The sequence below is a fragment of the Bacillus sp. 01N45 genome (genome assembly GCF_056399205.1).
Genome location: NZ_JBFTQW010000007.1, coordinates 56,656 through 111,434, shown reverse-complemented (window position 1 = coordinate 111,434; position 54,779 = coordinate 56,656). Strand labels below are relative to the sequence as shown.

The 54,779-nt window shown below is 33.0% G+C and carries 66 protein-coding genes and 5 pseudogenes (2 of these 71 only partly in view); 42 read left to right on the top strand and 29 right to left on the bottom strand.

The genetic code is table 11. The features are described 5' to 3' along the window. A protein-coding gene (locus tag AC1DMU_RS17800) for a YfcC family protein (protein WP_088062200.1) crosses the window boundary here: on the top strand, positions 1-788 show its 3' portion. 643 nt of this gene lie to the left of the window's left edge; the window shows 788 of its 1,431 coding nt (coding positions 644-1,431); its start codon lies beyond the left edge, outside the window; the stop codon is at positions 786-788. A gap of 222 nt (positions 789-1,010) precedes the next feature. After that, a complete protein-coding gene (locus tag AC1DMU_RS17795; protein WP_088062202.1) occupies positions 1,011-1,166 on the top strand; it encodes a hypothetical protein in 156 nt (51 codons plus the stop codon). A gap of 173 nt (positions 1,167-1,339) precedes the next feature. Here AC1DMU_RS17795 and AC1DMU_RS17790 read toward each other — a convergent pair whose 3' ends face one another. Next, on the bottom strand, positions 1,340-1,915 hold the full coding sequence (locus tag AC1DMU_RS17790; RefSeq protein WP_088062204.1) for a TetR/AcrR family transcriptional regulator: 576 nt from the start codon (positions 1,913-1,915) through the stop codon (positions 1,340-1,342). 142 nt (positions 1,916-2,057) lie between these two features. On the opposite strand from AC1DMU_RS17790, the gene AC1DMU_RS17785 reads away from it, so the two are divergent. Next, positions 2,058-3,533 carry an MDR family MFS transporter gene (locus AC1DMU_RS17785; protein ID WP_088062207.1) on the top strand — a complete coding sequence of 492 codons (1,476 nt, stop codon included), beginning with the start codon at positions 2,058-2,060 and terminating at the stop codon, positions 3,531-3,533. 120 nt (positions 3,534-3,653) lie between these two features. Here AC1DMU_RS17785 and AC1DMU_RS17780 read toward each other — a convergent pair whose 3' ends face one another. The 6 genes and pseudogenes from AC1DMU_RS17780 to AC1DMU_RS17755 form a co-directional block, all read right to left on the bottom strand. After that, a complete protein-coding gene (locus AC1DMU_RS17780; protein WP_088062209.1) occupies positions 3,654-3,854 on the bottom strand; it encodes a hypothetical protein in 201 nt (66 codons plus the stop codon). A gap of 162 nt (positions 3,855-4,016) precedes the next feature. After that, a pseudogene (locus AC1DMU_RS17775) lies at positions 4,017-4,166 on the bottom strand (sortase domain-containing protein); the annotation flags it as partial. Continuing rightward, a complete protein-coding gene (locus tag AC1DMU_RS17770; protein ID WP_215559000.1) occupies positions 4,165-4,692 on the bottom strand; it encodes a permease in 528 nt (175 codons plus the stop codon). The pseudogene AC1DMU_RS17775 and the gene AC1DMU_RS17770, both read right to left, overlap by 2 nt. Then, positions 4,689-5,171, bottom strand: coding sequence for a hypothetical protein (locus AC1DMU_RS17765; protein ID WP_087985706.1), 483 nt, complete (start codon positions 5,169-5,171; stop codon positions 4,689-4,691). Before AC1DMU_RS17765 ends, AC1DMU_RS17770 begins: the two co-directional genes overlap by 4 nt. Beyond that, positions 5,164-5,505: a PadR family transcriptional regulator gene (locus AC1DMU_RS17760; protein WP_000683186.1), complete on the bottom strand. Its 342-nt coding sequence runs from the start codon at positions 5,503-5,505 to the stop codon at positions 5,164-5,166. The genes AC1DMU_RS17765 and AC1DMU_RS17760 overlap by 8 nt, the downstream gene beginning before the upstream one ends. Positions 5,506-5,670: 165 nt before the next feature. Then, positions 5,671-5,796: a YjcZ family sporulation protein gene (locus tag AC1DMU_RS17755; RefSeq protein WP_000540377.1), complete on the bottom strand. Its 126-nt coding sequence runs from the start codon at positions 5,794-5,796 to the stop codon at positions 5,671-5,673. A gap of 199 nt (positions 5,797-5,995) precedes the next feature. Here AC1DMU_RS17755 and AC1DMU_RS17750 point away from each other — a divergent pair, with 199 nt between their 5' ends. Next, positions 5,996-6,241: a hypothetical protein gene (locus AC1DMU_RS17750; RefSeq protein WP_088062215.1), complete on the top strand. Its 246-nt coding sequence runs from the start codon at positions 5,996-5,998 to the stop codon at positions 6,239-6,241. A gap of 436 nt (positions 6,242-6,677) precedes the next feature. Then, positions 6,678-7,460: a hypothetical protein gene (locus AC1DMU_RS17745; protein ID WP_088062217.1), complete on the top strand. Its 783-nt coding sequence runs from the start codon at positions 6,678-6,680 to the stop codon at positions 7,458-7,460. 32 nt (positions 7,461-7,492) lie between these two features. On the opposite strand, the pseudogene AC1DMU_RS17740 reads toward AC1DMU_RS17745, so the two are convergent. Beyond that, a pseudogene (locus AC1DMU_RS17740) lies at positions 7,493-7,749 on the bottom strand (DUF4176 domain-containing protein). A gap of 501 nt (positions 7,750-8,250) precedes the next feature. Between AC1DMU_RS17740 and AC1DMU_RS17735 the strand changes: the two are divergent. The 3 genes from AC1DMU_RS17735 to AC1DMU_RS17725 all read left to right on the top strand — a co-directional run bounded on the left by AC1DMU_RS17735 (position 8,251) and on the right by AC1DMU_RS17725 (position 10,901). Beyond that, on the top strand, positions 8,251-9,078 hold the full coding sequence (locus AC1DMU_RS17735; RefSeq protein WP_088062219.1) for a class I SAM-dependent methyltransferase: 828 nt from the start codon (positions 8,251-8,253) through the stop codon (positions 9,076-9,078). 565 nt (positions 9,079-9,643) lie between these two features. Further along, a complete protein-coding gene (locus AC1DMU_RS17730) occupies positions 9,644-10,228 on the top strand; it encodes a CGNR zinc finger domain-containing protein (RefSeq protein WP_087985704.1) in 585 nt (194 codons plus the stop codon). A 118-nt stretch (positions 10,229-10,346) separates the two neighbouring features. After that, a complete protein-coding gene (locus tag AC1DMU_RS17725; RefSeq protein WP_088062221.1) occupies positions 10,347-10,901 on the top strand; it encodes an HPP family protein in 555 nt (184 codons plus the stop codon). 119 nt (positions 10,902-11,020) lie between these two features. Here AC1DMU_RS17725 and AC1DMU_RS17720 read toward each other — a convergent pair whose 3' ends face one another. Both AC1DMU_RS17720 and AC1DMU_RS17715 read right to left on the bottom strand, forming a co-directional pair. After that, entirely contained in the window at positions 11,021-11,131 is a 111-nt protein-coding gene (locus tag AC1DMU_RS17720; protein ID WP_000505686.1) for a YjcZ family sporulation protein, read from the bottom strand. A 143-nt stretch (positions 11,132-11,274) separates the two neighbouring features. Then, complete coding sequence (locus tag AC1DMU_RS17715; protein ID WP_088062223.1) at positions 11,275-11,541, bottom strand: YmzC family protein; 267 nt, start codon at positions 11,539-11,541, stop codon at positions 11,275-11,277. Positions 11,542-12,099: 558 nt separating this feature from the next. Here AC1DMU_RS17715 and licT point away from each other — a divergent pair. The 6 genes from licT (at position 12,100) to AC1DMU_RS17685 (ending at position 18,110) form a co-directional block, all read left to right on the top strand. After that, positions 12,100-12,948, top strand: coding sequence for a BglG family transcription antiterminator LicT (licT, locus tag AC1DMU_RS17710; RefSeq protein ID WP_088062225.1), 849 nt, complete (start codon positions 12,100-12,102; stop codon positions 12,946-12,948). 146 nt (positions 12,949-13,094) lie between these two features. Next, on the top strand, positions 13,095-14,987 hold the full coding sequence (locus tag AC1DMU_RS17705; RefSeq protein WP_088062227.1) for a beta-glucoside-specific PTS transporter subunit IIABC: 1,893 nt from the start codon (positions 13,095-13,097) through the stop codon (positions 14,985-14,987). A gap of 95 nt (positions 14,988-15,082) precedes the next feature. Next, a complete protein-coding gene (locus AC1DMU_RS17700; RefSeq protein WP_088062228.1) occupies positions 15,083-16,522 on the top strand; it encodes a 6-phospho-beta-glucosidase in 1,440 nt (479 codons plus the stop codon). Positions 16,523-16,680: 158 nt separating this feature from the next. After that, on the top strand, positions 16,681-17,139 hold the full coding sequence (locus AC1DMU_RS17695) for a MarR family winged helix-turn-helix transcriptional regulator (protein ID WP_088062231.1): 459 nt from the start codon (positions 16,681-16,683) through the stop codon (positions 17,137-17,139). Then, a complete protein-coding gene (gene pssA / locus AC1DMU_RS17690) occupies positions 17,132-17,716 on the top strand; it encodes a CDP-diacylglycerol--serine O-phosphatidyltransferase (RefSeq protein ID WP_142291685.1) in 585 nt (194 codons plus the stop codon). Before AC1DMU_RS17695 ends, pssA begins: the two co-directional genes overlap by 8 nt. A 22-nt stretch (positions 17,717-17,738) precedes the next feature. Continuing rightward, on the top strand, positions 17,739-18,110 hold the full coding sequence (locus AC1DMU_RS17685) for an ATP synthase subunit I (RefSeq protein WP_088062233.1): 372 nt from the start codon (positions 17,739-17,741) through the stop codon (positions 18,108-18,110). A 105-nt stretch (positions 18,111-18,215) separates the two neighbouring features. On the opposite strand, the gene AC1DMU_RS17680 is transcribed toward AC1DMU_RS17685, so the two are convergent. From AC1DMU_RS17680 to AC1DMU_RS17665, 4 genes and pseudogenes are all read right to left on the bottom strand, one after another. Then, positions 18,216-18,320, bottom strand: coding sequence for a YjcZ family sporulation protein (locus AC1DMU_RS17680; RefSeq protein WP_080492803.1), 105 nt, complete (start codon positions 18,318-18,320; stop codon positions 18,216-18,218). A 747-nt stretch (positions 18,321-19,067) separates the two neighbouring features. Then, on the bottom strand, positions 19,068-20,243 hold the full coding sequence (locus tag AC1DMU_RS17675; RefSeq protein WP_088062237.1) for an MFS transporter: 1,176 nt from the start codon (positions 20,241-20,243) through the stop codon (positions 19,068-19,070). Between the two features lie 288 nt (positions 20,244-20,531). Continuing rightward, positions 20,532-20,843: an ArsR/SmtB family transcription factor gene (locus AC1DMU_RS17670; RefSeq protein WP_000433539.1), complete on the bottom strand. Its 312-nt coding sequence runs from the start codon at positions 20,841-20,843 to the stop codon at positions 20,532-20,534. A gap of 194 nt (positions 20,844-21,037) precedes the next feature. After that, a pseudogene (locus AC1DMU_RS17665) lies at positions 21,038-21,139 on the bottom strand (TetR family transcriptional regulator); the annotation flags it as partial. 244 nt (positions 21,140-21,383) lie between these two features. On the opposite strand from AC1DMU_RS17665, the gene AC1DMU_RS17660 reads away from it, so the two are divergent. The 3 genes and pseudogenes from AC1DMU_RS17660 (at position 21,384) to AC1DMU_RS17650 (ending at position 23,132) form a co-directional block, all read left to right on the top strand. After that, complete coding sequence (locus tag AC1DMU_RS17660; protein ID WP_088062241.1) at positions 21,384-22,028, top strand: VanZ family protein; 645 nt, start codon at positions 21,384-21,386, stop codon at positions 22,026-22,028. Between the two features lie 47 nt (positions 22,029-22,075). Then, positions 22,076-22,330: pseudogene (locus AC1DMU_RS17655) on the top strand (hypothetical protein); the annotation flags it as partial. Positions 22,331-22,478: 148 nt separating this feature from the next. Then, positions 22,479-23,132, top strand: coding sequence for a DUF2306 domain-containing protein (locus AC1DMU_RS17650; protein WP_088062243.1), 654 nt, complete (start codon positions 22,479-22,481; stop codon positions 23,130-23,132). 107 nt (positions 23,133-23,239) lie between these two features. Here the strand turns inward: AC1DMU_RS17650 and dhaQ are convergent, their stop codons facing one another. Together dhaQ and dhaS are read right to left on the bottom strand one after the other, a co-directional pair. Continuing rightward, positions 23,240-24,238: a DhaKLM operon coactivator DhaQ gene (gene dhaQ / locus AC1DMU_RS17645; RefSeq protein ID WP_088062245.1), complete on the bottom strand. Its 999-nt coding sequence runs from the start codon at positions 24,236-24,238 to the stop codon at positions 23,240-23,242. Positions 24,239-24,257: 19 nt separating this feature from the next. Then, the gene (gene dhaS / locus AC1DMU_RS17640; protein WP_000204220.1) at positions 24,258-24,824 is read right to left on the bottom strand and encodes a dihydroxyacetone kinase transcriptional activator DhaS; all 567 of its coding nucleotides are present in this window, start codon (positions 24,822-24,824) and stop codon (positions 24,258-24,260) included. Positions 24,825-25,002: 178 nt separating this feature from the next. Between dhaS and dhaK the strand changes: the two genes are divergently transcribed. Next, a complete protein-coding gene (dhaK, locus tag AC1DMU_RS17635) occupies positions 25,003-26,754 on the top strand; it encodes a dihydroxyacetone kinase subunit DhaK (protein WP_088062247.1) in 1,752 nt (583 codons plus the stop codon). 74 nt (positions 26,755-26,828) lie between these two features. Here dhaK and AC1DMU_RS17630 read toward each other — a convergent pair whose 3' ends face one another. Next, positions 26,829-27,470, bottom strand: a complete 642-nt coding sequence (locus AC1DMU_RS17630; RefSeq protein ID WP_088062250.1) for an FMN-dependent NADH-azoreductase — start codon at positions 27,468-27,470, stop codon at positions 26,829-26,831. A gap of 210 nt (positions 27,471-27,680) precedes the next feature. Here AC1DMU_RS17630 and AC1DMU_RS17625 point away from each other — a divergent pair, with 210 nt between their 5' ends. Both AC1DMU_RS17625 and AC1DMU_RS17620 read left to right on the top strand, forming a co-directional pair. Continuing rightward, complete coding sequence (locus AC1DMU_RS17625; RefSeq protein WP_063222022.1) at positions 27,681-28,187, top strand: RrF2 family transcriptional regulator; 507 nt, start codon at positions 27,681-27,683, stop codon at positions 28,185-28,187. Between the two features lie 203 nt (positions 28,188-28,390). Continuing rightward, entirely contained in the window at positions 28,391-28,780 is a 390-nt protein-coding gene (locus tag AC1DMU_RS17620; protein WP_088062252.1) for a hypothetical protein, read from the top strand. 430 nt (positions 28,781-29,210) lie between these two features. On the opposite strand, the pseudogene AC1DMU_RS17615 reads toward AC1DMU_RS17620, so the two are convergent. Next, a pseudogene (locus tag AC1DMU_RS17615) lies at positions 29,211-29,462 on the bottom strand (CPBP family intramembrane glutamate endopeptidase); the annotation flags it as partial. 577 nt (positions 29,463-30,039) lie between these two features. Here AC1DMU_RS17615 and AC1DMU_RS17610 point away from each other — a divergent pair. From AC1DMU_RS17610 to AC1DMU_RS17595, 4 genes are all read left to right on the top strand, one after another. Further along, positions 30,040-31,134, top strand: coding sequence for a Rap family tetratricopeptide repeat protein (locus AC1DMU_RS17610; RefSeq protein ID WP_060489132.1), 1,095 nt, complete (start codon positions 30,040-30,042; stop codon positions 31,132-31,134). After that, entirely contained in the window at positions 31,131-31,277 is a 147-nt protein-coding gene (locus AC1DMU_RS17605; protein WP_000724334.1) for a hypothetical protein, read from the top strand. The genes AC1DMU_RS17610 and AC1DMU_RS17605 overlap by 4 nt, the downstream gene beginning before the upstream one ends. Positions 31,278-31,752: 475 nt before the next feature. After that, a complete protein-coding gene (locus AC1DMU_RS17600) occupies positions 31,753-32,082 on the top strand; it encodes a hypothetical protein (RefSeq protein WP_000566288.1) in 330 nt (109 codons plus the stop codon). Between the two features lie 341 nt (positions 32,083-32,423). Further along, on the top strand, positions 32,424-33,548 hold the full coding sequence (locus AC1DMU_RS17595) for an HD-GYP domain-containing protein (protein WP_142291686.1): 1,125 nt from the start codon (positions 32,424-32,426) through the stop codon (positions 33,546-33,548). 158 nt (positions 33,549-33,706) lie between these two features. On the opposite strand, the gene AC1DMU_RS17590 is transcribed toward AC1DMU_RS17595, so the two are convergent. After that, positions 33,707-33,817, bottom strand: coding sequence for a YjcZ family sporulation protein (locus AC1DMU_RS17590; protein WP_000540371.1), 111 nt, complete (start codon positions 33,815-33,817; stop codon positions 33,707-33,709). A gap of 402 nt (positions 33,818-34,219) precedes the next feature. On the opposite strand from AC1DMU_RS17590, the gene AC1DMU_RS17585 reads away from it, so the two are divergent. Continuing rightward, a complete protein-coding gene (locus AC1DMU_RS17585; RefSeq protein WP_000473837.1) occupies positions 34,220-34,501 on the top strand; it encodes an LCI fold-containing protein in 282 nt (93 codons plus the stop codon). Positions 34,502-34,658: 157 nt separating this feature from the next. On the opposite strand, the gene AC1DMU_RS17580 is transcribed toward AC1DMU_RS17585, so the two are convergent. Further along, positions 34,659-35,552 (bottom strand): helix-turn-helix domain-containing protein, encoded by an 894-nt coding sequence (locus AC1DMU_RS17580; protein ID WP_088062256.1) that lies wholly within the window; start codon positions 35,550-35,552, stop codon positions 34,659-34,661. A 468-nt stretch (positions 35,553-36,020) separates the two neighbouring features. Further along, positions 36,021-36,236: a hypothetical protein gene (locus tag AC1DMU_RS17575; protein ID WP_137014997.1), complete on the bottom strand. Its 216-nt coding sequence runs from the start codon at positions 36,234-36,236 to the stop codon at positions 36,021-36,023. 993 nt (positions 36,237-37,229) lie between these two features. On the opposite strand from AC1DMU_RS17575, the gene AC1DMU_RS17570 reads away from it, so the two are divergent. From AC1DMU_RS17570 to AC1DMU_RS17560, 3 genes are all read left to right on the top strand, one after another. Continuing rightward, positions 37,230-38,966: an S-layer homology domain-containing protein gene (locus tag AC1DMU_RS17570; RefSeq protein ID WP_088062260.1), complete on the top strand. Its 1,737-nt coding sequence runs from the start codon at positions 37,230-37,232 to the stop codon at positions 38,964-38,966. A gap of 148 nt (positions 38,967-39,114) precedes the next feature. Continuing rightward, positions 39,115-39,714, top strand: a complete 600-nt coding sequence (locus AC1DMU_RS17565; protein ID WP_088062262.1) for a DUF6241 domain-containing protein — start codon at positions 39,115-39,117, stop codon at positions 39,712-39,714. A gap of 246 nt (positions 39,715-39,960) precedes the next feature. Continuing rightward, the gene (locus AC1DMU_RS17560) at positions 39,961-40,869 is read left to right on the top strand and encodes an alpha/beta fold hydrolase (RefSeq protein WP_088062264.1); all 909 of its coding nucleotides are present in this window, start codon (positions 39,961-39,963) and stop codon (positions 40,867-40,869) included. A gap of 199 nt (positions 40,870-41,068) precedes the next feature. On the opposite strand, the gene AC1DMU_RS17555 is transcribed toward AC1DMU_RS17560, so the two are convergent. Then, complete coding sequence (locus AC1DMU_RS17555) at positions 41,069-41,176, bottom strand: YjcZ family sporulation protein (protein ID WP_000505670.1); 108 nt, start codon at positions 41,174-41,176, stop codon at positions 41,069-41,071. Positions 41,177-41,638: 462 nt separating this feature from the next. Here AC1DMU_RS17555 and AC1DMU_RS17550 point away from each other — a divergent pair, with 462 nt between their 5' ends. Further along, positions 41,639-42,052 carry a hypothetical protein gene (locus tag AC1DMU_RS17550; protein ID WP_000120201.1) on the top strand — a complete coding sequence of 138 codons (414 nt, stop codon included), beginning with the start codon at positions 41,639-41,641 and terminating at the stop codon, positions 42,050-42,052. An 86-nt stretch (positions 42,053-42,138) separates the two neighbouring features. On the opposite strand, the gene AC1DMU_RS17545 is transcribed toward AC1DMU_RS17550, so the two are convergent. Then, positions 42,139-42,594: a hypothetical protein gene (locus tag AC1DMU_RS17545; protein ID WP_088062266.1), complete on the bottom strand. Its 456-nt coding sequence runs from the start codon at positions 42,592-42,594 to the stop codon at positions 42,139-42,141. Between the two features lie 192 nt (positions 42,595-42,786). On the opposite strand from AC1DMU_RS17545, the gene AC1DMU_RS17540 reads away from it, so the two are divergent. The 3 genes from AC1DMU_RS17540 to AC1DMU_RS17530 all read left to right on the top strand — a co-directional run bounded on the left by AC1DMU_RS17540 (position 42,787) and on the right by AC1DMU_RS17530 (position 43,754). Continuing rightward, positions 42,787-43,176 (top strand): YflT domain-containing protein, encoded by a 390-nt coding sequence (locus tag AC1DMU_RS17540; RefSeq protein ID WP_000448812.1) that lies wholly within the window; start codon positions 42,787-42,789, stop codon positions 43,174-43,176. A 50-nt stretch (positions 43,177-43,226) separates the two neighbouring features. Beyond that, entirely contained in the window at positions 43,227-43,427 is a 201-nt protein-coding gene (locus AC1DMU_RS17535) for a CsbD family protein (RefSeq protein WP_001293468.1), read from the top strand. Between the two features lie 75 nt (positions 43,428-43,502). After that, entirely contained in the window at positions 43,503-43,754 is a 252-nt protein-coding gene (locus AC1DMU_RS17530; RefSeq protein WP_000522902.1) for a GlsB/YeaQ/YmgE family stress response membrane protein, read from the top strand. A gap of 182 nt (positions 43,755-43,936) precedes the next feature. On the opposite strand, the gene AC1DMU_RS17525 is transcribed toward AC1DMU_RS17530, so the two are convergent. Continuing rightward, positions 43,937-44,137, bottom strand: coding sequence for a methyltransferase (locus AC1DMU_RS17525; protein WP_000390989.1), 201 nt, complete (start codon positions 44,135-44,137; stop codon positions 43,937-43,939). A 196-nt stretch (positions 44,138-44,333) separates the two neighbouring features. On the opposite strand from AC1DMU_RS17525, the gene rsbV reads away from it, so the two are divergent. From rsbV to AC1DMU_RS17500, 5 genes are all read left to right on the top strand, one after another. Beyond that, positions 44,334-44,672 (top strand): anti sigma b factor antagonist RsbV, encoded by a 339-nt coding sequence (gene rsbV / locus AC1DMU_RS17520; RefSeq protein WP_001999229.1) that lies wholly within the window; start codon positions 44,334-44,336, stop codon positions 44,670-44,672. Between the two features lie 6 nt (positions 44,673-44,678). Further along, positions 44,679-45,161 carry an anti-sigma B factor RsbW gene (gene rsbW, locus AC1DMU_RS17515; protein ID WP_087957589.1) on the top strand — a complete coding sequence of 161 codons (483 nt, stop codon included), beginning with the start codon at positions 44,679-44,681 and terminating at the stop codon, positions 45,159-45,161. Then, positions 45,124-45,900, top strand: coding sequence for an RNA polymerase sigma factor SigB (gene sigB, locus AC1DMU_RS17510; protein ID WP_088062268.1), 777 nt, complete (start codon positions 45,124-45,126; stop codon positions 45,898-45,900). The genes rsbW and sigB overlap by 38 nt, the downstream gene beginning before the upstream one ends. Positions 45,901-45,969: 69 nt before the next feature. Continuing rightward, a complete protein-coding gene (locus AC1DMU_RS17505; RefSeq protein WP_088062271.1) occupies positions 45,970-46,410 on the top strand; it encodes a ferritin-like domain-containing protein in 441 nt (146 codons plus the stop codon). 167 nt (positions 46,411-46,577) lie between these two features. After that, the gene (locus AC1DMU_RS17500) at positions 46,578-47,720 is read left to right on the top strand and encodes a fused response regulator/phosphatase (protein ID WP_088062273.1); all 1,143 of its coding nucleotides are present in this window, start codon (positions 46,578-46,580) and stop codon (positions 47,718-47,720) included. A 38-nt stretch (positions 47,721-47,758) separates the two neighbouring features. Here AC1DMU_RS17500 and AC1DMU_RS17495 read toward each other — a convergent pair whose 3' ends face one another. From AC1DMU_RS17495 to AC1DMU_RS17485, 3 genes are all read right to left on the bottom strand, one after another. Beyond that, positions 47,759-48,616: a CheR family methyltransferase gene (locus tag AC1DMU_RS17495; RefSeq protein ID WP_088062275.1), complete on the bottom strand. Its 858-nt coding sequence runs from the start codon at positions 48,614-48,616 to the stop codon at positions 47,759-47,761. Positions 48,617-48,632: 16 nt separating this feature from the next. Continuing rightward, a complete protein-coding gene (locus AC1DMU_RS17490; protein ID WP_088062277.1) occupies positions 48,633-51,323 on the bottom strand; it encodes an ATP-binding protein in 2,691 nt (896 codons plus the stop codon). Positions 51,324-51,528: 205 nt separating this feature from the next. Continuing rightward, entirely contained in the window at positions 51,529-51,780 is a 252-nt protein-coding gene (locus AC1DMU_RS17485) for a hypothetical protein (RefSeq protein WP_000991707.1), read from the bottom strand. A gap of 222 nt (positions 51,781-52,002) precedes the next feature. On the opposite strand from AC1DMU_RS17485, the gene AC1DMU_RS17480 reads away from it, so the two are divergent. From AC1DMU_RS17480 to AC1DMU_RS17460, 5 genes are all read left to right on the top strand, one after another. After that, complete coding sequence (locus AC1DMU_RS17480) at positions 52,003-52,143, top strand: hypothetical protein (RefSeq protein WP_080377776.1); 141 nt, start codon at positions 52,003-52,005, stop codon at positions 52,141-52,143. Between the two features lie 36 nt (positions 52,144-52,179). Further along, the gene (locus AC1DMU_RS17475) at positions 52,180-52,710 is read left to right on the top strand and encodes a general stress protein (protein ID WP_088062279.1); all 531 of its coding nucleotides are present in this window, start codon (positions 52,180-52,182) and stop codon (positions 52,708-52,710) included. Between the two features lie 138 nt (positions 52,711-52,848). Continuing rightward, a complete protein-coding gene (locus tag AC1DMU_RS17470; RefSeq protein ID WP_088062281.1) occupies positions 52,849-53,052 on the top strand; it encodes a DUF4028 family protein in 204 nt (67 codons plus the stop codon). A gap of 136 nt (positions 53,053-53,188) precedes the next feature. Then, positions 53,189-53,500 carry a YbjQ family protein gene (locus AC1DMU_RS17465; RefSeq protein ID WP_000637510.1) on the top strand — a complete coding sequence of 104 codons (312 nt, stop codon included), beginning with the start codon at positions 53,189-53,191 and terminating at the stop codon, positions 53,498-53,500. A 502-nt stretch (positions 53,501-54,002) separates the two neighbouring features. Beyond that, entirely contained in the window at positions 54,003-54,149 is a 147-nt protein-coding gene (locus AC1DMU_RS17460) for a hypothetical protein (RefSeq protein WP_000498635.1), read from the top strand. Positions 54,150-54,245: 96 nt separating this feature from the next. On the opposite strand, the gene AC1DMU_RS17455 is transcribed toward AC1DMU_RS17460, so the two are convergent. Both AC1DMU_RS17455 and AC1DMU_RS17450 read right to left on the bottom strand, forming a co-directional pair. After that, positions 54,246-54,551, bottom strand: a complete 306-nt coding sequence (locus AC1DMU_RS17455) for a hypothetical protein (protein ID WP_088062283.1) — start codon at positions 54,549-54,551, stop codon at positions 54,246-54,248. Between the two features lie 56 nt (positions 54,552-54,607). Continuing rightward, a protein-coding gene (locus AC1DMU_RS17450) for an MFS transporter (RefSeq protein ID WP_476941539.1) crosses the window boundary here: on the bottom strand, positions 54,608-54,779 show its 3' end. Its footprint extends 1,019 nt past the window's final position; the window shows 172 of its 1,191 coding nt (coding positions 1,020-1,191); the start codon falls outside the window, past its right edge; the stop codon is at positions 54,608-54,610.

The window sequence follows — 54,779 nt, the reverse complement described above, 5'->3', positions numbered from 1 at the left end:
TATTCGTAGTCATATATGTAATTGCGGTTACATTCGTCTATCGTCATGCTATGAAAGTAAAGAGGGATCCTGCAAGCGGAATTTACGGGAAATTCGATACAAATAAGCAAGACAGCTTACTAACAGCGAAAGTAGAGTTAACAAAAAGACATAAATGGATATTAACGGCCTTTTTAATCAATTATATTATTCTTGTATTTGGTGTTATTAAGTACGAGTGGTATATAAAAGAAATTGCAGCCTTATTTATTATTTTAACTATAATCATTGCAATCCTCGGCAAGATATCTCTTGATGATACTGTAGAATCTTTTACACAAGGATCGGCATCTTTAATCGGGGGAGCTTTAATCATTGGTGTATCACGCGCTATTTTAGTTGTATTGAATCAAGGGCATATTATAGACCCGCTACTGTATCAAGTATCGGAAGAAATGAAACATGTATCTCCTTTTTTAAGTGTTGTTGGAATGTACAACTTCCAAGTAGCGATTCATTTTATTTTAGCATCAGGTAGTGGCCATGCGATGTTGACAATGCCTATCATGGCACCACTTGCAGATTTATTGGACATTACACGCCAAACAGCCGTATTATCCTTTTCATTCGCGGATGGTATTGGAAATATTATTTTTCCGACAGGTGGTACGCTAATGGCTGGATTAGCAATTGCAGGAATTTCATGGACAAGGTGGGCAAGGTGGATTCTTCCTTTAATTCTAATTGAATACTCAATCGGTTTAATAGCAGTTATAATTGCTCATCTTATTGGTTATGGTCCATCTTAATAAAAGATAGATATGCTTTCACTTATAGAAAGTTCGAATTTGAAGAAAATCGCTAAATAATGGTGATAGAAAAGCCCGGTTTAGAAGGGCTTTTTTTTTTATGTAAAATTTCATTTGTTTACATAATATCTTTACAATCATTTGATGAAATATATGTAACTGCATATTGTGAGGGTGGATGGTTATCCCTTCTTTTTATTCGGAAGGAAAGGAGGTGATAATATGGAGTTTTTGATTGATCTTGTAAAAGGGTTTCTGAAAGCGACTGTGCGCGAAGTTTCAGTGTATTTTTTGCGGAAGCAACTTCTGGATAAGGACAACAAAAAAACCACTCTGCGCCGTCACAAGCAAAAGGGTGGGTTCCGCAAAAAGAAATAGCTTATAATAACCACCACCCTAAGCGGTAGCAGTTAGGGAAGAGATGTGAGCGCATCTCTTCTTTTTATTATATGCCATTTTATTTGATGTCATATTTATATAGTATTCTACGGAAAATATATCATATTCCTATTTTGTGGTCAATTTGATTGCATGATTGAAAACGTGTAGTCTTATTCCTCTTCAAACTGAAAAATATCCCGGTTAATAAGTTGGTGGAGATACTTATCCATTTCAGCAGCAGAAACGCTTCTTTCATTTTGAAACCACCATGCGCTTAATGAGGTGATTGCCCCTGAATAAAATTCAATGATTAAATCATTTGGCATCGTATGATTTTTGCGCAGTTGATGTAACGCTTCTATTTCTTGTTTTCTCGTTTCGTGACTTAAATACTGTGTCCGGTTAATAAATTGTTCATCAGACATTTGCGTTTCTAATATTTTACCAATTTCTTCATGGTGTAGAAATTGTTCCATTACTTGAAATGGTTTACTTAATCGATCTGAAACCGGTATTTCACCAATCATCTTGCTGTATCGTTTAAATCCAAAGGCTAATAAAGCATCTTTATCTTCAAAGTGTTTATAAAAGGTTGTTCGGTGTACCATCGCGCGGTCACATATTTGGTTAATCGTGATTGTACTATATTTCTGTTTTGATTGCGTCATTAATTCAAATAAGGAATCCCATAGTAATTTATGTGTACGTCTAATACGTAAATCAAGTGGTTTTTCATTATCGTTCATCTACAATTCTCCTTTTTTGTAGATTAAATATACAGGGGCTGAAAATTGATTCTCCCTTTTTAATCTACATATGTATATTATATTACATGTGTTCAGGTATATTTAAATTTTTTTTAGTAAGAAACAGGAGGAGAATTTGTACATGAATATGACAACTAAGAGCCCTACAAGTGGCAAAGTTGATACTTCTAATTTGAAACATACCCCCATTTTAATTGCATTACTTTTAGGGGCAATGGTTGCATTATTAAACGAAACGTTACTTGGTAATGCGTTAACAGTATTAATGAAAGAATTTGGTGTAACAGCTTCAACGATTCAATGGCTTTCTACAGCTTACATGTTAGTAGTTGGTGTTTTAGTCCCAATTACAGCATTACTTCAGCAATGGCTCACAACGAGACAAATGTTTTTAATCGCTATGGTAACGTTTTTAGCTGGTACATTAATTGCGGGATTTGCGCCGACATTTTCCGTTTTATTAGTTGGCCGTATCGTCCAAGCAGTAGCGACAGGATTAATTTCACCGTTATTAATGAATACGATTTTAATTATTTGTCCGCCTGAAAAACGTGGTGCCACAATGGGATTAATCGCACTTGTGATGATGGCAGCTCCAGCAATTGGTCCTACATTATCTGGAGTAATCGTCGACTCCCTAAATTGGCGCTGGTTATTCTATATTGTTATTCCTGTCGTGATCATTTCAATTATGATTGGAATGAAGTACATTCAAAATGTTTCAGAGTTAACAAGGCCAAAAGTAGATTATCCATCTATCCTTTTATCGACATTAGGATTTGGCGGACTTGTGTATAGCTTTAGTGCATCAGGTGATTTAGGATGGTCCGATGCAAAAGTGTATGGCACTTTAATTGTTGGGCTTATCTCATTATGTATTTTTGTCGTTCGACAATTAAAAATTGAGAATCCAATTTTAGAATTACGCGCATTTAAAGTTCCGATGTTTACATTATCAGTTGGATTAATCGTCATTGTGATGATGTCGTTATTTTCAACGATGACGTTATTACCGATGTTCCTGCAAACAGTTTTACTCGTTACAGCCTTTAAATCAGGAATCATCATGCTTCCGGGAAGTGTTATTAGTGCCATCATGGGACCAATCGCAGGTAAACTATTTGATAAATTTAGTCCGAAAGTTATTATCGTTCCCGGCATTGTATTAGTAGGGATAGCAATGTTCTTATTTAAAGGCATTACTCCTGATACATCAATAGTGCAAATTATTGTTATGCATAGCGTATTAATGGTTGGACTCATGTTTGTTATGACGGCACAAACATACGGCTTAAATCAGTTAACACCAGATTTATACCCGCACGGAACAGCGTTGTTTAATACACTGCAACAAGTAGCTGGCGCAATTGGTACGGCTATCTTTATTTCGAAAATGTCTTCAGGAACAGCTAACTATATGGAAAGCTCCGCAAATCCAATGGACCCAGTAGAGAAGTTAAATGGTTTAACATCTGGATTCCAAGGTGCATTTGCACTAGGGTTAGTCTTTATCATTGTTGCATGTATCGTATCGCTGTTTTTAAGAGAAGAGAAAAAGGGAGTAGAAGTAAAGGGGGTTTTAAAGAACGAAAATTAAGGTTTATATAAAAAGACATCTTTACGATTAAAGATGTCTTTTTATATTTCTTTCGTAATAATAGTTCAAACAGCCGAGGAAAAGGTGGTGTATGTATTGTCTGTTTTTTAGTATGAATAACTATTGAGAATAACGATGCAAAGCCTTACTAATAACTAAAAGTCCAATAATGAGGGAAAGTGTTCTTATAATAAGTTCTGCAACTAATAAGTCACCCATCGTTTTAGTGACATCATACATAGTCCCTGTAATGATAATAGGTGCGATCATAATGATAATTCCAATTCCTATTTGAAGAAGTAAATTCACGTTTTTACTCAAGATAATCACCTCCAAAAAATATTACAAAACAAGAACATGGAAATTTCTGTATTATATATTTATTATACTGTATCGAATTAAGGTTATGGTAATGTTTCTAAAATAAAAAGGAGATGTCACATAGTCAAAAAATGACTCTTGGGACATCTCCTTTAAAGTAGTTGAAATTAAAGATGCTTCAATAATGTATCGATCTGGGGCGTCACCAATGTAGATAAAAGGGTAACAGGTTGTTAATGTTAGCGTTGGTTTATCTTTTTCCACAATGATAGTTCGATCTTCTGCGTCTGTTATCCAATGTTTGTTCATCTTACATTTCTTCCGTAACATCATATTTTAGCAACTGCCCCTGATCATAAAACCTCTCAAAAATAAGCCCCATTACATAAAAGAATACTAGCCCGAAACCAATATGAATGAGTGTAAAAGTAGCTCCAAATGAAGAAAATTCATACACGAGAATTGGCAATTTCGCAGTTGTCCAAACGCCTAAGAAAAATACGATGTACCGAATACTTGCGCCTTTTTGTAAGAGTAGTGCTGCAATTGGAAAGGCAACGTAGAGAGGACCAGCTGCAATGCCGCCTAATAATAGAGAGAATAAGATTCCGTATATACCGGATTTTTCGCCCATGTATTTCATGAGCGTTTCTTTCTTCACCCATTGATCAAGTAATCCTACAAATATTAGGACAGGGGGAAGGAGAAACAACATATCTAAAATGCTATTTCCTGTTAATTGTAATGCGCTCCATCCTAAAGATTGATTTATAAAAGTTAATACAAAGAGTCCCAGTAATAAAATGAAAAAGAAGCGATATCTTTTTAATTCCTTCATACCATCACCACCCAAATGATATAGGAGAATAGCAGAGACATGAGTAATGCAGATGCATTACGCGCGTAAGCAAAGCTTCGTCCGAATATCTTTTGTTCCATCGGTAAGGTTGTAAGTCCTACTGACATGAGTGTAGACATAAGTGCCGCAACTTGAGGAAGGCCTGCGCCGTGTTGGATTAACGTATTACCAAGTGGGAATACGACGAAGCTTGGAATAAGTGCAACGGAGCCGAGTATTGCTGAATAAACAATGCCGATAAACCCTGATTGCTCCCCAATAATAGAAGAGATGAAAGACGGCGTTAATATAGAAAGCGATAAGCCAACGAAAAGCATGATGGAGAGCATCGCAGGTAGAAGATTGCGAAACATTTTCCACGACTTCATTAGAGCTTTTTTCGTCTTCGTGCGGTCCTTCATAAAAGAAATCCACGTAAGAATAATGGCTAAAGTGTAAAGAATCACGCCGTTAATCATGGTCGGAATCCTTTAAGTCCTTATATTTGTCTATGAAAAAGGATAAGTTCTTCATTTTTTCTTCAATGTCCATTTGAAAGTCTGCCAATTGTTCCTTTCCAGCAGGCGTAATTTTGTACATCTTTCTCGGTTTGTCTTGATGATCTGTACTTACGTAAGATTCGATTGCACCTTCGTTTTCTAACTTTTTTAGCGTGCGATATAAAATGGCGCTATCGATTGGATTGACGGGAAGTTCTTCTTCGCACTTTTGTAGTAATTGCCCGCCATAGTTATCTCCTTCAGCTAGAAATAACAAAAGAAATGCACCTGTATGTCTTCCTGTATGTTTCATGGATATACCTCCTAGAATGAATTAGGATTTATACTGTTAATGACAGTATACTGTTGTTAACAGTATACTGTGCATGAAGTACTATGTCAATTTTAAAATGTGCGAATGCGAAGGGGCTGTACATCTAAAAACATAAAAAAAAGACACTCTCAAGAGTGCCTTCCTTTAGCAGCCGAATCCGCCGCCCCAACAGCTAGCTCCAACGATGATTAATAAAATAAAGAGTACAACTAGTAAAGCGAAACCGCCGCCGAAACCGCAGCCTCCACCACAACTACCTCCATAGCCCATATTAACTCCTCCTTCCATAAAGACCATTAATTAATGGATTTAATTTACTTTATGTTTTTACGGATAAACTTGAGCAGGTCCTTTTGAAAAATAAAAAGAGCTTAGATTTTAAAAGAGTTGACGACCTTATTTTTGTCACGGGTATTATGCTGATGACATATTCTATTTTATTCTGTGTATTGGGGGAAGGAGGATCTTTATGGCCAATTCTGAAATGATTTTACGATTACTTACGGATTTAAAGATTGAACAGCAAGCTTTAAAAGAGCAGTTGGAAAAAATACAAACAGCTGTGACTACTCTTGAAGAAAAATCAGCGATTGTGGAAGAGAAACCAACGACTATTGAAGAAAAACCAGCTGTTGCTGCTGCAAAGCAAAGAGCTCATTCTGGACACCCAACATCTTTTCGTGCTTGGAGAGCAGCTGCTCAAAGGAATTCATAAAAATATAAGAAAAGAAGACATCAATTAAGATGTCTTCTTTTGCTTGTACAATCCAAATGCGATAAGAAGGTATATATCCATATTGCTTTAAAACTAAGAAGAAAATAACGATTGTCGACTCCTTTTTTAGTATAGCATGTAATAGTAAATATTTTTATGTAATGTTGCATATATATGAATTATATGATGTTGTGTTGTATATATTTTAGGTGTCTGGTGCGGAAACAGAACTTACCGCTTCACCGGCTTTATTATTGGCTGAAATGGAAGAGCAAAATACAAATAAGTGTGTAGCTTCAGCATTACTTGACGTTTACTTAAATAGTAGGTAACAAAGTTAGCTTAGGGAAAAAAGATTAATATATGTACAGGAATAATATTTCTAATTATAATTTTAAGATGGAAGTATTCGTAGTATATGGGGGAATAACAACCAGTGAATAAAAAGGCAACAATTAAAATAGGGGCATTGTTTACAATTTTATTAATGGTATTTGTTTTTTATGGGTATAAGAGTTTAAATAGTTTTTTAGTCTGGAATGAACTCGGTGATGTACAGATGATTTCAAGCGATAAAGAGGTTAAAAACGGTATATACTTTGTAAGGGGAGAGATATATTCTGAACATGTAACAGGGGATGAAACGCTACTTGCTGATGGGTATGCGGTAGTGAATCGAATTCAAAAGAAAAAAACGACATATTATACACAGACTTCTGCACCCAATCGTTCGTTATGGAGTAACGGCCAAGTAACAGCTTTTTATAATGAACCAATACATATTGGAAATAAAGAATTGAAATTAATAAATAAAGAAAATATGTCTCTTGAAACTCCATTTATGGAATTAAATAGTCAGAATGTCATTTCAACAAGAATAAATGATATTCAGGCGAATACTACAAAGTTAGCAGATGGAAAAAAACGCTTTTATTCATTTAGAGCAGTAGAAAATAAAGAAAATGTAGTTGTACTTGGATTAGTAGAGGGAAAGGTAATAAAAGAATTACCTAGTAGATATGGAAAATTTGTTTATATGGGAAATACTAAGGAGCAAATTATAGATAGCTTAAAGAATAGTAATAACAAAAATTGGATATATTTCGTAGTGCTTCTTATACTAACTAGTATTAGTGGACTTGTATTTTATATGTATGGGAAAGGAAAATGGACAAAAGATGTTTTTGTTTTTACATTTTTCGGACGGAAGATAAATTAAAGAGGATGCATCTTTGCATCCTCTTTAAAAATTCATATGAGTTCTTTTCGTAAGGAAAGTTCTTCTTCATTCTCATATCCAGTAAATAAAATTTCTTCAATTTGTATATAATCAAAAAAAACATTATAATCTTTTGAAAGGTTACCATAAGGGTAAAGGCAACCAACATAATCCCAAATTTTTTTTCGTTAGATTGTTGTTGTTTTCTTCCATAAATCATAACCTTTTGTTCTAGTCCATAAATTGTAATAACAGTTCCAATTGGAAGGAATTCTTTTGTATTCTCCATTACAAATGATAATTTAGTATAGACGATGAACTGGTAGCATCTGTTTTTGAGACAAGACCAATTTGAGTAGCACAACACTATTTTTATAGAATTCAATATACATTTCTCATTCTTTATTTAATAGGTATCTATTCATAAAAAAATTTACATGTAAAAAGTTGTTTGAAAATGCAATTCATTCTACTCAACAATCGGGCCATATCCTTGAATAATGGGTTAAACTAGCAGTTGACCTCGTAGTTTATGGTCTGTTATATTTATACAAACACTAAAAGGATAGGTGAAGAAGTTCGGCATAGCAGAAGTTTGATTTTCGTGAACTTTGTTATGACTGGAAAAGAGTAAATAAATCAATTTGAAGCAAACTGAAATACGCATTTTTATGTGTTTATTCGGTATGCCCATTTGATTTTTTTACTCTACGGACTTGTTCTCTTTTTTAACCGCAGAGTAAAGCTCTGCGGTTTTTTTGTGTTTAAAAATTTTTAGGAGGAAGTTTTTATGAATAATTTATTAAATCAATTGCAGGTACCTTCACGATTTGAACAAACTGATAATGTTTTTTGGCAAGATCCTTATATTGCTAAAAAATTATTAGAGGTTCATTTAAGCTCTGATACTGAAGGAGCTAGTAGGAGTTTTCAGTTTATTGATAAATCTATTGAATTTATCCAACAAATAGCTCCCAAAAAATATTGTCAAAAAGTACTAGACTTAGGTTGTGGCCCAGGTCTGTATAGTGAGCGATTAGCTAGAAAAGGTTATACAGTAACAGGGATAGACTTCTCTGAAAACTCAATTCGTTATGCTAAAGAACAAGCAAAAAAGTTAGATTATGATATTGAATATCGTTATGAAAATTATTTGGAATTAAATGATTCAAATATCTATGACTTGGCCCTATTGATATATTGTGATTATGGTGCTCTTGCGCCTGGAAATCGTAGTAAATTACTTTTCAACATTTGGAACAGTCTGAAGGATGGTGGAAAGTTGTTATTGGATGTTTTCTCTCAAAATAAATTTGATCAGTTCAAGGAAGAACAATATTGGAGTATGAATGAAAATGGTGGTTTCTGGTCAAAGGATTGCTATTTAGCTATCGGTAGAAATCTCAAATATCCTGATAGAGTAACATTAGAACAAACAACAGTGGTAACCGATGATAAAATAGAAACTTACAACATTTGGTATCAATTCTTCACAAAAGAATTATTCATCAAAGAGGTAACTGCTGTAGGGTTTACTGTAAAAGAAATTTACGATGATGTTTCTGGTGAAACTGGCAACGGAGGAAGTCAAACTATAGCCTTATTGTTAGAAAAATAAGGTTAAATCGAACAAAGAGAAAGAAATATATGTTATAAATTTTTTCAAAAAGCAATATTTTTTCTTTTCAACAAACGGCAGCTATTGTTGGATAAAACTTAGATTTTTAAATGGCTTTATTATTATATTTTTTAGTGTAGTAAATATTTTACTTTAAAAATTAAACAAGCATAACCTCGTCCTAAATTTAGAACGGGGTTATGCTTGTTTGAGCCTTTAAAATTTAATACCTTTATTATCATTTTACAACATGTAGTATGTAAGGAGATTATTTCAAGGGCTATTCACAAATTGTAGGTGGGGATAGAGTTGTTTTAAACCGTTCCCCATAAATGATAAACCATACCGAAAACAAAAAAAGCTAGTCCTACAAACAAAACGATTAAAGCAAGCATTCCGTTTTTATTATGTTCCATACAGTCAGCTCCTTTTTAAGTTATATACAAAAAGCCTTTAGTCATAATTATGGCTAAAGGCTTTGGTCTTCATACTTTGTAGTTTATAAAAAAGTTGCACTTCTGTATTAATTTGGAATATGATTGTTTAAAGAGTAGGTGATGAGTACATGCAGGAAAGAAAACAATTCCCGCTTATATCTGGAAATCTCTCATTAGATTTAGTGAATACAGAGTTAGTTAGGCGTGGACAACGTTATGATTTATTAATAACAGATGAAGATGTATTAGAATGGCTACATGTAATAAAGGTTAATCTTCCTTTTTCGGACGAAAAACCACTTATAGGAATTCAAGAGCGAATGAATCAAGTTACATCTAGCATACTAGAGCTAAGAGAATTACTGAGAAAACAGTTTGAGGCAATTGCCGATCAGCACGAAATTTCTGATGATTTTATTACGTATTTAGAAAAACAAATTGAGAAGGCACCATTTACATATAAAGTTATTGAACAGAGTTTAGTACCTATTCCAGTTGGAAAAATTGAGGATGTACTTGTATCGTTAATTGCATTTGATGCTTTAACGTTAATAGCATCAAATGAGCTTATTTCTCTTAAAAGGTGTTCAAACCCTGACTGTGTTTTATTATTTATAGATAAAAGTGGAAAGCGAAAATGGTGTTCTATGAAAATATGTGGGAACCGAAAAAAGGTAGCAAAATTTCAGGTTCGAAAGTCTGAAGAAGTTTAGGGAATCAACTTATAACAGTTGATTCTTTTTTTCTGCATCTTTAAACTAACCTCTAAAATTAATATTGACTGGTTAGTTAATCCGGAATATAATTATTGGTAAATAAAGGAGGAGAATGATGAGTAATATAACAGCAGCTAAGCAGAAAGAGGATCAACCAATAAGTGTACGATATTTTGCAAAAATGAAAGGGAAAGGAAGAAGTCCATTACAAGTAAATATAAAGGACTCTTTAACGGGATTATTGGGGGGATTTTTAACGATTCTCACCTTAACATATTTAACGAGTATAACTTCTACAAAATTACTAATGGCTCCATTTGGAGCGAGTTGTGTATTAGCTTTTGGAGTTTGGAATGCACCGCTATCTCAGCCGCGTAATATTATTGGAGGACATTTGATTTCAACTTTCATTGGTCTATCAATATATCATTTGTTTGGGAATGAATATTGGACAATTGCTTTAGCAGTTGGTATGTCGATTGCTATTATGATGTTAACAAGAACAACGCATCCTCCGGCAGGGGCTGATCCCATTGTCGTTATTTTAGGAGCATACAGTTGGAGTTATTTAGTAACACCGGTTTTAGTTGGTTCCCTTGTTATTGTAGTTATTGCTTTATTTATTAATAATATGAGTAGTAAAAAGAGCTATCCAACTTTCTGGATATAGTTTATAAGGTGAAAAACAATTTGAGTAAGTATCCCATTTTTACTATGTTTTCATTTCACATACATTTTAGTTTACAAAGAAAAGACACCCATATAAGAGTGTCTTTTCCGATAGTTTGTTTAGCAGAAGCAAGAAGCTCCAACAATGATCAATAAAATAAACAATACAACTAATAAAGCAAATCCTCCAGAAAAACCGCAGCTTCCGCCGCAACTACCACCAAATCCCATAATAGTTCCTCCTTTAATAAGAGGGGAAAACAAAGGGTCACTCGTGTTTTTTAACGGATTCTATTTACTTTATGTTTTGACGCATAAACGTGAGCAGGTCCTTTTGAAAATAAAAAAAGACACCTTAAGATGCCTTTATGTAATTAATATTCGTTAGCATAAAACTCTTTTATTAGTTTTATTTCATTTGTATCTGGGTTAAATTTAAATATTTTAATTTGATTAGATTCGTCTTTATAGGCAAATGTATTATCGCCAGCTGGGGTCATATTGCTGGTGTTTACGATAGGATCGCTACCGTGGTCAGTGATTTCCACAGTTTTCTCACGATCCCAAAACGCAATGACAATGATCAAGATGATAAGGCATATACGTATGTTACGTAGTTCTCTCGATACAGTATTCTCCATTCGATATTCTCCTTTGTTGTTGAGTAGATTTTGTTTATAAAAGAGATAATTCTTATGAAAAAAAATAAAAAAGACACTGTAAAGTGTCTTTTTTATTTGAGTTATGCGCATTGCTTAATAAGACGCTAGTTCCTCAGTTTGAATATGAGTAACTATGTAGGGTAGTTTCATTATAACATTTTAACCATTACTGGGTCTATATGGAATTTTATTAATGATTATGTTTGATTATTCAGGATGATAAACATGGTGAAATATGTAAGTTATCTACGGTAATTGTAAAATATAATGATGTATATAACTAGTCTTGTAATGAATGTAAGCAATAGCTGATTAACGGATAGTGTTTTTCTTTGTAAAAAAATATTCAATAATTTATCATTGCAACCGCTTACTCTTTGTGTATAATAAAGGTAAGTTAATAAGTAAAAGGATTGTTACTGTTCGGCAGGCAAAACCTAGATTGATCTAGAGGCTACGGGTGTAGTGTGGCTTTTGGAATCAGTTTAGGTTTTTTTATTACCTTTTGTGACTTTAAGAAGAAGAAGGCGGAACAATATGAGAATCCATAAAATCTTAAATAACAATGTTGTTTGTACGATGAAGGATACTGAGACAGAAGTTGTACTGATGGGCAGAGGTTTGGGATTTCAGAAAAAAATAGGCGATACGATTGATGAATCTAAGATAGAAAAGACCTTTGTGCTAGAAACAAAAGAATTATCAGAGAAACTTGCTAGGTTGCTAACTGAAATTCCTGTAGAAAATTTAGAGATTACCGAGAGAATTATTCAGTTTGCTAAGACAGTTTTGCCGGGGACTTTAAGTGATTATATTTATCTTACATTAACGGATCACTTAAGTTTCGCCTTAACTCGGCATAAAGAAGGAATGGATCTCAAAAATACTTTGCTTTGGGAGATTAAGAGGTTTTATCAGAAAGAGTTTGAAATTGGTCTACAAGCTTTGAACATAATTGAAGAAGAGACTGGGTTTAGGCTTTCTGAAGATGAAGCAGGGTCAATTGCACTACATTTCGTTAATGCGCAGCAAGGAGAGCCGGCGATGCAACAAACGGTAGCGATGACGAAAATCGTCCAAGATATTTTAAATGTTGTAAAGTACCACTATAAGATGAGCTTAGATGAAAGTTCATTTAATTATAGCCGGTTTGTAACGCATTTACGATATTTTGCGCAGCGTTTAATGCAGAAGGAATTGAACTCGGCTGAGGATGATTTTTTATACGAGCAAGTGAAAAGTAAGTATGAAGAGGCATATTGTTGTACAGAAAAAATTGAAGCATACTTACGAAAAGCACATAATAGTCATCTTTCAAAAGATGAAAAGGTGTACTTGACGTTGCACATTCATCGTGTAACGAAACGCAACGAATTATGTAATTGAATAAACGGGATTGTTACTGTTTGGCAGGCAAAACCTAAATTGACTTGTAATGGAGTGATTCGTATGTATCGCGCCGTTATGGTTAGTTTAGGTTTTTTCTTTTATAAAAATAATAAATGGGATGATTGTAGGGAGGGAAAGTTACTATGAAGTATGAAAAATTAGCAAAAGACATACTGAAGAATGTTGGCGGGAGAGAAAATATACATAGCGTTGTACATTGTATAACTCGCTTACGATTTCAGTTAAAAGATGAGGGGAAAGCAAATACAGAAGTACTGAAAAGTATGGAAGATGTTGTGACTGTTATGAAAAGCGGCGGGCAATATCAAGTTGTAATTGGTAACCATGTATCTGACGTATACAAAGCGGTTATTGCTGCTGGAGGGTTTCAAGAAAATGAGGAAGAAAATGCGAGTGATAAGAAAAAGAGTAGTCTTATAGATATTCTTTCTAGCATTTTTACTCCTATTTTAGGAGTGTTAGCTGCAACTGGGATGATTAAAGGATTTAATGCATTATTTGTAGCGTTAGGCTGGTTAAGTACACAGTCAGGAACGTATCAAATATTAAATGCAGTTGGCGATTCGTTATTTTATTTCTTCCCGATCTTCTTAGGATATACAGCAAGTAAGAAATTCGGGGGATCACCATTCATCGGTATGGCAATTGGGGGAGCGTTAGTCTATCCGGCTTTATCCGGTTTAAAAGCAAGTGAGCCATTATATACGCTATTTGCAGGAACGATGTTTGAATCACCAATTCATATTACGTTTTTAGGAATACCAGTTATTTTAATGAACTATGCAGCATCTGTTATTCCAATTATTCTCGCTGCTTATTTTGGAGCGAAAGTAGAACATTCTTTAAAAAAAGTTATTCCAGATGTTGTGAAAACATTTTTATTACCATTCTTCACATTATTAATCGTTGTACCAGTTACATTTCTCGTTATTGGCCCAATTGCGACGTGGGCAGGGCAGTTTTTAGGACAGGCGACGCTTTGGGTTTATCATGCAAGCCCATTAGTAGCGGGTGTTTTACTCGGTGCTTTCTGGCAAGTACTTGTCATATTTGGCCTTCATTGGGGCGTCGTTCCGATTGGCTATAACAATTTAGCAGTAAACGGTGTTGATCCGATATTAGCACTTATATTTGCTGCCTCATTTGCTCAAATTGGTGCTGTGCTTGGTGTTTGGATGAAAACGAAAGACAAGAAATTAAAAACACTTAGCATTCCAGCTTTTATTTCAGGTATTTTCGGCGTTACAGAACCAGCGATTTATGGTATTACACTTCCTCTTAAAAAGCCGTTTATTATGAGCTGTATTGCTGGAGGAATTGGCGGCGCAATACTTGGCGTATTTGGTACACAAGCTTATATGACAGGTGGACTTGGTATATTTACGCTTCCAACATTCATTAGTCCGAAAGATGGGATTACAGCAGGATTTTGGGGAGCAATTGTTTCAATGGTTGTTTCTTTAGTAGTAGGTTTTATTCTGACTTACTTATTTGGTTTTACGAAAAAGCAAACATCTACAGAAACAGCTGAAACAATTGATAAAATTGCTGCATCAAACGATGATGAAGTAATCTTTAGTCCTTTCCATGGTGCAGTTATGCCGCTTCAAAACATTGACGATGCTGCATTTGCATCAGGTGCGCTAGGTGAAGGAGTTGCGATTGAGCCTTCAGAAGGAAAGTTGTTTTCACCAGTTTCAGGTACGATTGCTGCGCTTTTCCCGACGAATCATGCGGTAGGAATTACGGCGGATTCAGGTGCTGAAATTTTAATCCATATTGGAATGGATACTGTGAAATTAAACGGCGAATTTTTCTCTTCTCATATTGAACAAGGAGCGAGAGTAGAAAAAGGGCAATTACTTATTGAGTTTAATATAGCTAAAATTCAAAAGGCGGGTTATATTGTGACAACACCAGTTGTTGTTACAAATTATGATAAATATAGCATCAAAAAAACGGAAATAGAAAAGATTCAAGCAGGAGATTCTTTACTAAAGTTAGGAGTTAAATAGTAGTTACATTTCATACAGGTTCAAACGAAGAAAGGTATTCTTTAAAACTTACAATGCCTTTCCTCGTTCATTCTTATATAAAGGAGTTTTTCTATATGTCTAAAGTTAATTTTCCAAAAGGGTTTTTATGGGGTGGAGCAACTGCAGCCAATCAAGTTGAAGGCGCATATGTAGAAGACGGAAAAGGATTAACGACGGTTGATCTATTACCAACTGGTGAAAAACGTTGGGATATTATGAAAGGAAATATTCATTCCTTTACGCCGGCAGAAGGAGAGTTTTACCCGTCACACGAAGCGATTGATTTTTATCATCGTTATAAAGAAGATATCGCTCTTTTTGCAGAAATGGGATTTAAAGCGTTACGTGTATCGATTGCGTGGACGCGTATTTTCCCAAGTGGTGAAGATGAAAAGCCAAATGAAGCAGGATTACAGTTTTATGATAATTTGTTTGATGAACTGTTAAAGCACGGTATTGAACCAGTCGTTACGATGGCTCACTTCGATGTGCCTGTTCATTTAGTAGAAAAGTATGGAAGCTGGAGAAGTAGAAAGCTTGTAAACTTCTTCGAGACGTACGCAAAAACGATCTTTAATAGATATAAAGATAAAGTGAAATATTGGATGACGTTTAATGAAATTAATATGCTTTTACATTTACCTTTCATGGGAGCAGGTCTAGCGTTTAAAGAAGGGGATAATAAAAAACAAATTCAGTATCAAGCAGCGCATCACCAACTTGTTGCAAGTGCGTTAGCTGTAAAAGCGTGTCATGAAATCATTTCAGATGCAAAAATTGGTTGTATGCTTGCTGCGGGTGCAACGTATCCGTACACATGTAATCCAGACGACGTTCTTCGTGCGATGGAACAAGACCGTGAATCATTCTTCTTCATTGATGTACAAGCAAGAGGAGCATATCCGGGATACGCAAAACGCTTCTTTAAAGATAACAATGTAACAATTGAAATGGAAAAAGAAGACGAGGAAATTTTAAAAGAGCATACAGTTGATTATATTGGCTTTAGCTACTATTCAAGCCGAGCAACAAGTACAGATCCAGAAGTGTTAAAAAGCATAACGAGCGGAAATGTATTCGGTTCTGTTGAAAATCCATACCTTGAAAAATCAGAGTGGGGATGGACGATTGATCCGAAAGGCTTCCGTATTACAGCGAACCAACTGTACGATCGTTACCAAAAACCGTTATTTGTCGTTGAAAACGGTCTCGGTGCAATCGATCAATTAAATGGTGAAGACGAAGTGAATGATGAATACCGTATTGATTACTTGCAAAAACATATGATTGAAATGTCCGAAGCGATCCAAGATGGAGTAGATATTATCGGATATACAAGCTGGGGCCCAATTGACCTTGTAAGTGCTTCTACTGGAGAAATGAAAAAACGTTACGGATATATATACGTTGATAAAGATAATGAAGGAAAAGGTTCATTAAAAAGATCGAAGAAGAAAAGCTTCGATTGGTATAAGGAAGTAATTAAGACGAATGGTAAGAGTTTGGAATCTTAAGTATGAAAGGGAGACATCTTGATTGATGTCTTCTTTTTCATTGTGAATGATGGAGCTATATTTCCCTTTACACAAACATAAAGGTATAATATAGTTTAGTTAAGTGAACTAAACTATCAGATAAGATGAAAGAGCAGCATAATTGGAGGAAGAACACTATGACTAGATCATATAAAGAAGTAATTAATGAAATGAATCGAGCCTATACGGAACTCTACATTTTACTATTTCAAGATTTAAAGGATGAGTTCGGTCTTACTGGGCAGCAAGAGAGCATGCTATTTCATATCAATTTAAATGAAAACACAACAGCAAATAACATTGCAAGTACGTTTAATATAACGAAAAGTGCTGTGAGCCAAGTTTTATCGAAATTGGAAAAGCAACAGATGATTTCAAAGCAAGTTAATCCGAATAATAAAAGGGAGTATTTCCTTACACTCGGTCCAAACGGTAGTAAGTATATGGAGCAATTGTCGAAGTTAGATGATGTATTAATCGAGAAATATTTCTCGAAAATTGATATCGAAGCTTTGCAGCAAATGACTGATACGTTAACGAAAATAAATAAAGTGATATTGGAAGAAAAACAGAAGAATCTTGATTGTAATGAGTAAGAAGCAAGATGAAGCAATTAGTAGAAAGGAGGAGAAGCGTGTTATGAGTTACATACCAAATATGATTACGATAGCAAATTTTGTGTGTGGGCTTTTGGCTATTCACGCTGTTTTCGTTCACGATATGTATGGTGCAGTTATGTTCATTATTACAGGTATGGTATTTGATCTGTTTGATGGTATGGTTGCTCGGAAACTAGATTCTGTTTCGGAAATGGGCGGAGAACTAGACTCATTTGCGGATTTAGTGACTTTCGGTGTGGCACCGTCTATTCTTGCATATAGTGCCTCGTTAAAAGATTTGCAGTTTATTGGGATGATATGTGCACTCGCGTATAGTATTTGCGGAATGCTGCGGCTTGCTAGATTTAACACGCAACAAAGCAAACTCCCAACATTCATCGGAATGCCCATTCCATTTGCGGCAATGTGTCTCCTCATTTTATGCCTCCTAAATAACCCAGTTTCCGTAGCGTTGGGCACATGCTTACTCGCTTATTTAATGGTGAGCAAAATCAAATTCCCCCATTTTAAAAAAGATATATCGGAAAGCTTGAAGTCCGAAAGATGGGATTAATAGGAAAGATAAGGAGCATAACATGATTCGTATGGCATTAAGATCATTCAACATACAAATATATTGTTTACTAGGCGTGATGTTATTCGGATGGTTGGTGACACCTTTTTCAGCCCAGCTTGTAGGGATAAGCATCGGCCTTTTAGTTAGTATATACTGCGCCTGGATTTTAGGAAGGCGTATTGAAAAGTTCGGAAATAGCATCGTAAAAAAAGAAAAAGCACCAATGCTCGGCATGATGAATCGGTTTGCAGCCGCCATACTCGGCGCGATTATTATGTATGAAATTGAACATCGTGAGTACATGTGGACATTTGCAGCTGGAATTATGGCTGGGTATTTCTTAATTATTATTAATTTAGGGTATTACAGTATGAGGGATGCGAAGAAATAAAGTGCTGTGTAAATCACTAATTTGGATGTGAAAACTTTCCTTTATAGATAGCTTTTTATTACAAAGAAACGACACCCATATAAGAGTGTCGTTTCCGATAGTTTTTTAGCAGAAGCAAGAAGCTCCAACAATGATTAATAAAATAAACAATACAACTAGTAAAGCAAAGCCGCTGCCACAACCACTACTACAACTACCACCAAATCCCATAATAGTTCCTCCTTTAATAAGAGGGGAAAACAAGGGGTCACTCATGTATTTTAATGGATTCAACTTACTTTATGTTTTTTACACAATAATTGAGCAGGTCCTTTTGAAAATAAAGAAAAGACACCCTAAGGTGCCTTCCTCCGACTTGAACCATCTTAATTTTAATAATATTGGACTCCCGTCCGAATATTATTTTACCATGTTAAGTTGTTTTTGGAAATGTTCCATATCGATAATTGCAATAAACGTTTTAGTTTTGGAATTATGTATCTGTCTAAACGTTGAAATTAATAAAGGAACGATATACTTGAGGGTTTTTATCCCGCTTTAATGGGCAGTAAGACCCCCACCTCAAAATTTAGCGAAAGCAAAGAATTTAGGTGGGGGTCGGGCTGCCCATAAAAGTCCGATTGGTGAGGGCTGATAATCAGTGGGGGATGAAGAAAACCCCCACTGATTAAAGTTTCACTTTATGAGTGATTACAATCATACCATTAAAAAGAACCCCATAAATGATAAACCATTCCACTAACAAAAAACACTAATCCTAAAAAAAAAACAATTAAAGCAAGTACTCCATTTTGATTATGTTCCATAAAATTAGCTCCTTTTAGAATTATTTTTATATACAAAAAAGCCTTTAGTCGTAATTATGGCTAAAGGCTTTGAGCATTATACTTTTTAGTTAATAAAATCGTATAAGAAGAATTTATAATGTTTTTTATCGAATTTGGAACTGAAAATGTACTAGCTTGATAATGAAGCCTGGCTATTAGAATTGAAAAATTTTAGTTTTATTATAATTAATAGAAATGAGAGTAGTGTGAATATAAATCCGCTCCAAATAAGCTGGTGAATGCCTAAGTTTGAAATGAACCAGCCTCCAATAGTGGTTCCTAAAGTAATTCCGAGATTTGAGAACGAAACGAATAGACTATTACCAAATTCAGGTGCTTCTTTAGCTTCACTTATTAACCATGTTTGACCAACAATTAATCCACCAGCATGTACGATTCCCCAAATGAATACTATAAAAATCATTGGAACAAGGTAGGAACCTAAATAATAAACCAATATGTAAACAATAGAATATAGAATAGGGAATGCTATTACAGTGTTTATTATGCTTTTTTGCAGAAGACCACCAAATAAATGATTACCTAAAATCATAACTATACCAAATATGAATAGCATGATACTGATGAGAGATCCATTCATGGAAGTTACTTTTGCAAGGTACTCAGCGAAGTAGCTGTATACGGAAAACATGGCTGCAAAAAGGAATTTGACGGTTAAAATATTTAACCATAATCCTGGTTTGCCGAGTATACGAATTTGTTTGCCGAAAGACATTTTTTCTTTAACAGGCATAGAAGGAAGTAGGAGTAGTATTCCAATGAATGCAAGAGTGTTAACGAATGCTCCGAATAAGAAAGCCATTTCGAGTGAAAATTGGTCTGCAAGGTAAGAGGTTAGTGGTACACCTAAAGCAAAGCCAACAGTAATTCCCATGAAAACTTTTGTAACTGCTTGACCGCTCTTTTCTGGAGGGACAAGTTTAGCAGCTGTTACAAGAGCGATTGAAAAGAAGAGTGGATGAAGCGCTGCCGGTAAAATACGAAAAATAAGCATGATTTCAAATTGTGTTGTATAAGCGTAGATTAAATTTGAAATAACAAATATGAAAATTGCTGTTAATAAAATTATTTTGCGATTAATACTAGAGACGAGCAGAATTAAAAACGGACCAGAAATAGCAACAACTAGTGCAAATGTACTTACTAAAAATCCAGCTTGTGTAGTTGAAATTCCGAATTTTTCAGTGATTTGTGGTAATACGCCGACAATACCCATCTCGGTAGTAATAATTCCGAACACACCTATTGCGAGTGTCAGAATAAGTAAAGGATTTACTTTTTTCATTTATAAAACTCTCCATTCGTATCAGTATTTTGAAAGTAAATTCATTAACAAAGAAGCATTATTATAAGCATGATTGGATGCCAATATTATCAGGAGTATGTAATTCTAAATACAATAACAGATATCTAAATAACTAGATATGATATGTTAAAAAAATTTCTCCTTTCGATGTTTCTTGCTTTTATAGGCAGTGCAATTTATAAAAAAAGTAATTGGATACCTGTAAAAAAGCAGAATGTGTGAAAGCTAATAATCAATTAGTATGCTGATTGATTATTAGCTTTCATTTTATAATTCGTTTTGGACGTATTCAGAAAACTCTCGTATTGTTTTTTCGTTTCGACGATAGTAGGTCCATTTTCCAATTCGGTCAGACTCTAGTAAGCCTGCTTTTTTCATAGTTAATAAATAACTAGAAATAACCGATTGGGCTAAGCCAGTTTTAAGTTGGATATCTCCTACACATACTCCAACTTGAAAGTTAAGGTCTTGTTCTAGATAAGGTTTTTCATCGAAATGGTTTTCTGGATTTTTCAACCATGATAAAATTTGACATCTTGTTTCATTTGACAATGCTTTATAAATTAATAAAGGTTCCATAAGGATATTATATCTACTTTTATAGATTTGTAAATGGGTTTTAGTAATTTTAAGGGAAGAAGGCATAGTTGATCCCTTTGAATAGGAAGAAGATGCTCTTAATCTGTACCCTTTGTAAAGGACTTTCTAAAAAAAGTTAGGCAACCTAAAAAAGATGATTTCTGTATGCAAGCAGGAGTCATCTTCTTTAAATTCTATTGATAGCAAGAGTGATTATAGTACGTCATATATTTCTTAATTTCATGTGTTAACTGAACAAACGATTTACATGATTTTATATATGCTTCATCGGTTAAAGTACTACGAGGATTACGTGCAAAAATGATAATATTGTTAGGTTTAAGCATGTTGTTGCCTAGCTATCAATGGCGGATTCCTAAGAAGAGTAATAATAAAACCTAACTGAAGATTTAAGAAAAATTTTATGTTTACCCCACTTTTTATTTTAAAAGTTTTTCCTATCCTATAAATGAGTTACATCAAGAAGGATATTAAAAACGATAAAGTTATAGATGAAAATGTAAAGTTAGGGGATTCTACATGCATACAGGAGTTTTGATGAGTTATTTGTATACTTATTTTTTTACTATTATTTTTTGTATTGTGTTTCAAATTGGATGTTATTTTAAAGCGAAAGGAAATATATCTATTCGGCATTTTTTATGGGTATATGTTTTTCTGTTCTACCTTTCGCTAGTGTATAAGGTGACTCAAATCGCGACTGTATGGGATATAAGTAGATATGAAAAGTGGATTCGTGTCAGTCAAATTAACTTGACTCTATTTGATACGGCAGGTAGTACTACCTATCTTTTGAACATTGAACTGTTTATGCCGTTCGGTTTTTTATTACCGACTATTTGGCCACAGTTTAGAAAAATGAAAAACACCGTATGTGCGGGATTCTTTTTTTCATTGGCAATTGAGTTAAATCAATTACTAAATAATAGAATTACAGATATTGATGATTTATTTACGAATACCCTCGGGGCGATTATTGGGTATGTAATATATAGAGTTTTATTTAAAATGTTTAAAATGATATGTAAAAGAGGGGGAAAAAAGCTTGATACGAACTCTTCTTTAGTCATAAAATACGAGGCTGTTTTTTGTTTAGTTTGTTCATTTGTAGGTGCGATGTTAATTTATCATCCAGCTTTATTTGGAAGACCTGTCATCCTTTAGTGAGGTGATTATGCTCTTGTGCTATCTCGTTTATAAAATGATTCTAGTATTTCTTCCAATCAGCACAAGATTCTCTTTATACGTTATTAAGCTATTCAGCAGACTGTAAGATGATCAGTAATCGTAATGATGAGATTGAAATAAAGGCTGACAGTTTCTATCCAAGTTTTTCATTTATGTATGATGCGCAAGAATTATTTATTATTGGTGGAGAAGAGAAATGGTCACATATCCATTATATAAAAGAATTTTTCCATCTTGAGCAGATTACAGATGAGCTAACTATTGATGTAAGAAAATGAGAGATGCGAAGAAATAGATGAGCAAACCCTCAAGTATAGAACGATATACTTGAGGGTTTTTATGTATGAAGAAGGTTTTTCTATTTTTCTCTAGAATGAACAGTAATGTATAATCTAATTCCTTAATGTAATAAGGAGGCAGTAAAATTTGAACAGGAAAATTTGGTTTGTATTTACTTTTTTTGCTCTTTTAGTATCTGGTTATGTTGTTGTCCAATATTTTATTATGGATGGATTTCAAACAGGACTTGTAAAAGCGAAGCTTATGTTTGGATCTAAATTAAGTGAATTCTGGTATATGATGTTATTTATACATATTACAACTAGTATAGTAGCATTAGTAATTGGTCCTTTTACATTATCGACTAAATTTAGAGAAAGGAATATCAACCGTCATCGAATAGTTGGGAGAATCTATATGGTTGGTATATTATTAGGAGGCGTTTCTGGACTATATTTATCCTTTTATGCTACGGGAGGGTTGGTAGCGAAGTTAGGTTTCGGTTTGTTATCCGTATTTTGGCTAACATCAGCATATCAAGCGTTACATAGAGTTAAGAATAAAAAAATTAAAGACCATCGGAATTGGATGGTTAGAAATTATTCTTTAACCTTTGGAGCAGTTACATTAAGAATTTGGCTACCGTTGTTTATCGTTCTATTTGGAATAGAGCGGTTTGAACTTAGCTACGCTATTATTGCTTGGTTAGCGTGGGTACCTAATTTAATTGTTGCAGAATTATTCATAAGAAAAAGACTTAATAAAGGAAAATACGAAGGAAATGAGGATTTACATTTTTAATGTAAATTTGCTGTAATATTGAGGGCAGAATTCTTCAGTAATTGAATTTTTTAATAGCTGAATTACGTACAAAAATAGGATGGCCAATGGAAGCCATCCTATTTGTATTACCAACTAGCAGTTTCCGTACTTTCTTTCAACCACTTCACCCAATCCAAATCCGCCACCTTAAGCAAACTCAGCGAAACACCTTTCATATCTAAAGAAGTCAGCAATGTACCAACCTTTGCGAACTTCACATGTAATCCTTCCAGCTCACATAAACGGCGAATGTCATTTGCGAAAATGTATTGCTCCATTAATGGAGTTGCGCCTAATCCGTTAATGAGAATAGCGAAGTTGTCGCCTTTTCTCCAGCGGTAAATGCTTTTTAATTTATTCATTAGTTCGATCGCTAATATTTCAGAAGAGGATAGTGCTTCTTTACGGTATCCTTTTTCACCATGGATACCAACGCCATAAAAGACTTCATGTTCGTTTAATGTGAATGAAGCTTTTCCTTTCACTGGATCGTTTGCAGGTGAAAGTGCGACTCCTAATGTGTGTAAGTTTTCGGTGATAGAACGGCCAAGTGTTGTTAGTTCTTTTAAAGAATGTCCGCTCTCAGCAGCCGCACCAAGTATTTTTTGAACGAAAACAGTACCAGCGACGCCGCGTCTTCTTTTATTAAACGAAGCATCATCTTCAATTGAAACGTCGTCATTTACGATGATATGATCAATTTTTCTTCCTTCTTCTTTAGCAATTTGTTCAGCCGCAATAAAGTTTGCTACGTCATCTTTAAAGTTTTTGATGATGAATAAAATACTTTTATTTTTTGGCATGAGGCGAGTTGCCGCAATAATTTGTTCCACTGTAGGCGGAGTGAAAATATTGCCGTTTACGGCCGCTGTAAGCATGCCTTTTCCTACATAACCTATATCAGCAGGTTCATGTCCGCTACCACCGCCGCTTATGATAACAACGTTTTGCGTCAGTTTTTCTATATCTTTTACATAAATGATGTTATTTGTTTCATCGTAATTTACTTTTTCGTTATGTTCAAAATAAAAGCCATGCATCATATCTTGAACAACATTTTCTACATCATTCATAATCTTTTTCATTGCTTTTGCCACCCTTTAATTACTTTGCTGATTGTTCCAGTAATAGTAGTAATTGATTGTTTATCATATTTTTCATGAGAGAAGACATAATGGAAGGATCTACTTCGCATTTGCTTTCAATCCAATCTTTTATCGTTCCAACGAAGCCGTGACTATAAAAGGAGGCAATCGTATTTTTTGTCTCATCAGAAAGGCTGAATCCACAGCTCACAGATAATTCATCAATAATCTTCATATATAAGTTTTTCGTATGCTCAAATAAATAGTGATTAAACGAGTTTTGCTCAATGACTTTAAAAGCATTTCGGTAAAATTTTTGATTTTCATAAAAGTAATCAAATAATAAATCGAAAATGTTTTCCCACGTTTCATAGTCGAGAAAGTCGATAATGTTCTCTTTCGTTTCTTCTCTATAAATCCAGCTTAATAGTTCAAATTTATCTTTAAAATGATAATAAAAAGTTTGCCTACGCATTTGACAGTGTAACATAATATCGCTCACTGATATTTTATGAAACGACTCTGTTTCCATTAAATACTTCAATGAATTCGCGATTATCTTTTTAGAAATTATAGAAGAGGTCATCTGAATCATCCCTAGAATGTTAGTAATATGAAAATCCTACCTACAAATGAGAGCGGTGTCTTTAGACAGATTGTCCATTTTGTCCGTTTACTATAAAACGCTTTCATTTTAACATGAGTAGTAAGAAGAAGATTTCAAATATATCACAATATATTAAAGGAATTGAGGGAGAATCACAATGAAAAAGATTATAAATAAACCAGAAACATTAGTAATGGAAATGTGCAACGGAATGGTTATGGCTCATCCAGAGCTTGAGCTTTTGAAAAAATATAAAGTAATTAAGAAGAAAGAAATGAACGAAAATAAAGTAACGTTAATTAGTGGCGGCGGTAGTGGTCATGAGCCAGCGCATGCAGGATTAGTCGGAAAAGGAATGTTAGATGCGGCAGTGTGCGGAGATGTGTTTGCTTCGCCTTCACAAATTCAGGTGTATCAAGCAATTAAAGAGACAGCTAGTAAAAAAGGTACGTTATTAATTATTAAAAATTACAGCGGCGATATTATGAATTTCAAAAACGGTGCGCATTTAGCGACTGAAGATGGAATTGAAGTCGACTACGTAAAAGTGGACGATGATATTGCAGTAGAAGATAGCCTGTACACAGTAGGACGCCGCGGCGTTGCGGGGGTTATTCTCGTTCATAAAATTGCCGGCGCAGCAGCGGAAGCGGGTATGGATTTAGGAGCGGTGAAAGCTGTCGCAGAAAAAGCAGCGGCTAACGTGCGCACAATCGGTTTAGCGTTAACTTCTTGTACAGTTCCAGCGAGCGGATCACCTACTTTCACACTTGCGGAAGATGAAATGGAATACGGCGTTGGTATTCACGGTGAACCAGGAATTAAGCGTGAAAAAACGATGTCAGCTGATGAATTAGCTAACCGTATGACAAGTGATTTAATAAAAGATTTAGGAGTAAAAGACGGCGAAGAAATCGCACTTCTAGTTAACGGTTTTGGCGGAACACCACTACAAGAACTTTACTTATTTAACAACGCAGTGACGCGAGAATTAGCTGCTAGAAACATTAAAATTAATAGAGTATTTGTCGGAAACTATATGACGAGTATCGATATGGCTGGTATGTCTTTAACAGTAATGAAACTAGATGATGAGCTAAAAACATTACTATCTAAAGAATGTAATACACCAGCGTTTAAAGTAGATGGTCCAGTTGAAAGTGTAGAGTATGTGAATGTGCTTGAAGGAGCAGAAGAGAAGGAAGTTTCCTTTGAAATAGAAACAGCGGAAGAGCACGCTGTTATTAAAAATAATGTCATTACATTAAACAACATGATTTATCTCGTTGATAAAATGAGCGATATTATTATTAAAAATGAAGTACCGTTCTGTGAGTTAGACACACATGCAGGTGACGGCGACTTCGGAATGAGTGTGGCAAAAGGATTTAAGCAATTAAAACGTGAGTGGCATTCTATTGTAGATCAAGAAAACGTAACAATCGGATCGTTCCTTGACGGTTGTTCGATGATTATTATGGAACATTGCGGCGGCGCATCTGGTCCAATTTGGGGTGGAGCATTCCGCGCAGCTAGTAAAGCAGCAGGCGAGAAGCGTGAGCTAACAGTGAAAGAATTCGCTGAAATGTTACAAGCAGCACTGCAAGGTATACAATCTATCGGTGAAAGATCATTCGGTAGAGGAGCAGTAGTTGGTGATAAAACGCTTGTTGACGCACTTGCTCCATGTGTAGACTCTTGGTTAGCTAGCGCTTCAAACGAAGAAGACATGAAAACTGCCTTTGAAAAAGGAGCAGAAGCAGCAGTTAAAGGAGCAGAGTACACGAAAGAAATCGTAGCTCGCATGGGCCGCGCCGGTACAGTTGGTGAAAGAAGCTTAGGCTATCCAGATGCAGGTGCACATGCACTTGGAGTTATCTTTACGGAGATTGCGGGTAGTTTGAAATAGAAATTAAAAGATCCCCTCTGCCTTAAGGTGGAGGGGATCTTTAATTATAACCATCATTCTTCCAGTGAAAAAATTTATTTGTTAGCCAACCTAGAAGCCGCCTCTTCAACTTCTTTATACGCATTTTGTAATACTTCATTTGGATCTAGTACTGCTGTTCCTTGTGCACGAACGATTTGATAATCTTCAATACCTAGGAAATTAAACATTGCTTTTAAATATTTATGAGAGTATTCCACTTCTGTATACCAATCATCATTTGTATAGATTCCTCCACTTGCTTGTATAACAAGCATTCTTCTTCCATCTTTAAGTAATCCCACTGATCCAGTTTCAGTATATTTAAATGTTTCACGTGCAATCATGATATTGTCCATGTAATCTTTTAACTTTGATGGAATATTAAAGTTGTGCAAAGGTAATACGATAACATACGTATTTGCACTTTTAAATTGTTGTAAAATTTCGGACATACGCTCTGTTACTTTTTGTTCTTCATCAGTTAACTTCTGTCCATTTCCTTGCTTTTCCCATGCGCTTAAAACAGTTTTATCTATCATTGGTACTACATCATCGTATAAATTAATCTGTTCAATCGTTTCATTATTAGGAATTAATTCTTTATAAGATTCTAAAAAGTGGTTAAGAACCTTAATGCTGACTGATGATGTATCATCCACTTTCGGATGTGCGTTTATGATAAGTGTTGTGTTCATTTGTATTTCCCCTTTTTAAAAGTTTTTACGTTTTAATTGTCGACAATATTAATCGTCGATTGATATTGTCTTTAATATAAGCTCTGAAATTATTTTTGTCAAATGAAATACATACTATTCTAAAAGAGCCTTTTTTTATTTGACTAAAATTCTAAATGGTCCTAAGATACAATTTGATAACCCTTAAAATAAAAAGCAGGTGATTTGTATATGCAATATAGTGTTGGGGTTGAATATGCCTTGCATTGCCTAGTTTATTTAATTAATACTCCTTCCAAGGAAAGTGTTGGAATAAAAGATTTGGCAGAGTTTCAAGGACTTTCTGAAACATTTCTTTCAAAAGTTTTCGGTAAATTATCTAAAGCTGACATTGTGAATTCTGTCCCAGGTGTAAAGGGAGGATATAGGTTAGCTAAGTCTCCAGAAGATATCTCTTTTTGGGATGTAATAGAAGCCGTCGAAGGCCCAAAACCTATTTTTCAATGTAAAAATATTGTACAGAATGGTCTACTATATCGAGACGACGCTTGTAATTCTTGTGACCCTAGCAATTCTTCTTGTACAATTAACTTAGTAATGCTTGAAGCAGAAGAACACATGCGTGAGTTTCTTCGTAAAAAGACTCTTGCATGGTTAGATAAAGAACTTGATATTGTTTTACCTGAAAAGATAAGGGTAGATACTCGTGAATACTTCAAACAAAAAAACTCTAACTAAATCGCCATGACGAATTAGTTAGAGTTTTTTTGTTTTTTAACAATATCGATCAACTTTTATTTGTCTAGTTTAAAGTCTATTTCCATTGCCAATTTGATTTCTTCACATATGTACCACATATCAGTAATTTGTCCCTATCAAAATGAACGATTCTTGCATCTAATATATTGTAAGTATATTTTATTTTGAAAGGATGTGATTATATGGCTCATAAATCTACTGGAGTGTTTCGAGTTCCAGTTTCTGAAAATGGGATTATTCCAACTGCTCTCAACATTATGTTAAACAATGATTCACGCTGCCATACTAGTAATGTAACGGTAACTGTTAAGAGAAGTCGAAACATTTCTTTCCCGACTCAAAATGAGTTAGTTGAAATCTCTCGTACTTTTGTTTCTTTAGAACCAAACAGAACAACTAAGATTGTGTTGTTTACGCCAGAATTCCAAATAGAAGATTTTCTTGATGTCATCGTTAGTGGAAATAAAGATGATGTTAAGGATGTTCTTGTATATTCTTTCTTAGCAGATTCAGCAGGTCACAATCTGCCATCTACTGTTTTCAGAAATGCAGAATACACTTTTGCTTGCTGATACCGTGATGATGTATTCTTTACTGTCATATCAAGGTACCATCCTGCAGCTTGACTCAACTTAATTTTATTGTGTTGTTATTGTATAAGAAAAGAAGACATCGATTAAGATGTCTTCTTTTACTTGTACACTTGGTGTTAAGAAGGTATCATATTGCTTAAAAACCATAAAAAAATATAACAATCATCGAGTGAACCTATTATAGCATCAATAAACAGGTTTTAATATGTAATATTAAATATATATAGATTTATTTATGTTTAATCTATATAGTTAAATTGTCTGTTATTTGTTTTAATTCATTTACTTATTTTATTTTTGAGTGCTCCAGCAATGGAGCCTTTTTTTATGAAATAAAACATTTTCTTTGCGTTATTTAGTTGATCTATATTAACTTTACCTCTTTAAAAAATATTCATATTTAGCAAAAGTAATTAAGTTTATTTTTAAATCTATCTTTTACAAATTGAATAAAACTCTGTCCAGGATAAATTCTTTTAAATAGAAATATAAAAGCAAAAGTGGAAGACCAAGCTGATATGCAGAGCATTACATCAAAAATCCAAGTTGGAAAATGTAATAACTTTGTAATTCCTACAAGCAGAAAAAGTGGCCAAAAAATAATGTTGGTTAGTAATATAAAACTTACCACCGGCTTTTTCAGTCTTTTATCTTCAGTCATATACAATCCCACCTTAAGCTAAATTTTTAACATACTTTAATGTACTTATTCAGCGCGTCGAGGTAATACACTGAATATTCTTTCTGTTATAACTAAATTTTCTTTCAAAATATTACTTAATCAATTAAAAAAGGGAATTTTTAACTGATTATTTACATAAAATTCGTTCTTGGAAGTAAAGTTCTAAAAGTAATTTATCCATAGTGATATTAAAATTACTACTAACAGGGATAGCACCACATCACTATCATGCTACCCAAAATAAACTACTCAAAATGAAAAAATGAACTAAATTCTCATAGATAACTGGAAAGTAATAAAATTTTCGTTTAGGGGACATTTTAAAATACTAGCTTGATAGGCATGGGGTGCAGCCGAGATTGCGATTTTAAGATTATTATCTTTTCGTTTGTGTAAAATCAATTATTTAATTGTTTAAATAAATGTTAGTTAAACGAATGTAATTCTGAATTTTCTGTAAAAATTATCTCAAGTTTATGAAGATATCACGAGGTAATGTTGTATGGTAGTATGAGGAAAAGAGTATATAGATAATTTTGGAAAAGGGGGATGTAAATTGAATGTTCAAACTACCGTAAATAACAAAGTTACTGAACTGTTAAATGCCTGGTATATTGAAATTCGAAATAGAAACGTTGCGAATGCATATAAATTTAAAAAAGAAATTGAGAGTTCTATAAATAATATTGAAGAAGACCAAAATCTATTACTGTATTATTCGTTACTTGATTTTGGTTATAAATATTTAATAGATAATTTGAGTATAGCAAAAAATAGTTTTGATCAAATTGAATCTTTGGGTAAACCAACTGATGATTTTTTATCGTATTATTATCATTTTTATAAAGCAATCTACTCTAATGCAGTTGGTAATTACAATGCAGCAAAAGAGCATTATGAAATGGCAGAAAATTTACTTGAAAGTATTCCAGATGAAATTGAAAAAGCAGAGTTTTATTATAACCAAGCTGTTTTCCAATATCATTATTATCAGGCTTTTGTGGCCTTCCAACAAGCAACAAAAGCAAAAGAAATATTTGCTAAACATGAAGGGTATGAAGTGAAAATCGGTTATTGTAACAACCTAATGGCGTTAGCTTGTACACATTTGAAAGAATGGGAATTAGCTGAAGAACTTTATATTTCGGCAATGGATATCTTTAAAAAGGTTAAAAATGAAAACGGTATGTTAGTTGTAAAACAAAATTTAGGTTTAATGTATGCTGGACAGAATCTTTCGGAGTTAGCTATCAGTCATTTAAATGAGGTCTGTGAAAAAATGCCTGAAAACTATAAAGCGATATATATTAAGGGGAAAGAACATTTTAAATTAGACGAAAATTCACTAGCTTCAGTACTTGTTCGAAAAGGCACGGAGATTTGCGATAAATTAGAATTGGTAGAGTACCAACACCATTTTAAAATTTTAAATGGACTAAATGAAGGATTAAATGGAGAAAAGCTAGAAGAAATTGTATTAGAAGGTATTGAATATTTCGAAAGAGAGAAGCTTTGGGAATACGTGAAAGAATATACTGAAGTACTAGCGGTTCTATTCCATAAAGAACATAACTTTGAAAAAGCGAGTTATTATTTCTTCTCTAGCCATAAAGCGAGTGAAGAGGTTTTTAAAAAGGAGGCATTAAAATGAAAAAAATAAGTGTTACCTTAGTTGGTGTTGTCACGGCTCTTACGTTATTTTTGAATGTGTCTCATAATTCGGTCAATCATCAGGAAGCCTCTCAATTTATTAAAGATGTCATCGTTCAATATGCACATGGGAATACTGGTTGAAGATAAAGTTTCGTGATGGAAAACCTCGTTATTAATAGCGAGGTTTTTTTGATGTTAAATAGTAGGGTATCGCTATCAAGCTAAGAAAAGCAAATACCCCAAATTAATTTTTTGTTTAGGGTATTTGTATATACTTCCAAATATTAAGTCGATAGGCCATGAATGATGCCCCGAGATAAGAGAGTCTAAAGTATTTGAATAAGAAACTTTAGATTGTTCGTTATAGTTTTTTTGAATATTAATATAATCCTATATACTTTTTTATTATTTTAGTTAAAAGAAGTTTGAAATTTGTAATTCACTATGTTTTCCAAAGAAAATAGTGAAAGGCAAGGCGATGAATACATTTACAAAATGACAAAATTGTAAGAATACACGAATGTTTGTAAGAAAGTTCGATGTTTTCCTTTTTCTTTTTTTATTATAGTGAAAAAGAAGAACGAAATATTCTCGTATGTAGGAAAGGAAGATAATAATGATTGATCTATTAAATAAATGGATGTTAGAAAGTACAGGCAATTTCAATATCGTTGTAGGACTTACAGCACTTCTATTTTTGGGTTCAGTAATTGCACTTATTATTATTTACAAAAAAATTGGTAAACCATATGAAAGAACAAATGCTATTTATTTAAAAATTACTTCTCGTATGTTTACTATTCAAATTCTAATGAATGCTATATTTATTTCTTTAGTTGGTAAAGATATTGAGAATTTCCGTCAAATCTTTATATTATTTGAAGCTTTTGTATTCTTTATTGGAGCTATTTATTCGTTTAAATTATATAAACAGGAATACAAATAATTCACTTATAAGAAACAATAAAAAACAGTAGTGATTTTATACACTACTGTTTTTTATTGTTCATTTTCAAATGTAAACCTAACTGTATATTCTATACAGTTAGGTTTACATAACATCTTATTATCGGTAGCAAGAAAAAGGCGAATTCCTACTTTCAAAAGGAATTCGCCTTTTTCTTTTTCTATAACCCTATTTATCTTTTTATACATTCCTATCATGGCGGTACCCCATTTATAGGTTATGAGAAAGGGTATTTTTTGTACTATTATCTATTCTTGGATATTATTAATAATATCTATATGAACTTATTTTTTTATTAAAAAGGTTTGGCGGTGTGTAAAATGATTAAAGGGATTAAAAATATTGAAACGAAAGAACCGATAAACATGTTTCTATTTATTCCCTGTAGTACTCTTTTGTTTGATAATATTTATCAACATTTTATTCTTAGAAAGGATTTTACACTACAGAAGCTTTTATTTGAACTCGTATTTTTATTTATTTTCATTTCATTTTTTTTATATAGTAAATGTTTACAAAAAATGAATAAACAAATGTTTACAAAATATATTTTTCTTGGCGTTAGTATTAGTTATCTTTTGGCATACGATCTTATGTTTATACGTAATCCAGGTGCTTCTTTACATATCCCTTATTTAGAGTGCTTCTTAGTAATTTCTGCACCTTTATTTTTAAGTATTCATTATCTTCTATCGGTATCTATTTGTATGATATGTAGATTTTTAATTGCTATTTATTATTTTGAAATTAACTATCCAATATCATTAATATTATTGTTTCTAACAATTTTTGTTACGTCATTTTTTGTATTTCTTTCATTAAAATTTTTAGTACAAAAAATTAAAGCATCCTATGAAAAACAAATGAAAGAAACAGCTTTATCGATAATGAGGATAATGGAATTAAAGGATCAATATACTAAAGGGCATAGTGAACGTGTAGCCAATTATGCTACTATTCTTGCTAAAGAAACAAATGAATATGATGATAATTCTTTAAAACAATTTCATTTTATTTGTTTATTACATGATATAGGGAAAATAGGCATTCCGGATGAAGTTTTAAAGAAAGCATCTTCTCTTACAGAAGAAGAATATAATATTATTAAGAAACACCCACAATTAGGATTAGAAGTTTTTAAAAATATATCTTTAATAAAAGGTAGTGAAGACATAATTCTTTCTCATCATGAAAGATGGGATGGAAAGGGATATCCTCAAAAACTAAAAGGAAATCAAATACCATTATGCGCAAGAATTGTTGCAATAGCAGATGCATTCGATGCAATGACTTCTTCAAGAGCATATCGTTCGGCTCTATCTCCTGAAGAAGCTTATAGACGTATTATAGAAGGATCTGGTACACAATTTGATCCTTCTATAGTAGAGGTTTTCAAAAAGGTATTTCCTTTGTGGGAAAAAGTGGTCCCAAATTCTTTTAGTTAAAAGCTCATGTCTGAAATCGATTCATATTTGAGGTATGACCAATGCGAAAAATGAAAAAAACAAATCCAATCGTGATAAAAGTTTGGAACCAGATAATGAATAAGGCACATAAAGAAAAGGTACCTATATATAGTATAGGTACCTTTTCTAATAGTTTTTTAGCAGAAACAACTGCATCCGATAATGATTAATAGAATAAATAATACAACTAATAAAGCAAATCCTCCAGCGAAACCGCAGCCCTCGCCGCAACTACCACCATATCCCATAACAATAGTGCCTCCTTTAGATAAGAGGGTAAAACTAGGGTTCATTCCATGGATCTTAATGGGTTCACTTTACTTTATGTTTTAAAGAATGAATGGAGCAGGTCCTTTTGAAAATAAAGAAAAGACGCCATTAGGCGCCTTCCTGTTAGGTAGATAAGACTTTAGTTTTCCAATCTAAAGAAATTTTGTATCAGTTCTTTGTGAGTATATCATAATATCTGATTGATTTATTATGCATTGTTACATAATTTTCTAACTCCTCTATTTTTCATTTGATAAAATAAAATCCTAATATTACCAAAAATTAAATAAATATTTCTACATATTCAAGATATTTACATAAATTACAGAAGTGATACATTTAAATTGTAAGCTATAAAAACTATTAAAGGGGGATTTATTATGTTCAAGAAATTAGTAGTAGGGTTATTGGCAACTGGTATTGCATTAACAGGAGGAATTGGGGCAGCTTCAGCTGATACGCAAAAAGCTGTGAGCTCTCCGAAGCAAGCAACATGCTCAATTCCTTATGAGTATTCTAATGGTAAATTCAAAAGAACTCTTTATTACTCAAATGGAGTATATGCTAATAGTTTTAATGAAAATGTTTGTGGTGGGACGATTACGTGGTATTTAAAACATGTTCAAAATGGAGTTGCTTTTTACGAAGGTAATTTAAAATAGTAGATTTTTTGAACCTCATTTATTGAGGTTCTTTTAGTTTTTAAACTGATTCTCCACAAAAAAAGACACCCAAAGGTGCCTTCCTGCGAATTGAACCACTTTAATTTTAAAAATACAGGGATTTTTCCTGTGGTTTTTGTAAGTAGCTTTTACGAAATTATGAGTGTTTTTTATTTTGTATTTCAATAAGTTCATCTGGTAGCATTTTTGTATAATATTCTTTTTCTGTTAGTTCAAATATAAATAATGCTTTTTTCCAGTTATAAACAACATCTTCTACATTATGTTGTTTAATCTTTAATAAATACTGACCTTTTAAATAGAATAGTTCACCTAATAGGTATAAAGTATTTAGATTAATTGCTAATTTTATACCCTTATCAAGGTATTTTATTGCCTCTTCATGTTGATATGTGGAGTCTAAACATTTTGCTAAATTTAAAATGATTTTTAACTTAATTTCTTTATCTCTAGGAAAATCTAACTTATTAAAATTAGTTAAACATCTTCTTAATATATTAATACCTTTTTCATAATTTTTATTTTCCGCATAAAATATAGCCATTGTTTGCATAATATCTATTTCTCTTTCTGATAAAAAATCAGAATTAGTTAAAGTCAGTTTTAATGCATTATTTAAAAGATCTAAAGCAGTTTTTATTGATCTATCCACCATAAATATAGCAATTGCTTCGTGCCATATTAGAAACTGTTTCTCTTCTTTTGTTTGAAAATTATTTAAGTTTTTCTCTTTTTTTACTATTTCATAAAGTTCTTTATATTGTTTTTGCTTTAAGCAGTCTTTTATTACATATTTTACATTTTCTACATATTTTAATCTTTTGTTTTGAGTTAGTGCAAATATATTATTTGGATCAATACCAAGTCTTTCTGATAACTGATATAACAATATACTAGATGGATAAATCATACCTTTTTCGATCTTGCTAATTTGACTTTGTGAACATATTCCATGACATAATTCGGATTGTGATATATTTTTTTTCATTCTAAGTTCTTTAATGATAATACCCAAATCGTTAAATTCCATTTTTCCACCTACTATCTAGCACTTTATTAGTAAAAGAATATTCCCTAACCTTAATGTAATGTAAAAATAATGTAGTTGCAATTATTGTTTGTTGTAAATGGCTTACCGTTTTCATAAGGTGGTGAGGATTTTAATATGTACAAAAAAGACACCCAAAGGTGCCTTCCTGCGACTTGAACCATCTTAATTTTAATAATATGTATTGGACTCCCATCCAACTATTATTTTATCATGTTAAATACATAAATTCATTGAGAAAAAGATATAGCTCATTATTCATTCTGTCAAAAGGATTTATCCCACGTAACGTATGAATGTTCCATAAATGTATCAAAAAAATGAACAAATCGTGATTGGAATAAAAAAGGGTTCTTACTATTACGTAAGAACCCATAAACAAAAAAGTCGTATGTGCCTCAATATTAGAATTACATAAAAACGCTATTTTAATAAAAGCGACATTGAAAGTTAGCAAGCAATACTTAAAAGAGTAAAAGCGGCAAATGCGTAAACTAATAAGCTACTAGTAGCAAGGAATTTTATAATTTCATTTGTAGAAATAATAGTTAAACATAATGCTATAGATGCACCTATAAAGAATTGGTACTTTGTATGTATATTTGTAAGATTAATTATTACGAGTACAGTTAAGAAAAGTGAAATGAAGTTAAAATATCTTTTCATTGTCATATTTCCTTTCAATGTTTGATCTGTATTTATTATACCATATTGTACCAGTAATAACATACTTTGTAATGAATCTTAATAGAAATCTCATTTTGCCATAAATAAAAAGTCGGTTGTTTCCGCAACCACCTTTCAGTAAAGTAAAGCACTTTTTTATAATTCAAGTGACGAGTTTAATTTATCCCACTATTTGCGGGCAGCCCGATTGGTGAGGGCTGATTAAAGTTTCACTTTATAAGAAAGGAATGACTACATTATATGAAAACTTGTCTAATAAGGTTACATATAAAAGAGCAGCTAGCAATGGCTAACTGCTCAATACAAGGAGATACAGAGAAAACTAAATGAATGTTGGCATACAGCCTATCAACATTATGGACATAATATTGAGTTTTATTCGAAGGAATTCATGTTTTATAAATTAGATTATGATAGTCGGTATTCTTTTATTAAATAGCCAACAGCACTGATTACTATAAGAATGAAAAGAATAAGTTCTAGTGTAACTGGCAGTTGATCTACCCTAAATGCATCAATTTGTTACATTATGATTATAAGATGTTTTTTTATAGTTAGTGGTGAAAAATTTAATAAAACTACCTCTATATGAAAAAAGGTTCTGTTGTCTCCAACAGAACCTCTTCTAAAATGGCAAAGAGTAACTCTTACCTTACTCTTTGTTAATAATATTGCAGGAGTGTTAATGAAAATCCAAGACTCCTTATATTGAGAAATAAAGAAGAATTATTTTAAAGAATTTCAATATAAAATTAGAGATTACCATGAGGGGAGTTATAACGAGTTACTACCTATACATATTCATAAATAAAACAACATAATATTAACACGGAAAAATATATTAATATGAATTTTTGCATATTTTAAAATTCAATATATCCCTCAAAACCTTTTAATTGTATAATGTATTTTGTCATATTTTTAGATTTTCCGACAAAATATAAAATAGAGAACGTATTGGGAGAAGGAATTATGTACACAAAACTATTAAAATCAATTACATCATTATCACTTATTGGTGGTGCTTTATTGTATACAAACGGCAGTGATGTGAAGGCTGCTGAGGCAGGTATTTTTTCTGATGTGCCTACATCACATTGGTCGTATCCGGCGATTAAAGATTTAGCGGGTAAAAATATTATTTCCGGTTATGGAAATGGAAAGTTTGGTTTCGGTGATGTTGCGACGAGAGAACAAGTTGCAGCTTTAATTTATCGTGTGTTAGTACCAAATAAGCAAGGTGGTACGTTCAGTAATGAAGGTGCTCGTTACGTATTAAAAGATGGATCTACTTTAAATAATCCGTATCGAGATATTCGCTCAGGTTCAACATTGTTCCCAGAAGAGGTTTTAACGTTAACGAAATTAGGGGTTTTTAAAGGTGATGCAAACGGTGGATTTAGACCGAAAGATTCTGTTAGCCGCGCAGAAATGGCACAAATTCTTACAAACGCTTTCCATCTTTCTGCGAAACAAAAGCATACGTTTAACGATATTCCAAGCGGTTTTTGGGGTGAAAATGCCATTAGTGCGGTGCAATCAAACGGGATTGCTTCTGGTACAGGCGAAGGGAAATTTGAGCCATCTAAAACGGTAACACGTGAACAGTATGCACAGTTTTTATATAATACTTTGAAATATAAAAAGCCTGAAGTTGCGGTGCAAGATACAGGGGATGCGGCATTATTAGCAGCATTTAAAGATGAAGTACAAAAGCGTATTAATGCGTACGAAACGAATATTACACTTCCATATAAAACGAAAAATGGTAATCAGGAAGAAGTAATGAAGACACTTTTCAACGCCTATAAAGAAGTCGCAAGTAAAAATGAGTATACAAATTATAATAGATCGAATGTTTCATATGGAATTTCTGGATCACCTGGAAATTATACGTTTACGTTAAAGATTACATATCGTGAAACGAAAGAACAAACGGAATATGTAATGAAGCAAGCAAAGGCAATTGTTTCTTCTATTACGCAAGTTGGAATGGATGATCACGAAAAAGTGAAGGCGATTCATGATTATGTCGTAAAGCATATTTCTTACGATACGTCTTATAAAGCTTACACCGCATATGAAGCACTCGTAAATCGTTCTGCAGTTTGCCAAGGTTACGCACTATTAACCTATCAATTATTAAAAGAAGCAGGTATTGAGAATCATTTTGTAGTAGGAACTGGGGACGGTCAGCCCCATGCTTGGAATTTAGTGAAAATCGAAAACAAATGGTATCATCTTGATACAACATTCGATGATCCAATACCAGATGAACAAGGCCGCGTAACATATTCTTATTTCAACTTATCAGATGAGCAAATCGCAAGAAATCATGAGTGGAACCGCGGGGACTATCCGCAAGCTACAACAAATTATTATAGTACATTAACAAATAAAATTGCGGCAGGTAGTACGAAAAACCCTGCATATCAGCAAATTTTAAAAGATACAAAGTTAAATTATTTAGGAAATGAATACATTGCAAATAACTATAATGAATTCAAAAATAAAATGCAGAAACGTTATAACGAAAAGTCACCAAAGATTGAAATCCTTTATAAACAATCAATGGATGGCGCATTGCAAGACGTGAAAAAAGTAATTGGAGAAATCGGTTATCCGCAAGGAGCAAACCGTGTTTCTTATAAAGCGGAGCCGTATAATGCGAAAGAAGGATATTCTTTAGTGACGATTACGTTTATGTAGTGAGAATGAGAAAAAGCATCTGTTTCAGATGCTTTTTTTATTTTTATCCGACAAAATATGACAATGTATAAATGACTTGTTTGCTACCATGAGGTGAGAAATCTTACATTTTTGCTGAAATAACTAGTACATACCGGAGGCATACAATATGAAACGAAAATTACTTACATCATTAGCATGCAGTACATTACTTGTGAGCATGGCTGCTTGTAGCACAAATGAGAAGACTGCAACTGAAGCAAAGCCTAAACAAGAAGAAAAAGTTCAAACTAATCAAAAGCAACAAAAAGATAGTTACGTAGTAAGTGAAGAGCAATTATCTAAAGCGGCACAGATGATTGGAGAAATTAAAAACGAGCAAACTATAAATGACATGATGATACATATGTCTCTCCAAAAACTCACATTCAATGGGAAGAATCTTCGTGTTTCTGGTACCCGTGATGTAGGGCGATTTCAAATGACGAAAGCAAACATTCAGTACCTAAAAAACAACTTAAATGTTATCAATAATGATGAAAGAAAAAGATATGAATCTATTTTGAACAAATGGTACGGTGGAGATTTCGAATCTGCAGTTGAAGACTATAGTGAAATTCATTATTTACGTTCTGGAAAAAAGCAAAGTATGGAGGGAGCTAAACTAGCTAAAAAAACTGATAGTGATGAAAAAGAATTTATTCTCCATTTCTTTGGTCAAGAAGGATTAGATGTTCATAATAAAGAGTGGAAACATGGAGGGTTATAGAAATAAAACTGAATTGCATACCAATAAGAAGTACAATGCTTTTACCCTGCAATATGGTATTTGCTTGGGAGTCCAATACATATTATTAAAATTAAGATGGTTCAAGTCAGAGAAAGGCACCTTAGGGTGTCTTTCTCTTTTTTCTAAATGACAGTTTTGGCTTAAAGAAGATACATTTTCAATGGATGATTCCCATGAATATATAAATAAAGTTCATCCATATATTTGTAGAAAGGAGGAATTAAAATGAAGAGAGATGATAATAAGGTTGGTCACTTTATATCTGAAAAAGGAAAAGAAGACTTTCGAATTGCCTACGATGAATCAATGGCACTTCTTCCAACACCTAATGACATGAAAGATATAGAAACTACATATGGCACAATTCGTACGTATTACTTTACTAAAGAGGAAAATAAACATAAGGAACCGATAATCTTACTTCCTGGACGTGGTGCATCTACTCCAATGTGGGTACCAAATTTAGAAGGGTTAAGGGAGAAAAGGCCTGTTTACACAATCGATTTACTTGGTGAACCTGGAATGAGCGTGCAAACGAAGGTGATTGAAAACCAAAAACAACAAGCAGAATGGTTAAATGAAGTAATTGAAGGATTAGGTTTAAAAAAAGTGCATATCGTGGGTGTCTCTATTGGAGGTTGGACAGCAATGAATTTGGCCAGATATAACCCTAAGCATATTGCGACGGCTAGTTTATTGGACCCAGTCTTTGTATTTGCACAAATATCCATAAAGATGATTCTGGCATCTATTCCAGCTTCCGTTCCTATTGTACCTAAGTTTTTAAGAGAAAAGATGTTAAGCTATGTTTCTGGAGGAGCAGAAACAAATGATGATGAGCCGATCGCTAAGTTAATCGAGTCGGGCATGCGTAACTATAAATTGAAAACACCAGCGCCTGATTTATTTAGTAAAGAAGACTTAAAAAATATCAATGTTCCAGTGCTTGCCTTAATGGCTGAAAAAAGTACAATGCACAATTCGGTAAAAGCAGTTGAAACTGGAAAAAAATACGTTAAAGATATAGATATAGTGAACTGGAAAAATGCATCTCACGCAATTAATGGTGAGTTCTCTAACGAAGTTAATGCTAGAATTCTTGATTTTATAGAGAAACATTCTACTGATAAATAAGTTGAAAGTGGGAAATATGTTGTAATGACAATTTTACTTCTTCTATTTTCATGAATATGTATAATTACATAAAAAATCAAGGAAAAAGAGAGTATACTTTGATATTGTGTAATAAAGATAAGGCCCGCCTACGGAAATAGGCGGGCTTTTTTTACATATGAAGAAAAGACACTCACATGAGTGTCTTTCCGATAGTTTTTTAGCAGAAGCAAGCAGCTCCAACGATGATTAATAAAATAAACAATACAACTAATAAAGCAAATCCTCCAGCGAAGCCACAGCCGCCACAACTACCACCAAAGCCCATAATAGTTCCTCCTTTTAATAGGAGAGGAAAACTAAGAGTTCACTCATGTGTTTTAACGGATTCAATTTACTTTATGCTTTTACAAATGAATGGAGCAGGTCCTTTCCAAAATAGATTTATTTATCCCGCTTTAATGGGCAGTAAGCCCCCCACCTCAAAATTCAGCGAAAGCAAAGAAGTTAGGTGGGGGTCGGGCTGCCCATTAAAGTCCGATTGGTTCAACTAATAATCAGTGGGGGATGAAGAAAACCCCCACTGATTAAAGTTTCACTTTATTCTTAGAAAGAGTTCAAGGGCAAAATAGGAGAATCTATATTATTCTTTAAGAAGGAATAAATAAAAAATAAAATATCCAAAAATACAGATAGAAATCCGCTTTTATACCTTTCATTAAAATAATACTAGCATTATATATTATAAGGAATACTTGTCCTTAATTGTAAATGAAAGGGGGGAATTGATATGAGTTATGGCTATGGTCATCCTCCTGGAAAATGTCATAAACATCACAATGAAACTTTGTCAACGGGTGTATTACGTAGACATTCCGCTACGTTGTTTCTTACTGTGGAAGCTATGAATGTTGATCCAGATGATACTCATACAGTAACTGTTGAAATGTTTGATTGGTCATCGGGTTCTCCGGTATTGTTACCATTAGTAGACCCTTCAACACAAACATTGGCACCTAATCGATATGTTACTTTTCGTTCAGCAGCTCTTCCTCCAGGAGTTTTTGCTTATGAAGTAAGAATCATTCGTTCGAAAGATAGAGATGTTGTTACGAATGTTTTTGGTCTTAGTGCAATAGTATTTAACCCACAAGAAGGAAATAATGTTTTACAACATGATTTAGCAAAATTAGATCTTAAATAGATTTTATAAAAGTTTATTTATTGGACAAGATTAAAAAAGAGTAGGATGTAATCCTACTCTTTTTTAACATCAATTATATTAGAATTTTAAAAGAAATCCTTCATCATTTTCGCATCTTTAATGTTCACTACCACACCTTCAACTTTATCTTTTTTCTCATCTTTTGCAATCGTAATTTGCTCCTTATTATCAACCCACACAAGAAACTCTTCTTTTGCGTCATCTTTATATGTAACGGTAATAGTAGAATGTGCAGATTCTCGCTTTTTTTGATCTAGTGTAATTGTTTTAGGCGTTCCTTTTTGAACTGCTGAAACGATAGATTGTATCATTTCTTCGTTATCTGTTTGAGATTTTGAAACGTTGTTATTTTTTGTGCTAAGTATTTCGATATCTGTAATATTTGCGGAGTTTAATTGAAAGGCATTTTGTTTCTGTTCTTGTTTAGCTTGTGGAGATTTGTTTGTAGCTGAGGTACTGGCACAGCCTATTAAAGTGAAAGATAGAGCGGTTAGAGCACATAAATAAGTTGTTTTTTTCATAGTATCCCTCCTTACGTTTAATTATAACAATTTTCTGTTAATTTAGGTAGTTATTGTAAGCGGATTTACTCTACTAGTTTTAGGATAGAAAAAATTCACATAACTTTTTTCATATTTTATGTTTAACATTTCGAAAATGGGTGTACTACATATAATATAACAAATAATTCATTTTAAAGGAGGAAGTTAAAGATGGAAACGAAGTATAGTAAACCTTTTGTATATGAATTTATTACGGAGAAAGAGGTCATGAATGCGGCGAATGATCTAGTGAAGAAAGGGATAGACCAAAAAGATATTTACGTATTAACACATGAGAAAGAGAGGACAGATAGAATCGCAGACAATGCAGACGTGAATACAATTGGGATAAAGGAGGAGGGACTTGGGACAAGCATTATTAACGTCTTTCAAAACACGGGAGATCAGTTAAGAAATAAGATGCAAGAGTTAGGGCTTAATGAGGAAGAGGCGAACTTCTACGAAGAAAAGCTGGATGAAGGAAAAATCTTGTTATTCGTTAAGGATTTAGAAAGAGTCGGTGAATGGTTACAAGAAAGAAGATGCATGTATTCTATTTAAATTTGTATCCTGTAAATCTATAAATCTATTACGAAAAGGAGATTGTAAATATGAGTGAGAACGGACTAAAAGAACAAGTTAAAGGTAAAGTTGAAAAGAAAAAAGGACAAGTAAAAGAAGGAATTGGTGAAGTTACAGAAGATAGAGAGTTGAAAAATGAAGGGAAGTGGGAAAAAACGAAGGGAACGATAAAAGAAAAAGTCGGAAAAGTGAAACAAAAGATAAGTGATGAATTGGATAATAAAGAATAATATATGTTCATCAAGCTTTGGTTACATACCAAAGCTTGATGAATCCAATATAAAACGAATATAGGAGGTTTAATTGTGGGACTTATTATTACGTGTATTGTAGGTGGACTTATTGGTGCGTTAGCTGGAATGATTACAGGAAAAGACTTTCCGTTAGGTATAGTTGGTAACGTGATTGCCGGATTAATCGGATCTTGGGTAGGTAGTGCGTTATTTGGTCATTGGGGTCCTGAATGGGGAGGCATCTTTATTCTTCCAGCTTTATTAGGTGCAATCGTCTTTATTTTAATCGTTACATTCTTTTCTAGAATGCTGCGGAAAGCGTAAGTATGATAATGAATAGTAATCTTAAGTTTGTTATATGCGACTATAAGGTTAATAAGCTCGTAAAAATACATAAAAAAAGCATCCAATTAAACTAATTTGGATGCTTTTTTTATGTAATCTGCATAGGAAAGAGTGGAGGATGAAGAACCCCCACTCATTAAAATTACACTTTCTATTATGTATTAAACCATCGTTACTTTTTCACAATTATTTATTTTTACGACCTGCCTTGGTTCTATATGAGATAAGTCTTCGCTATTACCGATATCCACTACAATTGTATTCGTTAGTATGTTAATAATGGAACCAATTAATTTTGTAGCATGATCGTGTCGATAAGAAAATTGAACAAAATCTCCCTTTTTAAAGTTGTGCTCTTCCATAGATAGATCCCCCTAAAAATAATGTTTATACATTATACATACACAAAATTATAAGTTTTAAACATTTATTAGTACGATTTAAGTGTTAAGCCGAGAAAGGTGTAGAAAATTTATTTATAATGAAAATAAAAAAATATGTTTAAAATTAATTTTTATGGGTAATTAAATAGTAAGAGTTTGAGATAAGGGGGCGGAAATGATGAATTTGGCAATAAATATTTTGCAAAATGATGTAGGTTATACAGTACAACTTAATGGTGAAATTGACGCATATACGGCATCAGATTTGAAAAATAAGATTATGCCTATTGCAAGCGAAAAAGAGGTTCATATTGTAGTAGATTTTACTGAGGTAGAGTATATGGATAGTACAGGTTTAGGTGTGTTTATAGCTCTATTAAAAGCAATTAAGAAAAATGATGGAAAGCTAGAGTTTATTGGTGTATCTAAAAGACTAAAAAGATTATTCGATATTACAGGACTAACAGAAATATTAAATTTGAATTCCGATTTTGAAAAAGTAGAAAGAAGGTGACTAGGGATGATGGAGAGATTTGAAAAGATAGAAATGAAAATTCCTGCAAAGGCAGAATATGTGGCTATTATTCGTTTAACAATGGCTGGTGTTGCGAATCGAATGGGCTTTGCTTATGACGATATAGAAGATATGAAAATTGCTATTAGTGAAGCATGTACAAATATTGTACAACATGCATACAAAGAAGACGTTGGAGAAATTGCAATTGTCTTTGGGCTATATGAAGATCGATTAGAAATTATGGTTGCTGATAATGGGATTAGCTTTGATTTTAGCACCTTAAAAGAGAAAGTTGGTCCGTATGATATTAGTAAACCAGTAGAACATTTGCCGGAAAATGGTTTAGGTTTATATTTAATCAATACGTTAATGGATGATATACAAATTATGCATGATGAGGGCATGACAGTTTTAATGACAAAATATATACAAAGAGAGCAGGTGGAGAATGATGGAAATCCAATCTCAACCTACAAATCTTGCTAAAGAAGACGTTATTAAACTAATTGCAGACTTCCAACAAAACCAATGTGATGAAGCACAGGAAAGATTAGTTCATCACTATAAAAATCTCGTACATTCCATTGCATATCGCTATTCAAAAGGTGGGCCGATGCATGAGGATATTATACAAGTAGGAATGTTAGGGCTCTTAGGCGCAATAAGAAGGTATGATTACTCGATAGGGAATGCTTTTGAGCCGTTTGCAATACCTACGATAGTAGGCGAAATAAAGAAGTATTTACGTGATAAAACTTGGGGTATTCATGTTCCAAGGCGAATTAAAGATTTAGGCGGGAAGATTAAACTTGCGATAGAGGAGCTAACAGATCAACTGCAACGTTCACCGAAGATTATAGAGATTGCGGATCATTTAGAACTATCCGAAGAGGAAGTGCTAGAAATTATGGATGCGAAAAATAATTATCGAGTATCTTCCTTAGACGATGTAGTTGAAAATTCATCTGATGGCAGTTCGGTAGCGAGAATTGAATCTGTAGGTGAAGTAGAGCAAGGATATGAAGAGACAGAAAGACGTCTCGTTTTAAAGGATATTTTTAACGTATTAAATGAGACGGAAAAGAGTGTCATTCATTATATATTTGGAGAGAATTTAAATCAAAAGGATACAGGGGAACGGTTAGGTATTTCACAAATGCACGTTTCTCGTATTAAAAGACAAGCGATAAGTAAATTGAAGCAAGCAGCGTTTTTAGATACATAAAAATTTTAAAGAATTATGTTTAAAACATGAGAAAAGGGGTAGTTATTAAGTATAGGAGGAGATATAAAAATGTCACACGATGTGAAAGAACTAATCGAAGGATTGAATAAAGATTTAGCAGGAGAATACTCGGCAATTATTATGTATAACCATAATGCTGCTACAGTTTCTGGTATATATAGACAAGTGTTAAAACCTTTCTTTGAATCTGAAATTAGTGATGAACAAGGACATGCCCTATATTTAGCGGAGAAAATTAAGACGTTAGGTGGTACACCTACTACGATCCCTTTACCAGTGAAACAAGTAGAAGATGTTAGAGAAATGTTAGAAGAAGCTAGGAAGTCAGAATATGAAACAATTAAGCGTTATGAAACGAGAAAAGAGCAGGCCGCGAAATTAAATATGACAGAGTTAGTTGTAAAGTTAGAAGATATGATTGCAGATGAAACAAATCATATGGAAGAGTTAGATCGTCTTTTAAGTGATAAAGCAATGGTGTTAAATTAATTTATAGAGTGAAAGAACAAACTCTCATTTCTAGGGGGTTTGTTCTTTTGCTGTATAAAAAATATGTTTGAGTAGGAAATTTTCATTTTGTAACTGAGTATGTAATACTAGAAAAATAGAAAATGATCATAGATTTACATTTTATATAAGAAAAGGGGAAATAACTTGTGTCCATTTTAATTGTCGATGATAATCCGGTTAACATCTTTGTAATTGAAAAAATTTTAAAACAAGCCGGATATCAGGATCTTGTATCGCTTAATTCTGCACAAGAGCTTTTCGAATACATTCAATTTGGAAAAGATTCTTCCAGGTATAATGAAATTGATTTAATACTATTAGATATTATGATGCCTGAAATTGACGGACTTGAAGTTTGTAGGCGATTACAAAAAGAGGAGAAGTTTAAAGATATTCCTATTATTTTTGTAACAGCTTTAGAAGATGCGAATAAATTAGCTGAAGCGCTTGATATAGGCGCAATGGATTATATTACGAAACCGATAAATAAAGTTGAATTGTTAGCGCGTATGCGTGTAGCATTACGCTTGAAATCGGAATTAAATTGGCATAAAGAACAAGAAGAAAACCTTCGTAATGAATTGGATTTAGCTACACAAGTACAAAGAAACTTATTAAGTAGCCCATTAAGAGAAGATCATATAAAAATTGAAGCAAGCTATTTACCTTCATTCAAACTAGCTGGAGATATGTATTATTGGTATAAAATCGATAAAAACCGCTACGGTATTATATTATTAGATGTGATGGGACATGGTATATCTGCTTCATTAGTTTGTATGTTTATTTCGTCTGTATTACGTGAAACGATTAAATCTTTAATCGATCCAGAACTTGTCATTAAAGACTTAAATAAATATATGACTCTTTTACATAATGAGAATGATAATATTCCATATTATTTTACAGCGATATACTTAGTAGTTGATACAGAAAAGAGAACAATTGAATATGTAAATGCAGGACATCCTTCTGGATACGTTTTAGTCGATGAAGCGAATGTAGTGGAACTAAATCGCGGGGGTTGTGCGGTAGGATTTTTTGATGAAATAAAAGTTGAAAAGACAGTTATACCTTTTGAGGAGAACGCTCAAATATTATTATTTACAGATGGTGTGCTTGAAGCAATTGCAAATGATGAATTTGAGTCTGAAGAGAAATTACGTGCTTTTACAGAAAGAAAATGGGGAGATTTAGAAGAAGAGATAGAAGGGTTTTATAAGGAAGAACAGAAGAAAACACAATCAGATGATATGTGCCTCATTATGATACAAACGAATGCGAAATAAAAAGCGTATGAAATCCAAACAGAGGATTTCATACGCTTTTATTGTATTTTTTGATAGATTTGTTCGTTCGGATTAAACTGGATATAATGCGGCATTATATTTGAAAAACGAAGAGTTTCTTTATTTCCTAAACATAGGAATCCATTGTGGCCTAAACTTTCATAAAATAGTTGCTGTACTTGGTTTTGAAGTTTACCTGTAAAATAAATTAAAACGTTACGGCAAAGTATAATATGAAATTCGTTAAAAGATTGATCAGTTACTAAATTATGTTGCGCAAAGATAATGTTTTGTAAAAGAGATGGATTAAAATAAGCAAAACGATTATCTGTTGAATAGTAGTTAGAAAATGCTTGTGTACCGCCAGCTTGTAAATAGTTTTTCGTATAAGTTTGCATTTTATTTAACGGAAGGATGCCTTGTTTTGCTTTTTCTAACACATTTGTATTCATATCTGTTGCGTAAATAACAGCTTTTTCACTTAATCCTTCTTCGTGAAGTAAGATGGACATGGATAATACTTCTTCACCAGTTGCGCATCCAGCATGCCAAATTCTAATTTCAGGATACTTTTTTAATTCAGGAATGACATGCTCTCTTAGCGCTTTAAAAAAGTTAGGGTTACGGAACATTTCAGTTACATTAATGGAGAAATCATTTAATAACTGTTCTAAAAACCCTTCCTCATGAATTACTTTTTCAATTAACTTTGAAATGGTTGGTATATTAGAGATCTGCATTCGATTACAAATTCTTCTATAAATAGATGTACGAGCATATTGGCGGAAATCGAAGCCAGATAGTTTAAATACCGCTTCTAATAGTAATTCAATTTCTAAGTTCGTGCGCTTATCCATATCGACGGATGGATCAAAATTATAATACTTATTTTCCACTTAAATTAAACCTCACTTATTTTATTAACCATACACTCATTACCGAATAGAGTTGATGTAAATTTAATGGTTTACTTATATAATCTGAAGCACCAGCAGATAAACATTTCTCTTTATCATTTGGCATTGCTTTCGCAGTTAATGCGATAATAGGTATTTCATATAACCTTAAGTTCATTCGGATATGTTCCATCGTTTCATAACCGTCCATATTCGGCATCATAATATCCATTAAAATAAGGTCAATATTTGTATTGTTTTTTAGTATGTCTAAACACTCTATGCCATTTTGTGCAGTAATAATGTTGGCATGCTGTTTTTTTAATGCATTTTGTAATGCAAATATATTTCGGTGATCATCATCGACAATTAAAATGGTTTTCTCTTGGAAGACATTATTTGTTTCAGGAGTCACGATAGTTTCCTCCACAACTTCAGCAGGGGTAACATCTTCTATCGTTGCTGCAACCTCTAAATTGGATACTTGTATATCAGTTAATCCATTTGGAAGGTTAGGAATATATACAGTGAAAGTACTGCCTTCTCCTACATTACTCTCTAACGTAATCCAACCACCTAACAATCTAGCAAACTCTTTACAAATAGATAACCCTAAGCCTGTACCACCATATTTCCGAATTGTTGCTCCATCTGCCTGTTGAAAGGCTTCGAAAATGAGTTGCTGCTGTTCTTTAGCGATACCAATACCAGTATCTTTTACTGAAATTGTAATCCAATCATTACTTATAGACTGCATTTCATGACTTAAATTAGTTGCTTCTATTGAATTGAAATGTAAAGAGACGGATCCTTTTTCCGTGAATTTAAATGCATTGGATAATAAGTTTTTAATAATTTGTTCAATCCGTTTTGCATCTGTATAAAATAGATCAGGAATCGTATCACTGTCTTCAATCGTAAATTCGACATTTTTTTGTGCAGCTATATGTAAAAAGTTTTGATGCATACTTGCTGCCATGTCACTTATGTTTGTTGCTTCGAAAATAACATCTAGTTTTCCAGCTTCTACTTTAGATAAATCAAGTATGTCATTAATTAAAGTAAGTAAATCTTTTCCTGATGAATGAATGACAGTTGCTAATTCAATTTCATCGTCGGATAAATGATTATCATGATTTTCTTTTAACATTTCAGATAATAGTAAAATACTATTTAACGGTGTGCGTAATTCATGAGACATATTTGCTAGAAATTCTGATTTGTATTTTGAGCTACGTAATAACTCACTTGCTTTTTCTTCTAATTCTGATTTAGTAATTTGTAAGTCAGCTGTCTTTTGCTCTGCCTCTTCCGTTCTAGACTCTAGTTGTTCATTCGTTGTTCGTAATTCTTCGGCTTGCATTTGTAGTTCTTCAGCTTGCGTTTGCAATTCTTCTGATTGAACTTGCAACTCTTCTGTCATTGCTTGTGATTCATGTAAAAGAGTTTGAATTCGCATACGTCCCATAATACTATGGATTGTTAAACCTAGGTTATCAACAGTTTGTTGAATTAAATCTTGATGTAAGTCTGAAATCTCAGTTACACTTACTAATTCCATTACTGCGATTACTTCATCCTCAAATAAGATAGGGACGACTAGTAGGTTTTTAGGGCGTATTTCTAATAAGCCGCTAGTGACATAACGAAATTCTTCTGGTATTTCTCGAAGAATAAAGCTTTGTTTTTCTAAAGCACATTGTCCAATTAAACCTTCACCCATTTTAATGGATTGTTTTCCAATATCAGCACCTTGATCGGCGAAAGAAGCTTTCTTTACATAGTAGACAGTTTCTTCAATTTCTTCACGTACATAGAATGCACCGCAAGAGGTTTGCGTTTTTTGTATAACTCCACTAAGAATTTTTTTACCTAATATCTCAATAGAAGGTACACCTTGATACATTAAAATTAATTCTGCAAGCTCGGTTTGTAACCACTCTCTTTTAGATATTTCGTCTAGTAGGTGGTTCGTTGTATGAGCAAGATCTTTTATTTCATCCCGTGTGTTTACATGAATTCTTTCCGTAATTTTTTCTTTAGAAGAAATGGATTTAATAGCTTGAATTACGTTTTTAATCGTTTTTGTAATGGAATTCGAAATATAGAGTGAAATGATAATAGAAATACAAGAAAGTAAGAACAATAAACCGTATAACCAAATCTCTAATTTATTATTTTGAGTATCTAATTGTGCAGCTCTTTTTTTCGTTAGTTGTTCCTCTACACTACGGAAGTTAGTTAGCTGCGATTGTAGTGATTGAATTTGAGTCGTGTCGATTGCTTGTACGTTATTACTATTGTGATTCGTAATGAATGGGTGAATCTCTTTATTAATCCAACTAGTAATGTTTTCATTAATCTGTTTTAATTTTTCTTGCTGAGAAGGGTTATCCTCTAATAGAGCTAAAAGATCTTGATAATGTTTTTCGTAATCCTTTTCCGCAGCGTTAAGAGATTGAACGTAATTTGCATCATTAGAAGTGATAAATCCTTTCGCTTTATTTTCAATTGTTAGTAAATCTTTCTCCACTTGATTCGTTAAATTAAGAACTTTAAAATCGTGATCAATAATAAAATTACGAGATTTTTGTAAACTGGAAATCCCATTGTTTAACATAATGAAAGAAATAAGCAAGAACAAAATGATAACTAAATAACCAGCCATAATTTTGAAGCGAATACTAAATTTTGCTTTCGATTTCATTAAAAATTCCTACCTTCAAGGTTATTCAAAGTTTTCAATTGTAAAGAATGAAAAACGTAATATATATTATATCAGTTTTCATAAGGCCAAACTAGAAATCCCCCTATTGTATTAGGGGGTTCTTTTTTAATAGAGGAAATCATTTTGAAATATAAAAACATATATGAAAAGTAACGATCGAGGGAATAGGGGGATAATAAAACTTTTAAGAAGGAAAGAGTGTTCTTAAAGCTTTTTTTGCATCTATTCCTTCAAAGATAAATAATACAAGCTCTCTCTTTTTTACAGTAAGGAAAAAGGATATTAATGTGCTTAAGCTTTTAATAGAAGTAAGTGTTCCGTGTTTACTTATAAATAAATTCGTTTGAAATGTTGTCATTAAAGCATAAAAATGATGAATCTGCGTTATTGTAGGTGTTTCATTATAAAGAATAGTAGTAGATTGGATTGCATTCATCGAAATATTCCTTTCCATATAATAAGCATAACAATATAAACATACCCGTTTTAAAAAATGTTAAACATATAAATAAGAAAAAATATAATTATAGTATTTTAGGTTTAGAAAGGGTTATGAAGGGTATACATATACTAGAAAGAGATTGACTGAAGATGAATTATAAGAGTTCTAGTCTATAAAAATATACTTTTACTTTAAATAAAAAGGAGTCTGGTATACATGAATGAAATGATGATTAATATTACATTTGATTTAATTTACTTGTTAAGTAGTTCGCTTGTGATCCTTTTATTATTCGCTTTTTTCGTAAATGGTTATGTTAATAAGAAGATTAGTGTATACAGAAATGAAGAAAGATAAAGATACATTATATAAAACTTTAGGAGGTTAATAGTTATGGATGTAGATAGAAAAATAGTAGGTGTTTTTAGAACAATTGATGATGCGGCGTTCGTTATTAATGAATTAAATGATAAAGGATACTCGGCGGATAATATTTCAGCTATTGCGAAGGATCAAAAGGAAATTGAACATCTGGAAGAAAAATCGGGTGAAAAAGTGAATCATGAAACTGCACATAAAGCGGATATCTTTTCAGCGACAGGGCTTGTGGCAGGAGGAGTAGCAGGCGGACTCGGTGGTTTATTAACAGGTCTTGGTATACTTGCCGTTTCTGGAATGGGTCCAATCGTAGCAGCGGGACCTATCGCAGCAGCTATTGGAGGAGCCGGTATTGGCGGAGGAGCTGGAAGTTTAATAGGAGCATTTATCGGATTAGGAATTCCCGAAGAACATGCTAAGAAATATGAAGAATACATTTACGATGGAAATATATTAATTTTAGTAGATGCAAAATTAGATGATAAGTTAGAAATCTATAAAATATTTGATAAGCATAATGCGTATAACTCTGATTTCTTTAAATAATATGTACGTCACATATTTAAACATAATGAATATCGTTTTTGATCTTACAACTTTGGCACGGCCGAGGAGTCGTATGACTATAAGAGAGGAAGGGCTTATAGTAAAAGATCAAGTTTAAGAGAGAAGGGGTGTCTTTTCGTGATTGTAAAAATATTAAAGGATAGTAGTAATAGTTTCCTTTGTACGGTTCAAAATAAAAATGGAGAGCAGTATGTGAAGAAATGGTTTAGTAAACAGGAAAACAATGAAGAATTAGGGCGACCAACCTTTAAAGAAGTGGAAAAGGATTGGAAAGAAAATAGAAAATCGTTTATGTATCCTAACGTAAAAGCGGTTTATTAAATAATAGCCGTTTCATTCTTACAAAATTGTCACACTCCTGTAAGGTAATTCAATAGATTAGATACTTTTTCTGTGTCATAATAAAGACATAAGAAAGCGCATTAAAAAACTACAACATATTAGGAGAGTGTCAGTCATGATTGTAACAACAACGTCTGGAATTCAAGGTAAAGAAATTATTGAGTATATTGATATTGTAAATGGTGAAGCTATTATGGGTGCAAATATTGTCCGCGACTTATTCGCTTCCGTTCGTGATGTTGTCGGTGGTCGTGCTGGTTCTTACGAAAGCAAGCTAAAAGAAGCTCGTGATATCGCAATGGATGAAATGAAAGAACTTGCAAAACAAAAAGGTGCGAACGCTATCGTTGGTATTGACGTAGATTACGAAGTTGTTCGTGATGGAATGTTAATGGTTGCTGTAAGTGGTACAGCTGTACGTATATAAGTAAATAAAAAACAGGCTCCCCCTTGAAGTTCATGCTTTGAGGGGATTTTTTTGTTTCATGACTACAGTTAAAATGAAGAAGAGTTGATGGCGAATGTACTGGCTCGCTAAAATGATATAACCGCTTAAGGGATAAGCTGAAAAAAACTATACTGTACATATGTTTAAAATAAGTAAAACGTTATTGTAAAAAATGCTAGGATTGCTCCTAGCATTTCGTGAGGGGGTATTGCACGGGAATTTAGATAATAAGCAGACGTACCCGCTTATTTCAAATGTAGTATATATTGTTTTCAAGGAGAAAAGTAAGAAATACAACAATCTTTATATATGTTTAACGAGAGTGTTAACTTTATGATAAATAATAAAATTGTTATTTGAGGTAAGGGGAGAAATAATGGTATGAATAACTTTAGAGGGTGTATAGTTTATAGAAATAAACGATTGAGCATGTAAAGAGTTGTATTACATAAAATTTATAATGAATAGAGGGGGTTACATTATGTTTTGGTTAGGATGTTTTTTAGGATATATTGTAGGTTCAGTTATTACATGTGCTCTACTTTACTATGGGTATAGATCCAATGAAAATAAAAAAGCGGATATACAAAAGAGGGAGGAGAGGAAAATCAATAAAAAAGGTGTATAGGATGTGGAAGGTAAGGTGATAACGTTGATGCAAAAATAAAGGACAGTACATATTTTATATGACTACTATGTACTGTCCTCACTTATTTCTTTTGGATTATGAAAAATTATTTCCTGTCTTGCTATAAATTTCATAGGCGAAATAACCAAATAAATAGCCTATTCCAGACCCTAAACTAATGGAAAGCAGTGAGAAGTCCGGGAAAAACATACCGAAAATTAAACCGATTATACAGCCGACAAGCATTCCCATAGGTATTAAACTATCTAATAACAGTTGAGCTTTTTGAGATTTTTTCTTACCTAATTTTCCGTTCTTATATTTATGTTCCAATCTTTTAATTACAAATACTACAATTCCACCAACTATTACAACAGGCGCGATTGCCGAAATGAACCACATGTTAGAAGCTCCTTTCGCTTTTAAATTAAATTATACCATATATTAACATTTTAAATTTAAGCGGAGACAAGATCTTCTGCATTTCTTTTCCTTTTATTCATGACTAAAGTTAATAGGAATAAAATGAAGCTTAAAAGTGTCATTATAATAAAAACTTGCGTATAACTATTAAAATAGTCACGAGCGATTCCTGCTAGGACAGGAATGAATCCGCCCATAATATATCCT

Excerpts from the sequence above, each read along its gene's own strand:
- AC1DMU_RS17580 (WP_088062256.1), bottom strand. The coding sequence starts at position 35,552 with ATGGAATTTAACGATTTGGGTATTATCATTAAAGAACTTAGAATGAAA.
- AC1DMU_RS17480 (WP_080377776.1), top strand. The coding sequence starts at position 52,003 with ATGAATGAAATGATGATTAATATTACATTTGATTTAATTTACTTGTTA.
- AC1DMU_RS17725 (WP_088062221.1), top strand. The coding sequence starts at position 10,347 with ATGAGTAATATAACAGCAGCTAAGCAGAAAGAGGATCAACCAATAAGT.
- AC1DMU_RS17535 (WP_001293468.1), top strand. The coding sequence starts at position 43,227 with ATGAGTGAGAACGGACTAAAAGAACAAGTTAAAGGTAAAGTTGAAAAG.
- AC1DMU_RS17660 (WP_088062241.1), top strand. The coding sequence starts at position 21,384 with ATGCATACAGGAGTTTTGATGAGTTATTTGTATACTTATTTTTTTACT.
- AC1DMU_RS17785 (WP_088062207.1), top strand. The coding sequence starts at position 2,058 with ATGAATATGACAACTAAGAGCCCTACAAGTGGCAAAGTTGATACTTCT.
- AC1DMU_RS17675 (WP_088062237.1), bottom strand. The coding sequence starts at position 20,243 with ATGAAAAAAGTAAATCCTTTACTTATTCTGACACTCGCAATAGGTGTG.
- AC1DMU_RS17545 (WP_088062266.1), bottom strand. The coding sequence starts at position 42,594 with ATGAAAAAAACAACTTATTTATGTGCTCTAACCGCTCTATCTTTCACT.
- AC1DMU_RS17700 (WP_088062228.1), top strand. The coding sequence starts at position 15,083 with ATGTCTAAAGTTAATTTTCCAAAAGGGTTTTTATGGGGTGGAGCAACT.
- AC1DMU_RS17560 (WP_088062264.1), top strand. The coding sequence starts at position 39,961 with ATGAAGAGAGATGATAATAAGGTTGGTCACTTTATATCTGAAAAAGGA.
- AC1DMU_RS17620 (WP_088062252.1), top strand. The coding sequence starts at position 28,391 with ATGGCTCATAAATCTACTGGAGTGTTTCGAGTTCCAGTTTCTGAAAAT.
- AC1DMU_RS17625 (WP_063222022.1), top strand. The coding sequence starts at position 27,681 with ATGCAATATAGTGTTGGGGTTGAATATGCCTTGCATTGCCTAGTTTAT.
- AC1DMU_RS17460 (WP_000498635.1), top strand. The coding sequence starts at position 54,003 with ATGTTTTGGTTAGGATGTTTTTTAGGATATATTGTAGGTTCAGTTATT.
- AC1DMU_RS17730 (WP_087985704.1), top strand. The coding sequence starts at position 9,644 with ATGCAGGAAAGAAAACAATTCCCGCTTATATCTGGAAATCTCTCATTA.
- AC1DMU_RS17525 (WP_000390989.1), bottom strand. The coding sequence starts at position 44,137 with ATGGAAGAGCACAACTTTAAAAAGGGAGATTTTGTTCAATTTTCTTAT.
- AC1DMU_RS17735 (WP_088062219.1), top strand. The coding sequence starts at position 8,251 with ATGAATAATTTATTAAATCAATTGCAGGTACCTTCACGATTTGAACAA.
- AC1DMU_RS17540 (WP_000448812.1), top strand. The coding sequence starts at position 42,787 with ATGGAAACGAAGTATAGTAAACCTTTTGTATATGAATTTATTACGGAG.
- AC1DMU_RS17795 (WP_088062202.1), top strand. The coding sequence starts at position 1,011 with ATGGAGTTTTTGATTGATCTTGTAAAAGGGTTTCTGAAAGCGACTGTG.
- AC1DMU_RS17685 (WP_088062233.1), top strand. The coding sequence starts at position 17,739 with ATGATTCGTATGGCATTAAGATCATTCAACATACAAATATATTGTTTA.
- AC1DMU_RS17720 (WP_000505686.1), bottom strand. The coding sequence starts at position 11,131 with ATGGGATTTGGTGGTAGTTGCGGCGGAAGCTGCGGTTTTTCTGGAGGA.
- AC1DMU_RS17590 (WP_000540371.1), bottom strand. The coding sequence starts at position 33,817 with ATGGGATATGGTGGTAGTTGCGGCGAGGGCTGCGGTTTCGCTGGAGGA.
- AC1DMU_RS17715 (WP_088062223.1), bottom strand. The coding sequence starts at position 11,541 with ATGGAGAATACTGTATCGAGAGAACTACGTAACATACGTATATGCCTT.
- AC1DMU_RS17750 (WP_088062215.1), top strand. The coding sequence starts at position 5,996 with ATGGCCAATTCTGAAATGATTTTACGATTACTTACGGATTTAAAGATT.
- rsbW (WP_087957589.1), top strand. The coding sequence starts at position 44,679 with ATGATGGAGAGATTTGAAAAGATAGAAATGAAAATTCCTGCAAAGGCA.
- dhaK (WP_088062247.1), top strand. The coding sequence starts at position 25,003 with ATGAAAAAGATTATAAATAAACCAGAAACATTAGTAATGGAAATGTGC.
- AC1DMU_RS17605 (WP_000724334.1), top strand. The coding sequence starts at position 31,131 with ATGAAAAAAATAAGTGTTACCTTAGTTGGTGTTGTCACGGCTCTTACG.
- pssA (WP_142291685.1), top strand. The coding sequence starts at position 17,132 with ATGAGTAAGAAGCAAGATGAAGCAATTAGTAGAAAGGAGGAGAAGCGT.
- dhaQ (WP_088062245.1), bottom strand. The coding sequence starts at position 24,238 with ATGAAAAAGATTATGAATGATGTAGAAAATGTTGTTCAAGATATGATG.
- AC1DMU_RS17565 (WP_088062262.1), top strand. The coding sequence starts at position 39,115 with ATGAAACGAAAATTACTTACATCATTAGCATGCAGTACATTACTTGTG.
- AC1DMU_RS17475 (WP_088062279.1), top strand. The coding sequence starts at position 52,180 with ATGGATGTAGATAGAAAAATAGTAGGTGTTTTTAGAACAATTGATGAT.
- AC1DMU_RS17670 (WP_000433539.1), bottom strand. The coding sequence starts at position 20,843 with ATGGAACCTTTATTAATTTATAAAGCATTGTCAAATGAAACAAGATGT.
- AC1DMU_RS17550 (WP_000120201.1), top strand. The coding sequence starts at position 41,639 with ATGAGTTATGGCTATGGTCATCCTCCTGGAAAATGTCATAAACATCAC.
- AC1DMU_RS17765 (WP_087985706.1), bottom strand. The coding sequence starts at position 5,171 with ATGATTAACGGCGTGATTCTTTACACTTTAGCCATTATTCTTACGTGG.
- AC1DMU_RS17585 (WP_000473837.1), top strand. The coding sequence starts at position 34,220 with ATGTTCAAGAAATTAGTAGTAGGGTTATTGGCAACTGGTATTGCATTA.
- AC1DMU_RS17485 (WP_000991707.1), bottom strand. The coding sequence starts at position 51,780 with ATGAATGCAATCCAATCTACTACTATTCTTTATAATGAAACACCTACA.
- AC1DMU_RS17600 (WP_000566288.1), top strand. The coding sequence starts at position 31,753 with ATGATTGATCTATTAAATAAATGGATGTTAGAAAGTACAGGCAATTTC.
- sigB (WP_088062268.1), top strand. The coding sequence starts at position 45,124 with ATGATGGAAATCCAATCTCAACCTACAAATCTTGCTAAAGAAGACGTT.
- AC1DMU_RS17695 (WP_088062231.1), top strand. The coding sequence starts at position 16,681 with ATGACTAGATCATATAAAGAAGTAATTAATGAAATGAATCGAGCCTAT.
- AC1DMU_RS17555 (WP_000505670.1), bottom strand. The coding sequence starts at position 41,176 with ATGGGCTTTGGTGGTAGTTGTGGCGGCTGTGGCTTCGCTGGAGGATTT.
- AC1DMU_RS17575 (WP_137014997.1), bottom strand. The coding sequence starts at position 36,236 with ATGAAAAGATATTTTAACTTCATTTCACTTTTCTTAACTGTACTCGTA.
- AC1DMU_RS17455 (WP_088062283.1), bottom strand. The coding sequence starts at position 54,551 with ATGTGGTTCATTTCGGCAATCGCGCCTGTTGTAATAGTTGGTGGAATT.
- AC1DMU_RS17630 (WP_088062250.1), bottom strand. The coding sequence starts at position 27,470 with ATGAACACAACACTTATCATAAACGCACATCCGAAAGTGGATGATACA.
- AC1DMU_RS17490 (WP_088062277.1), bottom strand. The coding sequence starts at position 51,323 with ATGAAATCGAAAGCAAAATTTAGTATTCGCTTCAAAATTATGGCTGGT.
- licT (WP_088062225.1), top strand. The coding sequence starts at position 12,100 with ATGAGAATCCATAAAATCTTAAATAACAATGTTGTTTGTACGATGAAG.
- dhaS (WP_000204220.1), bottom strand. The coding sequence starts at position 24,824 with ATGACCTCTTCTATAATTTCTAAAAAGATAATCGCGAATTCATTGAAG.
- AC1DMU_RS17770 (WP_215559000.1), bottom strand. The coding sequence starts at position 4,692 with ATGAAGGAATTAAAAAGATATCGCTTCTTTTTCATTTTATTACTGGGA.
- AC1DMU_RS17465 (WP_000637510.1), top strand. The coding sequence starts at position 53,189 with ATGATTGTAACAACAACGTCTGGAATTCAAGGTAAAGAAATTATTGAG.
- AC1DMU_RS17790 (WP_088062204.1), bottom strand. The coding sequence starts at position 1,915 with ATGAACGATAATGAAAAACCACTTGATTTACGTATTAGACGTACACAT.
- AC1DMU_RS17760 (WP_000683186.1), bottom strand. The coding sequence starts at position 5,505 with ATGAAACATACAGGAAGACATACAGGTGCATTTCTTTTGTTATTTCTA.
- rsbV (WP_001999229.1), top strand. The coding sequence starts at position 44,334 with ATGATGAATTTGGCAATAAATATTTTGCAAAATGATGTAGGTTATACA.
- AC1DMU_RS17705 (WP_088062227.1), top strand. The coding sequence starts at position 13,095 with ATGAAGTATGAAAAATTAGCAAAAGACATACTGAAGAATGTTGGCGGG.
- AC1DMU_RS17755 (WP_000540377.1), bottom strand. The coding sequence starts at position 5,796 with ATGGGCTATGGAGGTAGTTGTGGTGGAGGCTGCGGTTTCGGCGGCGGT.
- AC1DMU_RS17570 (WP_088062260.1), top strand. The coding sequence starts at position 37,230 with ATGTACACAAAACTATTAAAATCAATTACATCATTATCACTTATTGGT.
- AC1DMU_RS17505 (WP_088062271.1), top strand. The coding sequence starts at position 45,970 with ATGTCACACGATGTGAAAGAACTAATCGAAGGATTGAATAAAGATTTA.
- AC1DMU_RS17595 (WP_142291686.1), top strand. The coding sequence starts at position 32,424 with ATGATTAAAGGGATTAAAAATATTGAAACGAAAGAACCGATAAACATG.
- AC1DMU_RS17680 (WP_080492803.1), bottom strand. The coding sequence starts at position 18,320 with ATGGGATTTGGTGGTAGTTGTAGTAGTGGTTGTGGCAGCGGCTTTGCT.